General features: G+C 60.3%; 50 protein-coding genes, 1 tRNA gene and 1 pseudogene (1 of these 52 only partly in view). 29 read left to right on the top strand and 23 right to left on the bottom strand.

What is annotated here, in order from left to right:
* Positions 1–205, top strand: partial view of a winged helix-turn-helix transcriptional regulator gene (locus tag AC1DTN_RS21390; protein WP_310382941.1) — the 3' portion only. It extends 125 nt beyond the left edge of the window; only the last 205 of its 330 coding nucleotides appear in the window; its start codon lies beyond the left edge, outside the window; the stop codon is at positions 203–205.
* Between the two features lie 179 nt (positions 206–384).
* On the opposite strand, the gene AC1DTN_RS21395 is transcribed toward AC1DTN_RS21390, so the two are convergent.
* Together AC1DTN_RS21395 and AC1DTN_RS21400 are read right to left on the bottom strand one after the other, a co-directional pair.
* A complete protein-coding gene (locus AC1DTN_RS21395) occupies positions 385–1,668 on the bottom strand; it encodes an O-acetylhomoserine aminocarboxypropyltransferase (protein WP_439014659.1) in 1,284 nt (427 codons plus the stop codon).
* A 117-nt stretch (positions 1,669–1,785) separates the two neighbouring features.
* Positions 1,786–2,214, bottom strand: coding sequence for a CoA-binding protein (locus AC1DTN_RS21400; protein ID WP_477922501.1), 429 nt, complete (start codon positions 2,212–2,214; stop codon positions 1,786–1,788).
* 119 nt (positions 2,215–2,333) lie between these two features.
* On the opposite strand from AC1DTN_RS21400, the gene AC1DTN_RS21405 reads away from it, so the two are divergent.
* On the top strand, positions 2,334–2,657 hold the full coding sequence (locus AC1DTN_RS21405; protein WP_113324465.1) for a hypothetical protein: 324 nt from the start codon (positions 2,334–2,336) through the stop codon (positions 2,655–2,657).
* Positions 2,658–3,138: 481 nt separating this feature from the next.
* Positions 3,139–3,975 carry an EamA family transporter gene (locus tag AC1DTN_RS21410; protein ID WP_439014657.1) on the top strand — a complete coding sequence of 279 codons (837 nt, stop codon included), beginning with the start codon at positions 3,139–3,141 and terminating at the stop codon, positions 3,973–3,975.
* Here the strand turns inward: AC1DTN_RS21410 and AC1DTN_RS21415 are convergent, their stop codons facing one another.
* Positions 3,976–4,809 (bottom strand): enoyl-CoA hydratase, encoded by an 834-nt coding sequence (locus tag AC1DTN_RS21415; RefSeq protein ID WP_477922503.1) that lies wholly within the window; start codon positions 4,807–4,809, stop codon positions 3,976–3,978.
* Positions 4,810–5,158: 349 nt separating this feature from the next.
* On the opposite strand from AC1DTN_RS21415, the gene rplM reads away from it, so the two are divergent.
* A complete protein-coding gene (gene rplM / locus AC1DTN_RS21420) occupies positions 5,159–5,623 on the top strand; it encodes a 50S ribosomal protein L13 (protein WP_477922505.1) in 465 nt (154 codons plus the stop codon).
* A 2-nt stretch (positions 5,624–5,625) separates the two neighbouring features.
* A complete protein-coding gene (rpsI, locus tag AC1DTN_RS21425; RefSeq protein WP_007819867.1) occupies positions 5,626–6,099 on the top strand; it encodes a 30S ribosomal protein S9 in 474 nt (157 codons plus the stop codon).
* Positions 6,100–6,153: 54 nt separating this feature from the next.
* Here the strand turns inward: rpsI and AC1DTN_RS21430 are convergent, their stop codons facing one another.
* Positions 6,154–6,531, bottom strand: a complete 378-nt coding sequence (locus AC1DTN_RS21430) for a VOC family protein (protein WP_439014655.1) — start codon at positions 6,529–6,531, stop codon at positions 6,154–6,156.
* 280 nt (positions 6,532–6,811) lie between these two features.
* Here AC1DTN_RS21430 and cml point away from each other — a divergent pair, with 280 nt between their 5' ends.
* From cml to ubiA, 9 genes are all read left to right on the top strand, one after another.
* Entirely contained in the window at positions 6,812–7,999 is a 1,188-nt protein-coding gene (cml, locus tag AC1DTN_RS21435) for a CmlA/FloR family chloramphenicol efflux MFS transporter (RefSeq protein ID WP_439014654.1), read from the top strand.
* 91 nt (positions 8,000–8,090) lie between these two features.
* Positions 8,091–8,459: an antibiotic biosynthesis monooxygenase family protein gene (locus AC1DTN_RS21440; RefSeq protein ID WP_310382935.1), complete on the top strand. Its 369-nt coding sequence runs from the start codon at positions 8,091–8,093 to the stop codon at positions 8,457–8,459.
* A complete protein-coding gene (speB, locus tag AC1DTN_RS21445; RefSeq protein WP_037096181.1) occupies positions 8,449–9,402 on the top strand; it encodes an agmatinase in 954 nt (317 codons plus the stop codon). The genes AC1DTN_RS21440 and speB overlap by 11 nt, the downstream gene beginning before the upstream one ends.
* Before the next feature lie 80 nt (positions 9,403–9,482).
* Positions 9,483–10,406: an N-acetyl-gamma-glutamyl-phosphate reductase gene (argC, locus tag AC1DTN_RS21450; protein ID WP_310382933.1), complete on the top strand. Its 924-nt coding sequence runs from the start codon at positions 9,483–9,485 to the stop codon at positions 10,404–10,406.
* Between the two features lie 103 nt (positions 10,407–10,509).
* On the top strand, positions 10,510–11,283 hold the full coding sequence (locus AC1DTN_RS21455) for a sulfite exporter TauE/SafE family protein (RefSeq protein WP_439014653.1): 774 nt from the start codon (positions 10,510–10,512) through the stop codon (positions 11,281–11,283).
* A gap of 62 nt (positions 11,284–11,345) precedes the next feature.
* Positions 11,346–12,110 carry a bestrophin-like domain gene (locus AC1DTN_RS21460; protein WP_439014652.1) on the top strand — a complete coding sequence of 255 codons (765 nt, stop codon included), beginning with the start codon at positions 11,346–11,348 and terminating at the stop codon, positions 12,108–12,110.
* A 221-nt stretch (positions 12,111–12,331) separates the two neighbouring features.
* Entirely contained in the window at positions 12,332–14,152 is a 1,821-nt protein-coding gene (locus tag AC1DTN_RS21465; protein ID WP_439014651.1) for an ABC transporter ATP-binding protein, read from the top strand.
* 204 nt (positions 14,153–14,356) lie between these two features.
* Positions 14,357–14,710: a VOC family protein gene (locus AC1DTN_RS21470; protein ID WP_310382929.1), complete on the top strand. Its 354-nt coding sequence runs from the start codon at positions 14,357–14,359 to the stop codon at positions 14,708–14,710.
* Positions 14,711–14,834: 124 nt separating this feature from the next.
* Entirely contained in the window at positions 14,835–15,749 is a 915-nt protein-coding gene (ubiA, locus tag AC1DTN_RS21475; RefSeq protein ID WP_439014650.1) for a 4-hydroxybenzoate octaprenyltransferase, read from the top strand.
* A gap of 317 nt (positions 15,750–16,066) precedes the next feature.
* Here the strand turns inward: ubiA and AC1DTN_RS21480 are convergent, their stop codons facing one another.
* Complete coding sequence (locus tag AC1DTN_RS21480) at positions 16,067–17,170, bottom strand: COX15/CtaA family protein (RefSeq protein ID WP_477922507.1); 1,104 nt, start codon at positions 17,168–17,170, stop codon at positions 16,067–16,069.
* 115 nt (positions 17,171–17,285) lie between these two features.
* On the opposite strand from AC1DTN_RS21480, the gene AC1DTN_RS21485 reads away from it, so the two are divergent.
* Complete coding sequence (locus AC1DTN_RS21485) at positions 17,286–17,495, top strand: DUF2842 domain-containing protein (protein ID WP_037071678.1); 210 nt, start codon at positions 17,286–17,288, stop codon at positions 17,493–17,495.
* A gap of 125 nt (positions 17,496–17,620) precedes the next feature.
* Positions 17,621–18,856 carry a GNAT family N-acetyltransferase gene (locus AC1DTN_RS21490; RefSeq protein WP_439014648.1) on the top strand — a complete coding sequence of 412 codons (1,236 nt, stop codon included), beginning with the start codon at positions 17,621–17,623 and terminating at the stop codon, positions 18,854–18,856.
* Positions 18,857–18,921: 65 nt separating this feature from the next.
* Here the strand turns inward: AC1DTN_RS21490 and AC1DTN_RS21495 are convergent, their stop codons facing one another.
* Complete coding sequence (locus tag AC1DTN_RS21495; protein ID WP_477922508.1) at positions 18,922–21,072, bottom strand: GumC family protein; 2,151 nt, start codon at positions 21,070–21,072, stop codon at positions 18,922–18,924.
* A 187-nt stretch (positions 21,073–21,259) separates the two neighbouring features.
* Between AC1DTN_RS21495 and AC1DTN_RS21500 the strand changes: the two genes are divergently transcribed.
* From AC1DTN_RS21500 to AC1DTN_RS21525, 6 genes are all read left to right on the top strand, one after another.
* Positions 21,260–21,835, top strand: a complete 576-nt coding sequence (locus AC1DTN_RS21500; RefSeq protein WP_007819909.1) for a polysaccharide biosynthesis/export family protein — start codon at positions 21,260–21,262, stop codon at positions 21,833–21,835.
* A gap of 3 nt (positions 21,836–21,838) precedes the next feature.
* Positions 21,839–23,008 carry a glycosyltransferase family 4 protein gene (locus AC1DTN_RS21505; protein WP_007819912.1) on the top strand — a complete coding sequence of 390 codons (1,170 nt, stop codon included), beginning with the start codon at positions 21,839–21,841 and terminating at the stop codon, positions 23,006–23,008.
* Positions 23,009–23,063: 55 nt separating this feature from the next.
* Positions 23,064–24,626 (top strand): undecaprenyl-phosphate glucose phosphotransferase, encoded by a 1,563-nt coding sequence (locus tag AC1DTN_RS21510; protein WP_439014646.1) that lies wholly within the window; start codon positions 23,064–23,066, stop codon positions 24,624–24,626.
* A complete protein-coding gene (locus AC1DTN_RS21515) occupies positions 24,623–25,897 on the top strand; it encodes an O-antigen ligase family protein (RefSeq protein WP_439014645.1) in 1,275 nt (424 codons plus the stop codon). Before AC1DTN_RS21510 ends, AC1DTN_RS21515 begins: the two co-directional genes overlap by 4 nt.
* Positions 25,894–26,187, top strand: a complete 294-nt coding sequence (locus AC1DTN_RS21520) for a helix-turn-helix domain-containing protein (RefSeq protein WP_113325260.1) — start codon at positions 25,894–25,896, stop codon at positions 26,185–26,187. Before AC1DTN_RS21515 ends, AC1DTN_RS21520 begins: the two co-directional genes overlap by 4 nt.
* Before the next feature lie 62 nt (positions 26,188–26,249).
* The gene (locus tag AC1DTN_RS21525) at positions 26,250–26,399 is read left to right on the top strand and encodes a hypothetical protein (RefSeq protein WP_310382923.1); all 150 of its coding nucleotides are present in this window, start codon (positions 26,250–26,252) and stop codon (positions 26,397–26,399) included.
* A gap of 48 nt (positions 26,400–26,447) precedes the next feature.
* Here AC1DTN_RS21525 and AC1DTN_RS21530 read toward each other — a convergent pair whose 3' ends face one another.
* The gene (locus AC1DTN_RS21530) at positions 26,448–26,660 is read right to left on the bottom strand and encodes a hypothetical protein (RefSeq protein WP_037096147.1); all 213 of its coding nucleotides are present in this window, start codon (positions 26,658–26,660) and stop codon (positions 26,448–26,450) included.
* A 187-nt stretch (positions 26,661–26,847) separates the two neighbouring features.
* Between AC1DTN_RS21530 and AC1DTN_RS21535 the strand changes: the two genes are divergently transcribed.
* Positions 26,848–27,081 carry a DUF982 domain-containing protein gene (locus AC1DTN_RS21535; protein ID WP_439014644.1) on the top strand — a complete coding sequence of 78 codons (234 nt, stop codon included), beginning with the start codon at positions 26,848–26,850 and terminating at the stop codon, positions 27,079–27,081.
* A gap of 27 nt (positions 27,082–27,108) precedes the next feature.
* Here the strand turns inward: AC1DTN_RS21535 and AC1DTN_RS21540 are convergent, their stop codons facing one another.
* Positions 27,109–27,330: a hypothetical protein gene (locus tag AC1DTN_RS21540; protein ID WP_439014643.1), complete on the bottom strand. Its 222-nt coding sequence runs from the start codon at positions 27,328–27,330 to the stop codon at positions 27,109–27,111.
* A 524-nt stretch (positions 27,331–27,854) separates the two neighbouring features.
* Between AC1DTN_RS21540 and AC1DTN_RS21545 the strand changes: the two genes are divergently transcribed.
* A tRNA-Pro gene (locus tag AC1DTN_RS21545) sits at positions 27,855–27,931 on the top strand.
* Positions 27,932–27,993: 62 nt separating this feature from the next.
* Here the strand turns inward: AC1DTN_RS21545 and AC1DTN_RS21550 are convergent.
* Positions 27,994–28,236: a hypothetical protein gene (locus tag AC1DTN_RS21550; RefSeq protein WP_439014576.1), complete on the bottom strand. Its 243-nt coding sequence runs from the start codon at positions 28,234–28,236 to the stop codon at positions 27,994–27,996.
* A gap of 46 nt (positions 28,237–28,282) precedes the next feature.
* Between AC1DTN_RS21550 and AC1DTN_RS21555 the strand changes: the two genes are divergently transcribed.
* Positions 28,283–28,594, top strand: coding sequence for a hypothetical protein (locus AC1DTN_RS21555; RefSeq protein WP_439014575.1), 312 nt, complete (start codon positions 28,283–28,285; stop codon positions 28,592–28,594).
* Between the two features lie 206 nt (positions 28,595–28,800).
* Positions 28,801–29,433 (top strand): outer membrane protein, encoded by a 633-nt coding sequence (locus AC1DTN_RS21560; protein ID WP_439014574.1) that lies wholly within the window; start codon positions 28,801–28,803, stop codon positions 29,431–29,433.
* A 137-nt stretch (positions 29,434–29,570) separates the two neighbouring features.
* Here the strand turns inward: AC1DTN_RS21560 and AC1DTN_RS21565 are convergent, their stop codons facing one another.
* From AC1DTN_RS21565 to bcsN, 6 genes are all read right to left on the bottom strand, one after another.
* Positions 29,571–30,239 (bottom strand): HAD family hydrolase, encoded by a 669-nt coding sequence (locus AC1DTN_RS21565; RefSeq protein ID WP_405049716.1) that lies wholly within the window; start codon positions 30,237–30,239, stop codon positions 29,571–29,573.
* Between the two features lie 174 nt (positions 30,240–30,413).
* On the bottom strand, positions 30,414–32,849 hold the full coding sequence (locus AC1DTN_RS21570) for a cellulose synthase (RefSeq protein WP_439014573.1): 2,436 nt from the start codon (positions 32,847–32,849) through the stop codon (positions 30,414–30,416).
* Complete coding sequence (locus AC1DTN_RS21575) at positions 32,846–33,892, bottom strand: family 8 glycosyl hydrolase (RefSeq protein ID WP_439014572.1); 1,047 nt, start codon at positions 33,890–33,892, stop codon at positions 32,846–32,848. The genes AC1DTN_RS21570 and AC1DTN_RS21575 overlap by 4 nt, the downstream gene beginning before the upstream one ends.
* Entirely contained in the window at positions 33,889–36,402 is a 2,514-nt protein-coding gene (locus AC1DTN_RS21580) for a cellulose biosynthesis cyclic di-GMP-binding regulatory protein BcsB (protein ID WP_477922509.1), read from the bottom strand. The genes AC1DTN_RS21575 and AC1DTN_RS21580 overlap by 4 nt, the downstream gene beginning before the upstream one ends.
* Positions 36,399–38,597: a UDP-forming cellulose synthase catalytic subunit gene (gene bcsA, locus AC1DTN_RS21585; protein WP_439014570.1), complete on the bottom strand. Its 2,199-nt coding sequence runs from the start codon at positions 38,595–38,597 to the stop codon at positions 36,399–36,401. The genes AC1DTN_RS21580 and bcsA overlap by 4 nt, the downstream gene beginning before the upstream one ends.
* A 55-nt stretch (positions 38,598–38,652) precedes the next feature.
* Positions 38,653–39,636 carry a cellulose biosynthesis protein BcsN gene (bcsN, locus tag AC1DTN_RS21590; protein ID WP_439014569.1) on the bottom strand — a complete coding sequence of 328 codons (984 nt, stop codon included), beginning with the start codon at positions 39,634–39,636 and terminating at the stop codon, positions 38,653–38,655.
* Positions 39,637–39,971: 335 nt separating this feature from the next.
* On the opposite strand from bcsN, the gene AC1DTN_RS21595 reads away from it, so the two are divergent.
* Positions 39,972–40,292 carry a DUF1236 domain-containing protein gene (locus tag AC1DTN_RS21595; RefSeq protein WP_439014568.1) on the top strand — a complete coding sequence of 107 codons (321 nt, stop codon included), beginning with the start codon at positions 39,972–39,974 and terminating at the stop codon, positions 40,290–40,292.
* A gap of 34 nt (positions 40,293–40,326) precedes the next feature.
* Here AC1DTN_RS21595 and AC1DTN_RS21600 read toward each other — a convergent pair whose 3' ends face one another.
* The gene (locus AC1DTN_RS21600) at positions 40,327–41,964 is read right to left on the bottom strand and encodes a response regulator (protein ID WP_439014567.1); all 1,638 of its coding nucleotides are present in this window, start codon (positions 41,962–41,964) and stop codon (positions 40,327–40,329) included.
* A gap of 190 nt (positions 41,965–42,154) precedes the next feature.
* Here AC1DTN_RS21600 and AC1DTN_RS21605 point away from each other — a divergent pair, with 190 nt between their 5' ends.
* Positions 42,155–42,496: a response regulator gene (locus tag AC1DTN_RS21605; RefSeq protein WP_310382910.1), complete on the top strand. Its 342-nt coding sequence runs from the start codon at positions 42,155–42,157 to the stop codon at positions 42,494–42,496.
* A gap of 98 nt (positions 42,497–42,594) precedes the next feature.
* Here AC1DTN_RS21605 and AC1DTN_RS21610 read toward each other — a convergent pair whose 3' ends face one another.
* The 6 genes and pseudogenes from AC1DTN_RS21610 to AC1DTN_RS21635 form a co-directional block, all read right to left on the bottom strand.
* Positions 42,595–43,137, bottom strand: coding sequence for a MerR family transcriptional regulator (locus tag AC1DTN_RS21610; RefSeq protein ID WP_113324265.1), 543 nt, complete (start codon positions 43,135–43,137; stop codon positions 42,595–42,597).
* A 150-nt stretch (positions 43,138–43,287) separates the two neighbouring features.
* Positions 43,288–43,626, bottom strand: coding sequence for an integration host factor subunit alpha (locus tag AC1DTN_RS21615; protein ID WP_007819963.1), 339 nt, complete (start codon positions 43,624–43,626; stop codon positions 43,288–43,290).
* Between the two features lie 106 nt (positions 43,627–43,732).
* Entirely contained in the window at positions 43,733–44,704 is a 972-nt protein-coding gene (locus AC1DTN_RS21620; RefSeq protein WP_439014566.1) for a beta-ketoacyl-ACP synthase III, read from the bottom strand.
* A gap of 19 nt (positions 44,705–44,723) precedes the next feature.
* A complete protein-coding gene (gene plsX, locus AC1DTN_RS21625) occupies positions 44,724–45,770 on the bottom strand; it encodes a phosphate acyltransferase PlsX (protein WP_007819967.1) in 1,047 nt (348 codons plus the stop codon).
* Positions 45,771–45,871: 101 nt separating this feature from the next.
* The gene (locus tag AC1DTN_RS21630; protein WP_439014565.1) at positions 45,872–46,426 is read right to left on the bottom strand and encodes a YceD family protein; all 555 of its coding nucleotides are present in this window, start codon (positions 46,424–46,426) and stop codon (positions 45,872–45,874) included.
* Positions 46,427–46,437: 11 nt separating this feature from the next.
* Positions 46,438–47,029, bottom strand: a pseudogene (locus AC1DTN_RS21635) (ubiquinol-cytochrome C chaperone family protein).
* 188 nt (positions 47,030–47,217) lie between these two features.
* On the opposite strand from AC1DTN_RS21635, the gene AC1DTN_RS21640 reads away from it, so the two are divergent.
* Positions 47,218–47,751, top strand: a complete 534-nt coding sequence (locus tag AC1DTN_RS21640) for an outer membrane protein assembly factor BamE (protein WP_310382907.1) — start codon at positions 47,218–47,220, stop codon at positions 47,749–47,751.
* A 72-nt stretch (positions 47,752–47,823) separates the two neighbouring features.
* Here the strand turns inward: AC1DTN_RS21640 and AC1DTN_RS21645 are convergent.
* On the bottom strand, positions 47,824–48,920 hold a 1,097-nt coding region (locus AC1DTN_RS21645; protein WP_477922510.1), incomplete at its 5' end, for a sodium/proton-translocating pyrophosphatase.

Raw genomic sequence — 48,920 nt, forward strand, 5'->3', positions numbered from 1 at the left:
GGGAGACCCGAGCCAGCGTTCGCTCACGATGCAGCTGCGCGAACTCGAGGCCGACGGGATCGTCACCCGCAAGGTCTTCGCGGAGGTCCCTCCCCGTGTGGAATATTCCTTGACCGAGTTCGGGCAGACCCTCGCGCCCGTGCTGATGGCGATGCGGGATTGGGGCATGTCTTTCCGGGACCAGCGCCGTTCGACATCAAGGTGACCTACCCCGTCCGCGACTACAGCTGTGGCCTGCAATGATCTGTTTCGCCCGTCCTGTCTTCTTTCCATGTTGAAGTCTCTCATCTCTACGATACGCAAACCAATAGAGGCGATGTCGATGATGTTCGATGGAAGTCAGGCAATTGACTGGATGATGAGCGAATATGAAGCGATCCGCAGTCAGATCTTCGACAGCGACTGTTCGAGATCGGCGATGATATCCTTAACGTCTTCGATGCCGACGGAGAGGCGCACGACATCAGGCCCAGCGCCGGCCGCAATCCTCTGCTCATCCGTCAACTGCCGGTGCGTAGTGGACGCCGGGTGGATCACCAGGGAGCGCGTGTCGCCGATATTGGCAAGATGCGAGAAAAGCTCCAGCCCTTCGACCAGCGCCTTGCCGGCCTCGTAGCCGCCCCTGACGCCGAAGGTGAAGACCGAGCCTGCTCCCTTGGGCGAGTAGCGCTGCTGCAGGGCGTGGTTCGGGTCATCCTCCAAGCCGGCATAATTCACCCAGGCGATCTTGGAATGGGCCTTCAGCCATTTGGCCACATCAATCGCATTGTCGCTATGGCGCTGCATGCGCAGCGGCAGCGTCTCGATGCCGGTCAGGATCAGGAAGGCGTTGAAGGGCGAGAGGGCCGGGCCGAGGTCGCGCAGGCCGAGCACGCGGCAGGCGATCGCGAAAGCAAAATTGCCGAAGGTCTGGTGCAGGACAACGCCATTATATTCCGGCCGCGGGCTGGAGAGCATCGGATAGTTGCCGGTCTTCGACCAGTCGAAGGTGCCGCCATCGATGATGATGCCGCCCATGGAATTGCCATGACCGCCGAGGAACTTGGTCAGCGAATGCACGACGATATCGGCGCCATGTTCGATCGGCCGGATGAGATAGGGTGTCGCCATGGTGTTGTCGACGATCAGCGGCAGATCGTGGCGATGGGCGATTTCGGCGATCGCGGCGATATCGACGAAGGTGCCGCCGGGATTGGCAAGGCTCTCGATGAAGATCGCCCGCGTCTTGTCATCGATCTTGCTCTGGAAATCATCAGGGTCGTCGGAATCGGCCCAGCGCACCTGCCAGCCGAAATTCTCGAAGGCATGGCCGAACTGGTTGATCGAGCCGCCATAGAGGCGGCGGGCGGCGACAAAATTCTCGCCGGGACGCATCAGCGTGTGGAAGACGATCATCTGCGCGGCATGGCCTGAGGCGACGGCGAGCGCTGCCGTGCCGCCTTCAAGGGCCGCGACGCGTTCCTCCAGAACCGCCTGGGTGGGGTTCATGATGCGGCTATAGATATTGCCGAACTGCTGCAGGCCGAAAAGGGCTGCGGCATGGTCGGAATCGTTGAAGACGAAGGCCGTCGTCTGGTAGATCGGTGTAATCCGCGCGCCGGTCGCCGGATCGGGCTGCGCGCCCGCATGGATTGCCAGCGTGTTGAATCCCGGATCGTTTTTGGCCATGTCGTCCTCCCGTACAATTGTTGACGGGCGCGATCATAGCCGCTCGAATGTGAAAGTTAACCGCGATCTTTTTCAACCGCGGCGCGTTCCGAGGAAAATCCGTTCTGCCCGACCGCGTCAACCAAAAAGACGCGGATACTCGATCGCCGGGCAACGGTTCATGACGACCTTGATGCCGCCGGCTTCGGCCTTGGYGGCGGCCGCGTCGTCGCTTACGCCGAGCTGCGCCCACACAACCTGCGGGCGGGGCTCGAGTGCCAGCGCTTCGTCCACCACCCCATCAAGATATTCGGATGCGCGGAAGACATCGACCATGTCGACCGGTTCGGGAATGTCGGCGAGACGTGGGTAAACGGTCTGGCCCTGGATCTGCTTGCCCGCCTGCCCCGGATTGACGGGAATGACCTTGTATCCGCGCGACAGGAGATAGCCCATGACACCATTGCTCGGCCGGGCCGGATTGGGCGAAGCCCCCGTCAGCGCGATGGTTTTGACGGATTTCAGAATGCCGGAAAGATAGTCGTCGGCGTAGGCATCATGATCCATATCTGGTGTCTCCGGTCTGGTGCCGCAGGAGGCGGATTTGACAGTCGCGATTCATTGAAACCGGGCGGCTCGTTTCGACGTATATATAGGTGCCGGAAATATCAGGGAGAAATTATGCCATGAAAAAAATAATCCTTGCGCTCGCGCTCGTGCTAGCTGCCTCGCCGACGCTTGCGATCTCACGCTACAATCCGCTTGCCATGAGCTGCCAGAGCGTGCGGGCGGCGATCCACAACGAAGGCGCCGTCATCTTTCGCTATACCTCGCCGCGCGGCCTTCCTCTCTACGACCGCTATGTCCGCAACAGCTACTATTGCGACGCGACCGATTATGCGGAATGGACGAGCATTCCTTCCAAGGACAACCCCAAGTGCCGGGTGCTGAACTGCCAGAATATCGACAACCTGGACGGGATGCTGTTCATTCCACACTATAGTCTCTAACTCTGCATTTATTCGGAATTGTGAATATTATCGATCCTTTCGCACCTGCGAAAGGATCGGACGATCAATCTAGGGATACAAAATATCGGCGACACCTCTCCCGGTTGTTAATTTATAATCATTTCAAAGTTATAGAATAATGTCTATATTTCAGCATCATAGGATTGTCGACACTCTCTTTCTACAGATGAATTTCACCTTTCATACATAATTTGATCACGATATGTTCATGCGTCCATTAGCGACATCTCATAGTTGTGTGAGCTGAGCGTAATTGAACGTATTTCGAGCGCACGCAGAAATTGCTACAACGATGGGCAATTGTTCACCTGATCAATCCATGCTATTGAAAATTCGACCGTGCGGAGTACACCTTCCGGGGCAAATCACGCAAACCCAGGTTGTTATTTCAAGGCAGGTTCAAACGGGAAAGCTGTGATGTTTTCCCCAATTTTGTTGCACTGCTCCTGGACCATCCACCTTGCCCCTCGATGTTCTTCTTCTCGTCCTTTTCGGTGCTCTTCTGCATGCGACATGGAATGCCATCATCAAAGCCGGCAAGGACAAATCGCTTGATGCGGCGCTGATCTCTGCAGGCGGCGCTGTCGCCTCGCTACCTTTCCTACCGTTGCTCCCCCTGCCGCAGCCACAGGCCTGGCCCTTCATCGGCGCTTCCGCCATCCTGCAATTTGCCTATTTCCAGCTGGTCGCCGCCGCCTACAGGGCCGGCGATATCGGCCTGGTCTATCCGCTGATGCGTGGCGGCGCGCCCCTGCTCATCGTCGCCACCAGCGGCTTCATCCTGGGAGAGCATCTGACGGGTGGAGCGCTTGTCGGAACCATGACGATCTGCGTTGGCATCCTGACGCTCGCCTTCGAAGCCCGCCACGGCAGCCGTCACGCGATCATGCTGGCGCTCATCAACGCCTGCGTCATCGCCACCTATACCTATGTGGACGGCATCGGCGCACGGCTTTCGGGCAATGCGATTTCCTACACGCTGTGGATGTCGCTTCTGCCGCCGGTTCTGCTCTTTGCCTGGGCGCTTTCACAGCGCGGTCTGTTGACTGTCGCCACTCACGTCAGGCGCAACTGGTGGCGCGGGCTGATCGGCGGGGCGGGCTCGATTGCCTCCTACGGGTTGGCGCTCTGGGCGATGACGAAGGCTCCGGTTGCGACGGTGGCGGCGCTGCGGGAAACCGCCATCCTGTTTGCGCTTGTCATCTCGGTTCTGGTGCTGAAGGAAAAAGCCAGCATCTGGCGTTACCTCGCCGGCATCATCATCGCGCTCGGCGGGCTGATCCTGAAACTTGCCTGATCACTCGCCCTTCCATTCGGGCGTGCGCTTGCCAAGGAAGGCGCCGATGCCCTCTTGCGCATCATCGGTCAGCATGCTGTCGACCATCACGCTTGCGGCATAATCATAGGCTTCCGCGACGGGCATTTCGAGCTGCTTGTAAAAGGTTTCCTTGCCGATCCTCAGCGCCTGCGGCGACTTCGAGGCGATGACGGAAGCGTATTTGTTGACCACCTGCGTGAGGTACTGCTTCGGCACGATACGGTTGACCAGACCGAAATCCTTTGCAGTTGAGGCGTCGATCGTCTCGCCCGTCAGCAACATCTCCATCGCCTGCTTGCGGTGGGCGGCGCGCGAAACGGCGACAGCCGGCGTCGAGCAGAAAAGCCCGATATTAACGCCTGGCGTGCAGAAGGTGGACGTATCCGTGCAGATCGCGAGATCGCAGCTCGCGACGAGTTGGCAGCCCGCTGCGGTCGCGAGTCCGTCGATCTCGGCGATGACCGGCTTTGGCAAGCGATTGATCTCCAGCATCAGATCGGCGGCCAGCGCAAAGGCCTCTTCGAAGAAGGCGACACCTTCGTCCTCGTCGGCGCGATGAGCGGTCAGCTCCTTGAGGTCATGACCGGCGGAAAAGATATTGCCGGTCGAAGCGATGACGACGATGCGGACGTCCTCGTCCTCGGCTGCACCCTGCAGCTCGCCCATCAGCGTTTCCATTGTCGATATCGACAGAACATTGGCCGGCGGATTGTTGAGCGTCAGGCGCAATATGCCGCCGGAAAGCTGACGGAGCACGAGGGCGCCCTCGCCTGAATTGTTGTTGTCCTTGCGGAAGGATACGATCTCGGCCATTGCATGTTCCTGTGTGCTGTCTAAATCCCGCTTTTGTGCCACAAGGGTGGGGCGATTTCGAGCCGAATACCGCAATGCGACGGCCTTGAAGGGCGAAACTTCCTGTTTTCAGGCACCCTAAGATGGGGTATTCACATACCGCACTGTTAAGATATTGTTTTTATTTACTTATTTTTCCGATCGTCAAAATGGCTTGTATTGACCGGCTAATCGATTGTCGCTATAAGCCGCACCGGAAATGCAGCCTTTGCGGGCTGCTTTCTTTTTGGTCTGTCTTACGGCCGACCAACCAAGCAACAAGAAACGCCCCTCGCCTTCGGGCATGGGGATCCAAGAGAGAGTAACAATTATGGCAACCTTCTCCCAGAAGCCTGCAGAGGTGGAGAAGAAGTGGGTCGTCATCGACGCCGAAGGGCTCGTCGTTGGCCGTCTCGCTTCCGTTATCGCTATGCGTCTGCGCGGCAAGCACAAGGCAACTTTCACGCCTCACGTTGACGACGGCGACAACGTTATCGTCATCAACGCCGACAAGGTCGTTTTCACCGGCAAGAAGTATTCCGACAAGGTTTACTACTGGCACACCGGTTATGCCGGCAGTATCAAGGAGCGTACGGCTCGCCAGATCATCGAAGGCCGCTTCCCGGAGCGTGTCCTCGAGAAGGCTGTTGAGCGCATGGTTCCCCGCGGCCCGCTCGGCCGTCGCCAGATGAAGAACCTGCGCGTCTACTCCGGCCCGAACCATCCCCACGAAGCCCAGCAGCCGTCCGTCCTCGACGTCGCCTCGCTGAACAAGAAGAACGTAAGGAGCGCCTGATAGTGGCTGACCTCTCTTCCCTGAAGGATCTCGGCACGTCGTCTGAAGTAGCTGCTGCTGCTCCGGCTCACGTCCGCAAGGTCGACTCGCTTGGCCGCTCCTACGCGACCGGTAAGCGCAAGAATGCTGTTGCCCGCGTCTGGGTCAAGCCGGGCTCCGGCAAGATCATCGTCAACGGCAAGGAATTTGCGGAATACTTCGCTCGTCCGGTTCTGCAGATGATCCTGCGCCAGCCGATCGTTGCTGCTGCCCGCGACGGCCAGTTCGACATCGTAGCAACCGTTGCCGGCGGCGGTCTTTCCGGCCAGGCCGGTGCCGTTCGCCACGGTCTTTCGAAGGCCCTCACCTACTTCGAACCGGGCCTGCGCTCGGTGCTGAAGAAGGGTGGCTTCCTGACCCGCGACAGCCGCGTCGTCGAACGTAAGAAGTACGGTAAGGCCAAGGCCCGCCGTTCGTTCCAGTTCTCGAAGCGCTAATCGCTTTCGGACATGCTTTCATGGAAAGGCCGGGTTTTCGCCCGGCCTTTTCGTTTATTCGGGCTTGTTGAAGAAAGCCTCAAGCCGATATCCATCAGGATCGATGATAAAGGCGGCATAATAGAACTGGCTGTAGTCGGGACGGATGCCCGGCGCACCATTGTCCTCTCCGCCATTGGCAAGTGCTGCGGCATAAAAGGCATTGACGGCCTCCTCACTCGTGGCGACGAAGCAGAAATGCAGTCCAGAGCCGCGATCGGCCGGCACCGGGCGCTCTACTTCACTCACCCAGAAGGCAGGCCTCTCGGCGCCGTATCCCATCGTTCCGTCGAAATTCGACAGACGCTCATAGCCGAGCGGCGCAAGTACCGCATCGTAAAACTGGCGCGATCTATCGAGGCTTTTTACCCCGATTGAAATGTGGTCGAACATTGCCCGTGGCTCCTTCCTGGTTCCGTCGGCGCAGCTTCTTGGAAGCGGTTTGCGAAGTCAACGCGCCACACTCACCTATTGTCGCCGGTACTGCCGGCTGCTAAAGCCGCATCAGGTTTCAAATCGGACAAGACAGGACCTCACATGGGAGCCACCCCGTCCGCAGACAGATAGGCCGCAGCAACCTTTTGAAGTTGTTGCGGCATCTGTCCGATCAATCCAGACTGCGATGAGAAGGCAGATCGCCGACGGATGAACTCATTCGAGCGGATGAATACCTATGCCTTCCCAAAACAGGAACTGGACTTGCTCCCTGCCGGCAGCGCTGCTGCTTCTGGCGCCCTTCGATATCCTGGCCTCGCTTGCCATGGATATCTATCTCCCCGTCGTCCCGACGATGCCTGAAGCACTCGGCACATCGGCGACAGTCGTTCAACTGACGCTCAGCCTCTACATGCTGATCCTCGGCGCCGGACAGATGCTCTTCGGCCCTCTGTCTGACCGGATCGGCCGCCGCCCGGTGCTGCTTGGCGGCGCGCTGCTGTTTGCGGCCTCTTCGCTGCTGCTCGCAGCCACGTCGTCGGCCGCACTGTTCGTCGTGCTGCGTCTGCTGCAGGCGGCCGGCGCGTCGGCAGCACTTGTGGCGACCTTTGCAACGGTTCGCGATGTCTATGCCGTAAGGCCGGAAGGCGCCGTCATCTACAGCCTGCTTGGCGCGATCCTCTCCTTCGTGCCGGCGCTCGGACCGATCGCCGGTGCATTGATTGCCGATCATGCCGGGTGGCGTGCCATCTTCCTGCTGCTCGGCGGACTGATGCTTGCGGCAACCCTCAATGCATTTAGAGGCTGGCACGAAACGAGACCTGCGGCGGCGGCCAATGTCACGATCAGCATGCGCGCGATCCTGACGAATGCGCATTTCTGGACCTACACGATTGGCTTCAGCGCGGCGATGGGAGCCTTCTTCGTGTTCTTTTCCACTGCACCTCGTGTGCTGATCGATCATGCCGGCTTTTCCGGTCTCGCCTTCAGCCTTTCCTTCGCAACGGCCGCAGCGGTGATGATCATGTCCGCACGCTTCGCCGGCCGCTTCGTCGCGCGATGGGGAATGGCCGGCAGCCTTGCCCGCGGCATGGGCCTGCTTCTTGTGGGCGCATTGCTCCTCGGTCTCGGTGACGTGTTGCTTGCTCCCTCATTCGCCAGCTTCGTCCTGCCGATGTGGGTGATTGCCGTCGGCATCGTGCTGACGACCGCAGTCACAGCGAACGGTGCGCTGGCGGCCTTTGGCCAAACAGCCGGAACGGCGGTTGCGCTCTATTTCTGCATCGAAAGCCTGATCGTCGGCTGCGTCGGTACGCTCTTCGTGCTGCTATTGGATGGCAATACGGCATGGCCGCTCGCCGGCTATTGCGCGTTGATGGGTATCGTCACTCTACTTGCGTTGCGCCATATCCGCGCTCACTGCTGAGATCAAAGGGCGGCGGAGAAGATCCGCCGCCTTAGCTTGAAATCTGTCGGAAGCTCGCCTACCCCTTCCTATAGAGACAAGGAATCCGAGCATGTCCTCCACCCAGCCCTCGCCCTTCGCCACCACGCCCGAACCGCCCTATTACGTCGTGACCTTCTCCTCTGTTCGTACCGAGGGCGACAATGGTTACGGCGCGATGGCCGACCGGATGGCGGAACTGGCGCTGCAGCAGCCGGGCTGTCTCGGGGCCGAAAGCGCGCGGGATGCCGATGGCTTCGGCATCACCAATTCCTACTGGGCCGACGAGGAAAGCCTGAAGGCGTGGAAACAGGTGGCAAACCATCTTGCCGCCCAGCAGCTCGGCCGCAAGCGCTGGTACAAGCAATATAAGGTTCGCATTGCGCGGGTAGAACGCGCTTACGAATTTACCGCAGAGGAAGGAGCCTCCCATGGCGAATAAGACCATCGACCATGCCTTCACGGCACAGAGCCTGACATCGGCTGCCTCCGACCCGACCTTTGCCGGCGCGCTTTCCTTCATGCGCCGCCGCTTCACCAAGGATCTGACAGGAGCCGATGCCGTCGTATGGGGCATTCCTTTCGATGCCGCGACCTCCAACCGGCCGGGCACGCGTTTCGGGCCGCAGGCGATCCGCCGGGCTTCCGCAATCTTCGACAATGATCCGCAATATCCGTTCCAGCGCGATCTCTTCGCCGAGATGGCCGTCATCGACTACGGCGACTGCCTGCTCGACTACGGCAACCATCAGGACACGCCCGCAGCCATCGAGCGGCAGGCGAGCGCCATTCTCGACAGCGGCGCCTTCCTGCTGACCCTCGGCGGCGACCACTATGTCACCTGGCCGCTCTTGAAGGCGCATGTCGATCGCCACGGCCCGCTGGCGCTCGTGCAGTTCGACGCGCATCAGGACACCTGGCTGGACGACGAGCGCCGCATCGACCACGGCTCCTTCGTGGCCCGTGCGGTCCGCGCCGGTCTCATCGATCCTGACCGCTCGATCCAGATCGGCATCCGCACTCATGCGCCAGAGGATTTCGGTATCCATCTTCTCTACGGCCATCAGGTCGAGGAAATGAGTGCGACGGACATCGCATCGATGATCATCGCGCATACGAAGGGTTCGCCTGCCTACCTGACCTTCGATATCGACTGCCTGGACCCGGCCTTTGCGCCCGGCACCGGCACCCCGGTCGCCGGCGGTCCTTCCAGTGCGAAGATCCTCTCCGTGCTGCAGCGACTGAAGCAACTCGACATCCGCGGCGCCGACGTCGTCGAAGTCTCTCCGCCCTATGACCATGCCGACATCACCGCCATTGCGGGGGCGACGGTCGCAATGTATATGCTGGGCCTCCACGCCGAACGGCGCGCGACGGCAGGATGACTGCTGTTATCAAATTGATTCAACTTCATGGCAAACTGATTCCGGAAACAACCAGAACTCACTGAAAGTGCAGGATAATCATGGCAGCAAAGATCTTCATCGATGGCGAGGCTGGAACGACGGGTCTGCAGATCCGCGAGCGTCTGGCGGAGCGCCGCGATCTTGAGCTGCTGTCTATCCCGACCGAAAGCCGGAAGGACAAGGCGGTGCGTGCTGCACTGCTCAACGAGGCCGATATTGCCATACTCTGCCTGCCTGACGATGCGGCCAAGGAAAGCGTCAGCCTGATCGAGAACGACGGTACGAAGGTTATCGACGCTTCTACGGCGCATCGCGTCGCCGAAGGCTGGGCCTATGGCTTTCCGGAAATGAGCAAGGAGCAGGCCGGCGCCATCGCCTCGGCCAAGCGCGTCGCCAATCCCGGCTGCTGGCCGCAAGGCCCGATCGCCACGCTGCGCCCGCTGATCGAAGCCGGCCTCGTACCGGCCGATTTCCCGGTCACGGTCAACGGCATTTCCGGTTACACCGGCGGCGGCCGCACGATGATCGAGGATTATGTCGCCAAGGGCGAGGATGCGCCTGAATACATGCCCTATGGGCTGAGTTTCAAGCACAAGCACCTGCCAGAGCTGCAGCGCTACGCCAAGCTTGGACGCGTGCCCTTCTTCCAACCAGTCGTCGGCAATTTCGCGCAGGGCATGGTCGTGACCGTGCCGCTGCAGCTCTCGCATCTGCCCAAGGTGCCGAAGGGTGCTGACCTGCATGCCGCGATCGCCGACTATTATGCCGGCATCAAGGGTTTCGTCGAGGTCGCTCCCTTAGAGGTATCGGAGCGCACGCCGGAACTCAACCCGGAAATCTACAACAACACCAACCGCATGCGCCTGCACGTCTTTGCCAATGACGATATCGCGCAGGCGCTGCTCGTCGCCGTCTATGACAATCTCGGCAAGGGCGCTTCGGGCGCCGCCGTGCAGAACATGGACCTGATGCTTGGCGTATAACGCCCAGCAATTGCCTGTTATCAGGCGCCTGCGTTAAGACAGGGCCTTCCGCCCTGTCTCTTCCCGAGATACGGAGCCCCGATCGATGACGCTGTAAGCGCTGATGGCCGGCCTGCGCGCCTGGTTTGATGCCGCTCTCCCCGATCACGGCATCTCCTCGCTGATCATATTTGCTTTCGTCGCCGGGCTCGCTCGCGGCTTCTCCGGTTTCGGCGCAGCACTCATCTTCATTCCGCTTGCCGGCGCCGTCATCGGGCCGAAGCTCACCTCCCCTGTGCTGCTCGTCATCGACGGGCTTGCGACGCTCGGCATGATCCCCGCCGCATGGCGCGGGGCGGACAGGCGCGAGGTCTTCACGATGGCAGCAGGTGCCGCCCTCGGTGTTCCGGCCGGAACGGCGGTTTTGGCGCTTATGGACCCGCTTTTGTTGCGCTGGATCATCTCGGCGATCGCCATCTGCCTATTGGTGCTGCTTGTCTCCGGCTGGCGCTATCATGGCAAGCCGGTCGCTCCGCTCAGCGCGGCGATCGGCCTCATTGCCGGTCTCTTCAGCGGCGCGGCACAGCTCGGCGGGCCGCCTGTCGTCGCCTACTGGCTCGGTGGCAAGAGCAATTTCACGCGCGTGCGCTCGAACGTCATCCTCTACTTCTCGATCTCCACCGTCTTCAGCTTCGTGGGCTATTATTTCGGCGGGCTGTTCGTCTCCACGGTCTTCGCGCTCACCATCGTCACGCTGCCCGCCTATGCCGTCGGCCTCTGGGGCGGCTCAAAGCTCTTCGGCCTCGCCAAGGAGAGCACCTTCCGCATGACCTGCTACATCCTGATCGCGGCCTCGGCGATCGGTGGCATGCCTGTCTTCGACAGTCTGCTTCGTTAGTCCCCGACACGATTGCCCGCCTGCTATGAAAGCCTTACACTCCCCCATGTGAGGGGAGCTAAATGGCGTCGGTTCTGATCGGCATTGCCATCATTGGAGGCACGACCGCAACGGTGCTTGCGGCCTATTATTTCATGCATCTGCTCATGGGCGGTGACCCGGGCGGGCGCGACAGGGAGCTGGCAAGTTCAGTCATCACCCGCATCGCCAGCCTGCATGCCCTCATCCTCGCTCTCGTTTTTGCGCAGGAAATGATCGAATACCAGGCGCTGCGAACGGAAAGCGCGGTGGAAAGCAATGCGGTCGGCGATGTCTTCTATGATGCCGAGCGCTATGGCCCGGAGGCGCAGGCGCCAATCCAGAAAGCCCTGAAAGATTATGTGCGCATCGTCATCGAGCAGGAATGGAACGAACTCGGGCGAACCGGCGAACTCTCTTCGGCGGCCTGGGATCAATGGAACAACGCCTATCTGAAAATTCTCGAACTGGCTCCCGTCAGTGCCAAACAGCAGAGCCTGCGCGGCCACATGCTCGATGAAATCCATACGATCTCGGAATCCCGAGACCGGCGGGAAAACAGCGGTACCGATTCCATCAGCCTGATCTTCTGGTTTGCGGCGGTTTCGGGGGTGATCTTTACCGCCATCGGTTACTACCCTTATCCGCCTGATGGCCGCAACCTGCTGCTATTATCGATCTTCGGTGTTTTTACCGGCATCATCCTCTTCTTCATCTACGCCTTCTCCAATCCCTACAGTCCGCCCGCCACGCTATTTCCAACAGCTTTCGAGCGCTTGCAGGAGGAAATCAGCGGGCCGGATCCGTAAGTGGAAATGGCCCGAAGACCTCGCCCAAGCCTATTGCCGTCATGCGCCAAAGCAAAAGACTGTCGCTTTTCGCTGCGTTTTGCGGTAAAAGCGGCACGCTGTCAGCAAGGCCGTGCTGCTTGAACGGCGCGCAGCCCCTGTTTCACGCCGATGGGAGGCACTCATGAAAACGATCCTGAGCAACCAGAAGAACAAGATCAACACTCAGGATATCCGTCTTCATGTCCAGTTTGCTTTCACGCGCGAGGAAAAACCCGCCGCGTCTTAACCGCAGCTTCTCAACAGCATCGCAATCCCACGACAGGCGCCGGCTGCGCCTGCGCAAGTTCCTGTCCTACTTCCGGCCGCATCTTCCGCTGCTCATGGCCGATACTGCCTGTGCCGTCGTCGTTGCTGCTGCCGCAGTAGCGTTGCCGCTCTGCGCCAACATCGTCATGAGCCATCTCATCGGGCTCGCCGATTCGGCTTCGGCCTATTGGCAGATCCTCGGCATGGGCGGCGTCATGCTGGCCATCGTGGCAGCCGAGACAGGTGCGATCTTCTTCGTCGATTATCGCGGCCATATGATGGGTGCGCATATCGAGGCGCATATCCGGCAGGAACTGTTCGACCACTGCCAGAAACTCTCCTTCGGCTTCTACGACCGGCACCGCACCGGCCAATTGATGAGCCGCATCGTTGGCGATTCGTTCTGGCTGGGAGAACTTTTCCATCACGGGCCGGAAGACCTTCTGATCGCTATTCTCAAATATAGCGGGGCGATGGCAGTCCTGTTCTTCATCGACCCGCAACTGGCATTTCTGATCCTCCTGCTGACGCCTTTTGCCGTGGCTTATGCGCTGCACTTCAACAGGCGCATGAACCGTGCCCTCGAGGCGAGCAAGCAGGAAATCGCCGCCGTCAACGAAAGGGTCGAGGATGCGCTGGCCGGCATCCGCGTCGTCCAGTCCTTCGCCAACGAGGATCTGGAGCGGAAACGCTTTGCCGCCCTGAACAGGCGCTTCCTCGAAAGTCGCGCCGATGGCTACCGCAGCGAAGCCTGGTTTTCCGCTGGTGCCGAGACCTTCGCCCAGATCATTACGCTTCTGGTCGTCATCCTCGGCGGATTGCGCATCCTTGCGGCGGAACTCACCATTGCCGATCTCCTGACCTTCCTGCTCTGCGTCGGCGTCCTCGTCGATCCGGTCAAGCGGATGGCCAACCTCGCCCGGCTCTGGCAGGAGGGCTATACGGGCTTCGTGCGGGCCATGGAGATACTGGAGATCGACCCAGACGTCGTGGATCGACCTTCGGCTCATGCGTTGCATACCCCGAAGGGAGAGATCCGGCTCTCGAATGTCGATTTCAGCTATGAGGACGGAGCGGACGTGCTCAGCAACCTGTCGCTGACCATCCGCCCCGGCGAATTCGTGGCACTCGTCGGCCCCTCCGGCGTGGGGAAAAGCACGCTCTGCGCGCTGCTGCCCCGCTTCTATGATGTCACCGGCGGCTCGATCGAAGTCGATGGCACCGATATCCGTGATGTGACGCTCGCCTCGCTGCGCCGGCACCTCGGCGTGGTGCAGCAGGATGTCTATCTCTTCGCCGGAACTGTGGCGGAAAACCTGCGTTACGGCCGACCGGATGCGACAGACGAAGAGGTGGAGGCCGCAGCCCGTGCTGCCCATGCGCATGAGTTCATCATGGCGTTGCCGCAGGGCTATCAGACCGATATCGGCCAGCGCGGCGTGAAGCTGTCTGGCGGGCAGCGCCAGCGGCTGACAATCGCTCGCGCCTTCCTCAAGAACCCTGCCATCCTCATTTTCGATGAGGCGACGAGCGCGCTCGACAATGAAAGCGAGCGGGCCGTGCAGAAGGCCTTCCTGACGCTCGCCAAGGGACGCACGACGTTGGTGATCGCCCATCGCCTTTCGACGATCCGCCACGCCGACCGCATTCTGGTGCTCACCGGCGACGGTATCGTCGAAGAAGGCAATCATGACAGGCTGATGGAGAGCGGCGGCATTTATGCCAATCTCTATGGGCTGCAGGCGAGCATCTGAGGTCCTGGGATTATGAGATGCGGAACAGTTCGGCAGACAGGGCCTGAACTGTTCCGCAGATCGACCAAGTGCTATTTCTCTTCACGCCTACAGCATCGGCCCGAAAATCGGAACGATTTTCGGAAAGCCTGATGCGTAGATTCCAAGAGTTAGAGCGTCCTTAGTGCGTCCGAATGGACGCACGGCGCTCTAGGGAGGAACACCATGACAGTGCTGCGCATCGTTCCGAATATCGCCGCCGCTTCCATCGAAGACGTGCGCAATTTCTATTCCGGGCTGTTCGATCTCGACATCGTCATGGATCATGGCTGGATCGTCACCCTTGCATCCGACAGGCGCGCAATCACCCAGATCGGTATTGCAACGGAGGGTGGATCGGGAACCGCAGTGCCCGACATTTCGATCGAGGTCGATGATGTGGACGAGGTCCATCAGCGCGCTGTGACGGGTGGGCATCGGATCGTCTACGGGCCAGCCGACGAGCCCTGGGGCGTACGGCGTTTCTATATTCGCGACCCCACCGGCAAGCTGCTGAATATCCTCTCTCACGCAGGCTAAATGGGTTTGCCTGAGACGGGACGATCATTGCAATGCCACCGAAAGCCTCTATTCTGCGACAGCCAATCCAAGGCACGAAATAACTGCTTTCATTGAGAATTTTCGAAAATATCCGGATCACGCCATGAACACATTAAACCGCCCGGACTTGAGCGATATTCATCAGGGTGACTGGGTGGACCGGCTGTTGCCGGGCGCATGGCGACCTTACACAAGGCTCGCGCGGCTCGATCGTCCAGTCGGAATATGGCTGACGCTGTTTCCATGCTGGGCGGCGCTGTTTCAGGCCGCCCATGGCCTGCCCGATATCCGGCAGCTAGCCGTCTTCACGCTTGGCGCCCTGCTGATGCGAAGCGCCGGCTCCACGATCAACGATATCGCGGACCGGAAATTTGACGGCCATGTCGAGCGAACCCGTTTTCGGCCTCTGGCGAGCGGGCAGATCGGCGTCAGTCAGGCGTTGACCTTTCTGGCCGTCGAGCTCGCCTTGGCGGCGTCTCTCCTGTTGTTTCTGACACCCTATACGCGGCTGGTCGCCCTCTGCGTTCTGCCGCTTGTGTTCGTCTATCCGCTCTGCAAACGCTTCACCCATTGGCCGCAGGCAGTGCTGGGCGCAGCGTTCAACTGGGGCATGCTCATGGCCTGGGCCGAAATTGCCGGCCATATTCCGGCCGGAGCCGTGCTTATGTGGGCTGGAGCCATCGCGTGGCAGATTGGCTACGATACCGTCTATGCCTATGTCGACGTGAAGGACGACAGAAGCCTCGGCCTGAAATCTACTGCGATCCTGTTCGGTCGGCATGGCAAGCTCATGATTGACCTGTTCTACGCTTTGACGATCGCCGCATGGTCGCTCGGCGGCTGGCTGTCGGGCATGTCCTTGCCTTATGCGTTCGGAATGCTCGTGATTGCCGCACACCTTGCCTCGCAGACCTGGCGCATCGATCTCGCCCGTCCTGAGGTGAACTACCGCCTGTTCCTGGCAAACATTCTGACCGGGCTATTACTGGCGGCCTCTGCGCTCACCGGAACTTGGTGAGCCCTATTGGCTCAATAAGAGCAGGGCCGATTATCGCTGGGACGGAAACCGCCGGCGCAGGCCGGATTCAGGGACGTATCCTCGCCATAATCATATCTCCCCGTCGATGTACAGCCCGAGGCGATTGCGGAAAGCGTGATCAGAGCGCCGGCCATTACGAATGTACGAAATCTGTTCATGTGAACATCCCCCTTCATAGGATCGCCCATGCGCCAAGCCGACAATCTAGCATGTCACGGCAAATCCATGCGAGGAGCATCGCATTGATCCCATTCACTCTTCCGCGAGCCAGGGGATAAGGACGTCTCTATTCCTGCTCAGTCGCGCTCGGCGATAACAGTTGCGCGGGGATATTCGCCGTAATAGCCGCGCCAGTTGGCGACCGCAAAACCGAATACCACCAACGCACCTGCCTGATGCAACAGGCCCCAATGCAACGGCACCTCGAGCAGCAGCGTGGTGATGCCGATTGCCGCCTGGATCGTGACGAGCACGAAGAGCACCACGGCGCGGCGTGCATGGGTGGTCGAGGCAGCCGCGCGCAGCGTGATCACCATGTTGATGAGGGCCAGGGCGAACAGCGTGTAGGCGCCGAAGCGGTGGATGAACTGCACCGTCTTCGGGTTCTCGAAGAGGTTGATCCAGAAGGGCTGCTGGATGAAGAGATCGCCGGGCACGACGGCGCCGTCCATCAGCGGCCAGGTATTGTAGGCAAAGCCGGCATCGAGGCCGGCGACCAGTGCGCCGAGATAGATCTGGAAGAGGGAGAAGATGGCGATCGCTGCCGCCCAGCGGTGGGAATTCTTCGTCGGGGCAGCATCATCGGAATGCGGCGAAAGCCCGCGCATGATCCACATGCAGGAGGCAAATATCAGGCAGGCCATGACGAGATGGGTGGCAAGCCGGTACTGGCTGACATCCGTGCGCACAGACAGGCCGGAGGAGACCATCCACCAGCCGATGAAGCCCTGCAGGGCCCCCAGAGCCAGGATGCCGGCAAGCGGCCAGCGCAGGCGCTTCTCGATCCTGCCCGTCACCCAGAAAAAGACCAGCGGCAGCGCGAAGATCACGCCGATGCCGCGCGCAATCAGCCGGTGCGCCCATTCCCACCAGAAGATGCTCTTGAACTGATCGACCGTCATGTCGCTGTTCAGCTGCTGGAACTCGGGAATGCGCTGGTAGAGCTTGAATTCCTCTTCCCATTCGGCGGCATTCAGCGGCGGGATGACGCCGTGGATCGGCTTCCATTCGGTGATGGAAAGGCCGGAATTGGTGAGCCGCGTGGCACCCCCCACAAGCACGAGACAGAAGAGCGCCAAAAGCACGAAACCCAGCCAGATGCGCACGGCGCGGCGATTGTTATCCTGCCTGCGCACTTCAGTGCGGATCGCCTGCTCCGGGCTCAAGTTCGCGACGGCCATGATGTCTCCTTTTATCCGGCAGTTGATTTGCCCCAGCGGCTGATGCAAAACAAGCCCCGAACCTTTGCGGCATGCCGTCGCGCCGGCTCAGTCCCATCCGTTCGAAAGTTATACGATGCCCGTCCGCCTTCGCAAATTCATCGGCACGATCCTGATCATCATCCTCGTGCTTTTCTATGCGATCGTGGCGAATACGATCGCGGTCGCGACGCTCGGCAATGCGCCCTGGTGGGGGCATCTCCTTTACTTCGCGCTCACCGGCCTGCTCTGGGTGCTGCCGGCGATGGTCATCATCAAGTGGATGGCCGGTCCGAGACAGCGGTAGGGGCCGATTAACGACGGAATAACCCTGATTTGTGGAAATCCTCACTGAGGGGCGGCGGTTAAACCAAATATACGTCTGGCCGCCTTACCTTCCTCTGCAGCAATCTCTCGATCGGAGAAAGATACGTGCAGACGCAGAGGCTCGATGCTCCTGAACAAAAGTTCGACGCTGTGGCGCAAGCTGAAGCCGGCATTTCCCGGCTGCGGCAACTCAGCGTGAAACTTGCCATGGCCGAACTCGATATCCAGCTTTTCGACAGGATGGAGCCCCTGGAAGAGGAATGGCGCGCGCTGGAGCGTGACAACCTTTCCTCGCTGCACCAGAGCTATGATTGGTGTGCCGCCTGGGTGGCGGCTTTCCGCCGTCCGCTCGCCATCCTGCGTGGCAGCAGCGGCAACCGCACCGCCTTCATCCTGCCGGTGGAAATTGTCGCTTCACGCGGCATGCGGATCGCCAAATTCATCGGCGCCGACCACAGCAACATCAATACCGGCCTGTTCTCACAGGACTTTGCCGCAGACAGCGATACGGTAGACAGCCATCATCTTGCTGCCCGCCTTCGTGCAGCACTCGCCGGCAAGGCCGATCTGCTTCTTCTGCAAAATATTCCACTGGAATGGCGCAGCCGTCGCAACATGCTCTCGGGCCTGCCCATGGTGCAGAACCAGAACCACGCCTATCAGCTTCCGCTCTTCGATACGTTCGAGAAGACGCTGCAGCAGTTGAACGCCAAGAGCAGGCGCAAGAAATTCCGCGCGCAGAGCCGGCGGCTGGAGGCGGTTGGCGGCTTCGACTATATCGCGCCTGAAGCATCCTCGGAGCAACACGAACTGCTCGACATGTTCTTCCGTCTGAAAAGCGCCCGCTTCGCCTCGCTCGGCCTGCCCGATGTCTTTGCGGATGCGGAAACCAAGGCCTTCCTGCACGGCCTGATCGACAAGCGGAATGGCGACAATTTCGGCCTGCAGATGCGCGTCCTGCGCCTGAAGGGCGACTATGAGGGACGCATCGCCGCGCTGTCGGGGATTTCCCGCAAGGGCGACCACGTCATCTGCCAGTTCGGCGCGATCGACGAGGATCTGGTTGCGGATGCAAGCCCCGGCGAATTCCTCTTCTGGCAGATGATATCAGGTCTGCACGGCCAGGGAGTTGCGCTCTTCGATTTCGGTCTCGGCGACCAGACCTACAAGCGCTCCTGGGCGCCAGTCGAAACTGACCATTACGATGTGGTCCTGCCAATCTCCGGCATCGGCATCGCAGCCGGCACGGCGCACCGGGCAATCACTCGTGGCAAGGCCTTCATCAAGGCCCGCCCTGGCCTTTATAAATTCGCCCAAAATATCCGTGCCAAGGTCGGGTAAGCATGTCGCGCAAAAGTGTGCAGCGGTTTTGCGACAATGACATGCGTAAAACAAAGATTTAAAGATCAGGCGGCGTGACGCGCGGGGCTGCGCATGGCAGCCTCTTCGCCACCCGACATCAGGACGACGCGCTCGTAGCCGGCGCTCTGGAAATCCTGCATCATGCCGACGAAAGTAGCCTCGTCGATCTCGGGCAGCGACAGGATGATCTCGATTTCCTTGCTGCGCGTCAGCCGCGAAACACCGGCGACATCGGCCGCGCCACATTCGACAATGACGATATCATAGGCCGAAGTCAGAGCATCGAGCAGTAGCGAAAGCCTGTCGACGCCCCGCATGGCGTGGCGCACATCGCTCACACCCTGCGGGATCAGATGTGCATCGGACATACGGTCGCCATGGATCGTCTCGCCGAAGGCGGCCTCACCGCAGAGAAGATCGGTGACGCCCAGTGCCTCTTGGTTCTCGGCCATCAGTTCGCTTGGATAGCCGGAGCCGGTCATGTCGATCACGATTACGCGGCGTCCGGTATCGGCGAGCACGCGCGCCAGGGCAACGGTCGCGGCCGAACCATTGTCACCATTCGGAGATATGGATACGGCAAGCGGAGCGCGGCAGTCGGTGAGATAACGCGCGACTGACGAAACGGAGAATTCGTTGTCGTCGGCAGGCGCTTCCCCTACCAGCTCGGCTTCCGGCTCCTCATCCTCATCAATGGCAGCCGTCAGCATGCTCGGTTTGGCGACCTTCAAGGCGGGAACGGGTGCTGCGTCGCCCTGCCCTTCTTCCTCGACCCTGTCCTCGACATCGGGGGCTTCCACCGGGCGCAGCGCACGGCCGCTGAAGAGTTCGGAGAGCATGATGACAATCGCGCTCATGATGAGTGTTGCGACTGCGGCAACGACGACGATCGGCACGACCTTCGGGAAATAGGGATCGACCTGCTCGATCGCCTTCGAAACAATGCGGGCGTCCGCAGGACTGGAATTCCGGTCGGCGCGGGAAGCGGCCTCGCGGTAGCGGACGAGGTAGGTTTCGAGAAGCTGGCGCTGGGCATTCGCCTCCCGCTCCAGTGCGTTGAGACCCACTCCGTCCTCACCTGCTCTGGCGCTGTTGGCCTGCAGCGTATCGGACTGCTGTTCCAATTCCTGTTCGCGCAGATCGGCAACCTTCGTCTCGTTCTCGATGCTGGCAAGGATCTTCTGCGTTTCCTGGCGGATTTGCACGCGGATATCGGCAAGCTGAGCGCGCAGGCTCTTCAGCCGCGGGTGGTTGTTCAGCAGGCTCGTCTGCAGGTCGGAGATCTGCGATTGGAGGCCGGATTCCGTCGCCTTCAGCCGCTGGATCGCCTGCGACGACATAATATCACTTAGCGTGTCTGAGGCTTCGCCCGAAGAGAGCGCGTTGCGCACGGCCTGCGCCCTCGCCTCGGCATTCGCCTTGTCGGTGCGCACGCGGGTCAGCTCGACGGAGATGTCGTTGAGCTGCTGCGCGGTAAACGTCGTGGTGCCGTTGGTCTGCAGCAGGCCATGGGTGGTGCGGTAATCGGCGACCTTCTTCTCGGCCTCGCTCACCTTCTGGCGCATGCTGTCGATCTCCGGCTCGAGCCAGCGCGTGGCTTCGGTGTTGGAGTCGAGCTTGGCGCCACTCTGGATAGCCAGGTAGACCTGCGCCATGGCATTCGGAATGCTGGCGGCGAGTTTTGGATCCTTGGAGGTGAAGGTGATGCCGATGACGCGCGAGCCCGGCACCTGATAGACTTGCAGGCGCTGAGTGAAGGCGTCGATAACGCGCTCTTCCGGCGGATTTTCCAGCGGGTTTTTCTTCAGGTGCAGCGCCACGAGGATATCGGTGAGCGCAGAGCCGTTCGCAGCCGCATCGAATTCCGGCAGATTATAGAGCTTCAGATTGTTGATGACCTGCTTGATAAGGTCCGCCGACTGCAGGATCTGCACCTGGCTCGCGATATTCAACTCGTCGAGCAGTGGCCCGGCACTGGCGTCGTTTGTCTGGGTATTGGCGAATGCGGGAGCGCGCGGCTCGATAAGGAGACGCGTCTCGCTGCGATATTGCGGTGAAACTATCTTGGCGCCGGCAAAAGCGACAGCCGCACCCAATGCGGTGATCGTCAATATTCTCAGACGACGGGCCCAGACCGCGCGCACAAGCTGGCCGAGGTCGATGTCCACATCCTGATCACTCGCTACGCGGGACATACTCATTACTCCAATACGAACTGCCCCAAGCGTAAACGACCATGGTAACTCAACGGTTAATGGCAATTCCCTCGCAAACAAGACGCTCCTGATAAAGGAATTGCGGAAATCGGCGGATTTTTTACCGGGCATTAACCCTAATAGATCGATAACGGCTCGACCGATTTATCTTCCTGTGAGCAAGCGGATGCCCTTCGTCCAGCCCAAGACCTTGATGGCTATGAGCCTTGTCGCCATGATGGCTGCACTGGCGGGCTGCACGACCTATCGGCCGGCGCCGAAGGCCTTCAACCAGGCGACGATCCAGCCCTATTCGCTCGATAGCGGCGACCGCCTGCGCATCACCGTCTTCGATCAGGCAACGCTGACCAATACCTATACGGTGGATCAGGCCGGTTACATCGCGTTCCCCCTTATCGGCCAGGTCCCTGCCCGCGGCCGCACCCTGCAGCAGCTTTCCGGCCAGATCGCGCAGAAGCTGCAGCAGGGATATCTTCGCGATCCTGATGTCACGATCGATGTCGACCGCTATCGCTCCGTCTACATCATGGGCGAAGTCGGCCAGCCCGGCCAATATGCCTATGTTCCCGGCATGACCGTGCAGAACGCCATCGCAGTTGCCGGCGGCTTCACCAGCCGCGCCAACCAGAGCATGGTCGACGTCACGCGCAAGATCAACGGACAGGTGCTGACGGGCCGCGTCAATATTTCCGGCCCGATCATCGCCGGTGACACGATCTATGTTCGTGAACGGCTCTTCTAGCTTATGGAAGAACAAAGGCCCCTCCGCATTCTTCACTGCTTCCGGTCGCCGGTCGGCGGAATTTTCCGCCATGTCCGCGACCTGGTGGAGGAACACAGCCGGGCGGGCCACGAAATCGGCATCATCTGCGACAGCTCGACCGGCGGCGAATATGAAGACCGTCTCTTCGACGATATCCGTCCTTATCTTTCGCTCGGCCTGACGCGTATTCCGATACGGCGCTCCATCAGCCCGGCTGATGCCATGGTACTCTGGAACACATTCAAGGAAATCAGGAGTTTGCGGCCGGATGTGCTGCACGGACACGGCGCCAAGGGCGGTGTGCTTGCGCGACTTGCCGGCTCAGCCTTGCGGGTCAATAGGTATCGCGTAGCCCGCCTCTATACCGCGCATGGCGGAAGCCTGCATTATTCCCGCGCCTCCATGCTCGGCCAGTTCGTGCTGCGCATGGAGCGGCTGCAGGAATATTTTACCGATGCGCTCGTCTTCATCTGCGAATATGAACGCCAGACCTATGCGACCAAGGTGGGGCGGCCGCGGGTCACCAACCGTCTGATCTATAACGGCATCGGCGCGCGGGACTTTTCAGACATCCCGACCCGCTCCGATGCCGTGCACTTCATTTATGTCGGCATGCTGCGCGACCTCAAAGGCCCGGATCTCTTCATCGATGCCTTCGCCAAGACCGAGCGCCTGCTCGGCCGACCGCTTTCGGCGCTGATGATCGGCGACGGGCCGGAACGCGACCGTTATCGCGAGATGATGGTGGAGCGCGGCCTCGGCAAGCGCATCGGCATGCTGCCGGCCATGCGCGTGAAGGATGCCTTCTCCATGGCGCAGAACCTCGTCGTTCCCTCCCGCGCCGAAGCCATGCCCTATATCGTTCTGGAGGGCCTCGGCGCCGGCAAGACCGTCATCGCGTCGCGCGTCGGCGGTATTCCCGAGGTGCTCGGTGCCGATAGTCCCGCACTGGTGGCACCGGGAGATTCCGACGATCTGGCGCGGGTGATGGCGGAAGCACTGACGGTACCCGGCTGGCACGACAAGGTCATGCCCTCTCCCGACACGGTCAAATCGGTCTTTTCCGCGTCGGTCATGGCGCGCGAAGTGCTGAAACTCTACGGCGAACTCGTCAATCCCGCTGCGGCACAGGCGATCCCGGCCGCCTCGTAAATGTTTCTTAGGGGCTTTCTGTTATCCCGCTCACATCAACGAGCGATGAAGCCCCATGAACAAGCTGGAAAAGAGCGGACAGTTCGACGTCGAAGCCCTGCGCAAGCAGGTCTCCGATACGGAGACGCGCAACGACGCCTCCAGGCATGCTGCCGGCGAGACGCCTGGTATCAATCCCTATGCACGTCAGATCGCCGAACAGTTCCGAGACGGAACCTATTCGCCGACGATCATCATCGGCCAGTTGCGGCTGCTGGAATTCCTGACACAGTTCGTCATCGGCCTTGCCGCCTTCTATTTCGCGCCTGGCGACGGCAGCGACAGCATACTGATGCGGGCCGTCATGGCGGCAATCGTTTCGGCGTTGACCGTCGTAGCGCTTCAGCTTGCCGATACCTATTCCATTCCGGCTCTCAGAGCTCGCGTCCGGTATCTGCCGCGTGCCTTCGCAGCATTCGCCATCATCTTCGTGCTGACAACAGGCGCTTTCTCGCTTCTGCGCGGTCTCAGCGCTGCAACCGCGGAATCCTACGGCATCTGGTTTATTGCAGGAGCGCTCTTTCTGGTTATCGAGCGTTTCCTCGTGGCACAGGGCATGCGCAACTGGGCGCGCAACGGTATCATGGAGCGCCGCGCCGTCATCGTCGGCGGCGGCGAGCCGGCCAAGGAACTGATCCGTATGCTGGAGCAGCAGGCGGATAACGACATCCGTGTCTGCGGCATCTTCGACGACCGTGGTGAGAAGCGCTCTCCGATCATGGTCGCCGGCTATCCGAAGCTCGGCACGGTGAGCGAACTCGTCGAATTCGTGCGGATGACGCGCATCGATATGCTGATCATCGCACTGCCGCTTTCTGCCGAAGCGCGCATCTTCGAACTTTTGAAAAAGCTCTGGGTGCTGCCAGTCGACATCCGCCTTGCCGCACATGCCAATCGCCTGCGTTTCCGCCCGCGTGCCTATTCGCATGTCGGCGCGGTGCCGATGCTCGACATCTTCAAGAAGCCGATCCGCGACTGGGATTCCGTTGCCAAACGCGCTTTCGACATCTTCTTCACCATCATCGCACTCTGCCTGCTCTGGCCCGTCATGGTCGCGACGGCGATTGCCGTGAAGGCGACGTCGGAAGGACCTGTTTTCTTCAAGCAGAAGCGCCATGGCTTCAACAATGAAGTCATCAATGTTTTCAAATTCCGCTCCATGTACACCAACATGAGCGATCCGACGGCGAAGGCCGCCGTCACCAAGGGCGATCCGCGCGTCACCCGTGTCGGCCGCTTCATCCGCAAGACCTCGATCGACGAGCTACCACAGCTCTTCAACGTGCTGAAAGGCGAGCTTTCGCTGGTAGGCCCGCGTCCGCACGCCGTGCTCGCCCAGGCGCACGACCGCGCTTTCGCCGATATCGTCGACGGCTATTTTGCCCGCCACCGCGTCAAGCCCGGCGTTACCGGCTGGGCGCAGATCAATGGTTGGCGCGGCGAAGTCGACAATGACGAGAAGATCAAGTTCCGCACGGCTTACGACCTTTACTACATCGAGAACTGGTCGCTCTGGTTCGACCTCAAGATCCTGTTCCTGACGCCGATCCGGCTGCTCAACACGGAAAACGCCTATTGAGCGCGATCGACGCCTCCCCTGCGCGCGTGGCCCAGCCGCAACGGCTGACGCTCCGCCTCATCGGTTCGGCGGCGGTCGCTTTCGGGGTTTTTCTTTCCGGCTTCGTCATCGACGAGCCCGCGCCTTATGAATTGTGGATGGCAGGGCTGATCGGCCTGTGGTTCATACTCGGCCTAAAGATATCCCGCACCACCGCGCCGTTGCTGACGCTGCTGCTGACCTTCAACATTGGCGGCATGCTGTCGCTCACCCAGATGCGGGATCTGGCGACCGGCCCGATGTATATCGCCGTCTCGACGTTCCTGGCGCTGACCTCCATCTTCTATGCCGCGATCATCGAGGACAGCCACAAGCGGCTGCCGCTGATCTTCAATGCCTGGAGCTTTGCGGCTGTTATCACCTCCCTGCTCGGTATCCTTGGCTATTTCCACGCCTTTCCCGGCTCGGAAGTCTTCACGCTTTACGACCGCGCCAAGGGCGCCTTCCAGGATCCGAACGTTTTCGGCCCCTTCCTCGTGCCGCCGGCGCTTTACCTCGTGCACGGCATTCTCGCCGGAAATCTCAAGACGTCACCGATCAAGGCGGGAGCACTGCTCATCCTGGCGCTAGGCATCTTCCTCTCTTTCTCACGCGCCGCCTGGGGTCTCTTCGCCTTTGCCGTGGTGGTGCTGATCTTCATCATGCTCTTGAAGGAGCGCAGCGGCGCCTTCCGGCTCAGGGTGCTGATCCTGTCGCTAGGCGCGATCATCCTGATGGTGGCCTCGCTGCTGGTCGCGCTGCAGGTTCCCAAGGTCAGCGAGCTCTTCTCCGCCCGCGCCCAGCTCGTGCAGCAATATGACGGTGAGCATCTCGGCCGCTTCGACCGCCATCGCATCGGCTTCCAGATGATGATGGAACGGCCGCTCGGCATCGGGCCGCTGGTCTTCGGCACCATGTTTCCAGAAGACGAGCACAATATCTGGCTGAAGTCGCTGACCACCTACGGCTGGCTGGGTTTCATCAGCTATGTCGGCATGCTGTGCTGGACGCTCTATCTCGGCTTCCGCAACATGCTGCTCGACCGGCCATGGCAGCCTTTCCTTATGGTCGCGTGGATCTCCGTTCTCGGCCATGCGGCGATCGGCAACGTCATCGATATCGACCACTGGCGCCACGTTTACTTGCTGTTCGGCATCGTGTGGGGCTGCGCGGCGCTGGAAGTTCGCCACAAGCGCTCGACCCGCTCACAAACACTTGAGAAGTTCCGCAAAGGCGCTAGATTTCAGGCATGATTACAGGGACACAGATACGCGGCGCACGCGCCATGATCGGCATGAGCATCGAGGAACTCGCAGCTCATGCCGGACTTTCCGTCGAAACAGTCCAGGCGCTGGAAAATGGCGAATGGGCCGGCGAGACGCGCGCCACGATCGACGTGCGCAACACGCTGGAAGCCCACGGTATCATCTTCATCGCCAGCGGCAATCAGGATGAGGGCGGCCCCGGCATACGCATGCGCGCCCGCAGCTCCAACGATGACGGCATCCGGCCGGAAAATCTCAACGCTGCGAACGACGATTGACGGAACCAAGCGCCATCTCAGGCGTTTGGCCTGTCCTGTCAATGTGTTGGGGGTAGCCTATCTTGAATCGCAATAGCGGTCTTTATCTTGTCATCGGCGCGCTCGTCGTCGTGGTCGTCGGCCTCGGCGCCTACATCTTCCATGAGGAGAGCAAGCCTGAGGGCATCGAGATGAGCATCGGAAAGAACGGTGTCTCGATCGAGCAGAACTGAGCTTAGAGCCCTTTCTGCTCAGCGCAAAGCACTCTGGATCGGGGAGCTTTAGAGATAGGTCTTGGCGAGAATGGTCAGCTTGCCGCTGTCCTTCACGCCTTGCTTGTAAAGCTGAATGATGGCTGCGCCGATCCTGTCGGCCTCCGGCGTGCGGGGGGCGATGCCGCTGTCATCGCAAATCTGGCTCAGAACCTGCGACAGCAGGTCGATATCTTCCGAAAAGAGCGGTAGATCCTGGGGATGAACTGACGATTTCAACATCGCGCCGCATTTCCCTCAGAGGGCAATAACGCATCGTTCTGCGCAGCCGACGCCCTCCCTGCCAGCCATGTTCTTATTATGCGCGTGGCCCAAAACTTTAGCAACTGCGCAAATCAAAATCGTCGGGAACAATCTCTTGTCTCGCGCGTTACAGGGCCGTTTGGAATTCATATGGAATGAGAGAGCCGTGAGCGAAAAACGCTTCCCCTCGCCCGTGAGGGTCAAATCTCCAAGCAGCAGCTTCATCGTTTCAACTGCCTGGGAAGCTGTCGAATATCTCAAGCGCTGGCCGGCCAAGCGCGGCCGCGAATATCGCATAGCACTCCAGCACTGCCTCGACGCAACGGACGGGCTGAGAAGCCCGCGCGCGGCACAGGTGTCTTTCGCGATGGCTGCCAGGACAGCTGGGCTGCTGCTATGAGGATTGATAGGCCGGTCAGAATTCAGCTCAGAATTTCAGCCGGCCGCTCGCCTGATGAAACTGATACTGACTGAAGCCTTCGACAATCACCTTGGCGCCAACCTCGGCGACATGCTCTTCGGCAAGCTCCGCGAGCGCAAGGGCAACATCCCCTTCCGGCCAGCCGGCTTTCACGGCTTCGTCAGCGAGAGCCTTGAATGCAGCGGTAAGGCTCTGCCGGCAATCCTGTGTCTTATTGTCGATCGTCATAAGCCCGAAACTACACTTTTCTACGATTTCTCTTCACTACACCCTCAGCAACAAAATTGCGAATAAATTTCAATTTTCAGATAATCCAAAATTGGGACGATCGCGTAGATCAACTTCAATCATAGGTAGATTTCGTCCCGATATGAAATAAATCCCCCGCTCCACGCGGGGATATTTGACAGAAATATTAAAGAAATAGTTTACCGAAAATTTAGTATATCAAAAATTACAACCTAAACCTCATATTATTCCGGCAAAGGTCGACGCAGCTTGTCGTCGCGTTGCTTATGGGCGGGAGGATTTCCATGCTGCTCCGTCGTATGCAAGGATTTTTGCCGCTTTGCGCGGACTTTTTTCAACAGTCAGCGGCGAGTTGTGTGGCCTCTGGACGGCTCCAGCGAGGCAGGACACAAGCTCCTCAGAAAACATTCCCCAGGACAAGTTCCGTTTTATGATCACGGCGGCATTTTTCCCTTGCGTCCAAAAACCGAAAAGTCTAACAGAAGCAAGCCGTTTCGGCAGGTCGGGGCGTAGCGCAGCCCGGTAGCGCACTTGACTGGGGGTCAAGGGGTCGCTGGTTCGAGTCCAGTCGCCCCGACCATTTAATCCCTTGAAATCTCAGTCTTTCCGCATCTCGCAAGAGTGAGGGCGCGCGGCGCGGCCTCAGCGCGATTCATCCGTCCATATGCGGCGCTCGCCGCGGTAGATGTACCGGCCCGAGCCCTGGCGGGTGTTGTCGCGGTAATAATCGCGACGATTGCGGTTGCGGTCGTCACCGGCGCAACGCTCGGGAAAGCGGCGGCAATCCTGGTAGGTTTGCCGGTCGACACGCGGATTTCTCGGATCGACAGCCATTGCATTACCGGCAACCACTGCTAAAGCTAAGGCAAGAACGATCCTGATCATTTCACTCTCTTCAATTTCCCGCAGACCATTGCCTGGAGTTTACCACATGCTGCCAAGCCGCTCACTTCTCATCGGCATGATCGTGACGCTGGCCTCCTCGCATATCGCATTGGCAGAAAACGTCCGGTTCCGGAACGCCAAGGAAAACGAAATCCGTCAGATGCTGAAAGGCGCCAGCGACTTGCGGAAGGCCTCGAACGGCTATGAATACCGTCCAGGCAATAAGAACGGCTATAAAATTTCAGACGGTCAGATCTGCGTTCTTTTCCCCAACAAGCAGACTGACTGCATTTCAATCAAGACGGACGGCAACGTACTGCAGATGCTCGACAACAAGGGCAATCGCATCAAGCTCTAAGCCTTGCCGGCTTCTGCTCTGCCGATTGACCATCCAGTCGGGCCGTAACCCCCTCCCGGAACCTTTACCCAAAAACCGCGTTGGAAACCATGATTTTGCGGGTCGCTTGCCCGTAGCCGCGATGTGCCATGCGTCGATGCGGTTTCTGTCCGAGGCAGTCGGATCTCAACGAGTTTTCGGCCGGCTCTTGCCGGCAGGGGGAAATCATGAAACGTCATCTCGTATCGGCCGCAGTCGCCAGCTTCCTCGTCACCGGCCTCGTTGCCGGCTCGGCCATGGCGGCTGATGCCATCGAAGAGGTGCCGGCCGCACCGGCAGCCGAGATCGCGCCAGTCTTCACATGGACGGGCTTCTACGTCGGTGTCGGTGGCGGGCCAACCTGGGCCAATGGCGATTTCGACGTCTTTTCCGAAGACATGAATGGTGGCCTGATCACTGGCTTCGTCGGCTATAACTGGCAGCTCGACAACAATTTTGTCTTCGGTATCGAAGGTGACGTTTCCTATAACTGGGACAAGGCCGATGTCGGCCCGTTTGAAGTCGGCCTCGAAACTGCCGGCTCCGTCCGAGCCCGGCTCGGCTATGCGATCGATCGCGCTCTGATCTATGGCGCGGCAGGCTGGACGGGTGCGCAGGCCCATATCGACGGCCCCGCCGGCAACGACAGGGATACGCTATCAGGCTGGACGATCGGCGCGGGCGTCGACTACGCCTTCACCAATAACGTCTTCGGCCGGCTGGAATATCGCTACAATGATTACGGCAGCGCCGATCTTCTCGGGCTCGACGGCGACATCGACCAGCATGTCGTGATGATCGGCGTGGGCTATAAATTCTGAAGCCCTCTGCCTTCAAGACTATTCAGGCTGCCAGACTAAAGCACGTCGCGATCTTTCAGATTCGCTTGTCGCGCTTTAGGTTCTTGTTTTCGCATGTCGCTATCGCAAAACCGCTGCACACTTTTGCGCGACACGCTTTAAGCGGCTGAGAGCGCGAGCTTACCATCCGCCGCCACATGCGGTTGCCATGCGGCATAGTTGGCGATGGTGAAATGCGGTGTCTCGAAGGGCGTCGCATGGGTTTCGGTGATGACAGTGACATCGGCTCCGGCACCCTCGCCGGCGAGAATGCCTGCAACCGCATCCTCGAATACCAGGCAGCGGGTGGGATCGACGCCAAGGCGGCTCGCGCCGAGCAGATAGCATTCCGGGCTCGGCTTGCCTGACGAGACTTCCTCGCCGCTGACGATCATTTTCGGCATGGGAATGCCTGCCGCCGCCATGCGGCGGACGGCGAGTTCGATCGGCGCCGAAGTGACGATCCCCCAGCGATCCGCGGGCAGTGCATTCAGGAAGCGGATGGAGCCCGGAATCTCGACGATGCCCTCGAAATCCTCCATCTCCTCTTTCAGAAGCAACTTTGCCTCAGCAATCGGATCGACACCGGGAAGGCCGAGTTGGCGAATGGAGTCAGATGCACGAACACCATGGATGGTCTTCAGAAGAACCTCAGGCTCGAAACCATGGCGGAGCCCCCACTCGCTCCAGACGCGCTCGACGACGGCGATGGAGTTCAGCACGGTGCCGTCCATATCGAACAGGAAGGCATCGTAGGTCTTGTCGAGAACGCGATGGGAAGTGGACAAAGGAGGGTTCCTTGCGAAGCGGAAAGCCGTCAGGCCTTCCGCGACTAGCCGAGCACAGGAGCGGCGTCAACCTAAAGCATCTCGCGCAAAAGTGTGCAGCGGTTTTACGATAACGACATGCGTCAAACAAAGACCTAAAGCGTGGCGCGCGAATCTGAAAGATCGCGACGCGCTTTAGTCGTTGACCTCCGGATGGGTGATGCTCCTCACATCCGCAAGGCCGCGTGTGGCATCGCGATTGCCAGTGGCAGCCGCAGCCTCGAAAACGCGCGTGGCGTCACCATACATCTTCAGATTCATGTAGCTGTAGCCACGCAGTACCATGAGATCGACGCGCTCCTGCTGCAACTGGGCGCGCTGGTCGAGAAAAATGAGCGCTTCGCGATAGCGTCCGCCTTCGAAGGCGGCAAGCGCGCGATCGGCAAGGATCGCCACCTGCAGTTCGGAGGCGCGGTCGCGGTTCTGCGGCGCCTTGGTGGCCGCGACTGCGGCACTGTTGGAAAGGCCGGCGCGCAGATAGGCAAGGCTCTGGCCGTAGGCGGCATCCTCACGCTCCTTGCGCACAGGACTTGCAAGCGCCGCCTCGAAAGCCTTCACCGCCTCCATAGGCCTGTTGATGTCCATCAGGCACCAGCCGCGTGTCAGCGCATCGCCGGGATTGAGGCGGGTGGGATCGATGGTTGTGGAGCATCCGCGAAGCTGGCGCGGACCACGTTCGACCGCAACCGTCTGCATGACCCTGGCGGGCCTTGCCGGCGCAACGGGCTGGGCCTGCACTTGGGACTGCTGGGATTGGAATTGCGCGGGGGGCCGAGGCTCTGGCTGGAAGGCTGCACTGCGTTCGGTCGGCGCAGACTGGACTTGCGGTGCTGTGGGCTGAATTGGAGGCTGCGGCTCTATCGCAGAACCGGGGGCCGGCAATGGAGCGTTGGCTCGCGAGCCGGCAGACGTATCGTTCAACGTGGCAATGCGGGGCGAACGACCGGCCCAGAGACGCTGGATCTCGGCAACTCCGGCACGATCGTTCAACTGCTGCCGGGTAACGGCAAGGCCATAGGCTGAGGGTTCGTCATCCGGCTTCCAGCGCAGTCCCGTCTCGAACCAGCGAGCGGCCGTCTGGAACTGGTTCAACGAACGGGCATACCAGCCGAACTGTTGAGCCGTCGGCACGTATTTCTGCTCGATGATCGTGGCGGCGATGCGACCGAGCACGTCCTCGCTCAGATCGGCCGGCGGCTGCAGGGCCATCAGATTGGCGGTCGCGGCAAGATAGGTGGCGGTCGCATCCTTGGAATCGTCACGCCATTTATACATGACGTCCTCCGCTTCCTGCGGCGACTTGCGGGCAATCAGCGCCAACGCCAGGCCCTGCGAGGCAACAGCGGAATCCTGCTTCTCATGGGCGATGCGGAACCATTTTTCGGCATCCGCCTCGTTGTTGCGGCGAAGCTGATACCAGCCAAGCAGCAACGCGTCCGAGGGTAGCCCCTGCTCTTTGGCAAGCCTCTCGACGCGAGAGATATAATCGGGAGCGACTTCGAGCTTTGCATCGTCGTTGCCATCGGCAACAAAGCGGCGGGCAAGATCATCGCGCAGGCTATCAAATTCTCTGACACCATTGGCATCTGCAGGTTTTTCGAGAGAAAGCAGCGCCTGCATCGAACCATATGGCAGAAGAGCGGCAGCCTTCTGGATCGTCGCCACGCGTTCGGCCGGCTCGGTGCAATTCTTCAGGATGTAGGTGTAGGCATCCTGCCCGCGCTGCTGCCTGTTCGTCTCAACGAATGCTTCGGCGACGCGCCAGAGCACATCGATCTCAGCACAGGTCAGCAGGCTCGGCGTTTCGGCCGCGATATCGATGACCGTCGCATATTGCTTGAGATCGGAGGCATTGATGAGCCGGGTTCGGGATTCGGCGACATCGAGACGGTCGAGCAGGTCGGCCGGCGGCTGCCAGCTTTCGGCGGCCTGGCGATCGGCGATCGCCTTGCGCAGCTCGGCATAACGACCCTCGGAATAAAGCCGCCACATGTTTTCGAGTTGCCGGTCGCCGTTCTGTGGAATGGCGAGCGGATCGGCGGGCGGCACCCAATTCGGATAGAGCGCCTGAAGGCGGGAAATTTCCGCCTGAAGGCGAAGCTTGTCGCCGCGGCTGGCGAAATAACGAAGGGCACTTACGTCAACGACCGGCTGCTGGCCTGCTGCCGTGCCTGCTGGCGGCGGATTGGCCGGCGTGGTGGCGGCACCGGCGGGAGTCGCTGATGGTGTGGTCTGCGGGACGACCGGAACCGGAGCCGGCTGCTGGGGCTGATTTGTCTGCGCCTGATTTGTCTGGGCTTGGCTTGTCTGGATCAGATCCGTCTGCGCCGGGCTCTGGGGCTGATCGCCGGAATTATCCTGTGTCGCGGCCTGGATTCGTTCCGCCACGGTCTGCACGTCGATCGGCTGATTGGAAGGAGTATCCGGCCCCTTTATGCGCCCCATCATCATGAGTTCGGGGGTCCTGCCACCAAAGCCGAAACGTTCCTGCAATGCTTCACGGTCCTTCAGCCCGGCGATGAGAGTCGCCACCAGGACTGCTGCCGTTATCGCCACAACAGAAGATTTCACAGACACTCTGGATGCTTCTCCCCGACATAGGCCAGCCCCAGAAGCTGAAGCGTTGATGGATAATAATAGGCGGGCGCAAATTGCAGCGCTTCGGCAGGTAGTTTGGTTCCGTCTAATACACAGGCCACAACGTGGTTAACAATTTCATAACCAGGGTCGGAAAGCTCGGTCTTCGGCTGCCCGGTAGTAAGATCGATGGTGGCGGGCACACCGTTTGCGGTCATGCCTTCTTTGAGACGCGTCAGCAACGCCCTGTCGGTCACGCCGCCTCGCGCCAGATAGAGCGGGATACGGATCGCATTGTAGCCGAATTCAATGTCAAAACCTTCTGCCGGCTGCGGCTGGCGCTTCAGGCTCACCCATTCGGCGGGCAGCTTGCGCGGACCGAACTGCATGGCCTTGAGCAGTGAGAGACCATCATCCGCGAGTTTCTGCCACTGATTGGACGGTGCAAGTGCTGCCATGACGGGAAGCGCTTCATAGACCCAGTAGGATGGGTTGATGACGGGGCCATCGTCGCGATCCGCGCCGGAGAAGCCTTCCGCACCGGGCATCAGCAGGGTGCGGCCGGCAAAATCGGCTACGGTTTCCGACAGCGTCGACTGCGCTATGCGGGTGGCCGCGGTGATATAGTCGGCTCGGTTCCAGGCGGAGCCCGCCAGCGCAAGGGCATAGGCGATCAATATGTCGCCGTCGGAAGCATTGTTGGTGTCGGTCACATGCGGCGTGGCTGACGGATCCCATTTCCAGACGGCAAGGCCGTCATTGCGCAGCAGCAGTTCGGTGCGGGTGAAATACCAGATCTGCTCGAAATCGGCCGGGCTTGCGGCGAGATAAGCGAGCAGCAGGCCATAGCCCTGCCCTTCGCTATGGCTGATATTGCCGTTGCCGTTATCGACGATGCGGCCGCTCGGATCGAGGAACTTCGCCTTATAGGCAGCCCATGCCTCGCTGCTGATCCGCGGCTGCTGGGCAGAGGCCGGCTCACCGGCGAGCGCCAGCATCATCGTGCCTGCGAGCAATGTGGCGATCCAGGTCTTCATTTCGACCTGCCGAGCCTTGAGAGCATTCTGGAAGTGGCCAGACCGATCAGCAGCGACAACACGACCAAAAGGAAAGAATAGGAGAGAATATTCGTCGACAGCCAGTTGGCGGCGATCAGGCGATAGTTGGCGATCGACAAGCCGTCAGTGGGCACGAAATCGAAGCGCGTGACCGGAATGCTCTCGATCTTGCCAGTGCGGCTGGAATAAGTGGTGATATGGCCTGCGATTTGCGGCCAGTTCATCTGGGTAGTGAGCGCATTCAGCCCCTCGCGCAGGTCTTTGGCCGAGGGCGACGTCACGACGGTCCAGGCACCGCCGCCATCCGGGCTCTTGCCTTGCGCGATCATCAAGGTCGCAGCATTCGACGGCGTGAATACCTGTTCGGCATTTGGGACGAACTGCAGCGAGCTGGCAGTGATGTCGAAGTTGCGGCGCAGCCATTCGCGGAACGCCTCTATGCGGCCCTGTAGTGCGCCGCCGGTGATGCGCGAGCGCCATTGCTCCAGCGCCTCGCGATTATCGATTTCCGTCGGCTGTGAATCCGTCACCGGCCGCCAGGAAGCCTGGCTGGCGGTTGCGACATTGACCTGGGCGAGCGCTGTTGCCGGCATCTGCGAAATCGAGCCGATGAAAATGGCGTTGCGGTCACCGACCACGCCCGGAGAGGCGACGGGTTCGATTGCGATCGGGTGACCGGCCATGATGGCGAGCTGACCAAGCAGGGTCGCCGCGGCCGATAGCGTGTCGGCATCGGTACGGTCGATGAACAGCGGCGTCGGATCGGGATTGCGCCCATAAGGGTAGGATGTGCCGGCCATGGCCGCGAGGTTCGGACGCTGCCCGACGCGGGCGAAATCCGGCATATGAAATTCGGACGTGTCAAACAGTGCAAAGCGCGGCGCCTGCGAGGCCGTCGCACCGGGGACGCAGGCCGCATCGTCCTCAGTCATCAGAACTGCCTCGATGGCGATCGAATTCAGGCCAGGCTTGAAGTGCCGCATGGTCACGCGGATCGGAAGCTGGCGGAAAATACCGCCGTTGGTCGTGGCGATCGGCACGGTGGAGGCGATGTTGCCGTTTACATAGACGTCGATATGGCTGCCGGGGAGCACTTTGCTGGAATAGGCGGCATCGAGCAGGATTTTCGCCTCGCCATAGGCATTGGCATAGAAATCGGCCGGCACGGCGACATTGAAGCCGGTGCGGAAGCGGCGGCCGGAGAAGTCGACGGTGCGTATGCCGAGCTGCGAAAGCGGGATGCGCGTATCGGCAAAGAGAAGCGGCGCGTCGGGCGCCGTCCAGCGCTGCGTGGTCAGCACGTCGCGGCGTATTTCGGGGGCCCGGTCGGTCGGAGACACGATGGTATCGATCGCTGTCGAAACCGCCTGCCAGGATGGACCGCTGATCAGCAGGATGGGCGAACCACTGCGCGGATCAGTGACAAAGGCGGCAAGTGGGGCGCTTTCAGCGCCCTGGGGAAGGCTGGGGAAGATCGGCCGCAGCTCGGCCGTGGTACCAACGAGCACGCCCATCTTGCCGGGACCAGCTGCAGGAAGCGTGCCGGTACTGAAGGCAAAGACCTGGTTCGGCATGCCGCTCAGGAGCGACAGGCCCTGCGCCAGACGCAGGAGCGGCTTGGTGGTACCGGGCTGTTCCATTGCCGGAACGACCAGATCGAATTGCGTCTTGCCGGTGCCATCGACGCCGATAGCGCGGATTGCATCCGTGCCGGAAAGCTGGCCGGCATCGCTGCCGGCAAAGCTCAGATAGGTGCCGGCCGGATCAATGTTCGACCAGAGTTCATAGGTGGAGTCGATGCTGCAATCCGTGCGGTGACGCTGATTGGCTTCGAAGGTGATGAGGTTGGCGCCGGGTTGCAGCAGGCCCTGAGGAACCTCGAAGCTGACCGCCGATGGGCTGTCGGGTGAACCGACCTGCTGCTGGCCGATGGCACGATTGTTGATGAACACGGTCAGCTGCGACACTTCGGGAGCGACGACGATGGCGTTCTGATAGGTGAACGTGAACCGCGCTTTCGCCGCCGCCTGCTCCGTTGTCAGATAGATCGACCATGACCTGCGGTCGTATTCACCACTGAGGGCGAGTTCGGAGAAGGGCACGATATAGCGCCTGAAATCACCGGATTGCGGAGCAGACGCGACAGCACGGACGGCAGGCGGCGTGGCCGGCTGCGGCTGGGCCTGCGCCGGGGCGGAAGGCGTTGCCGACGCCGGTGCGGGTGCCGCGGGGATGGCGCTGATCGGCGGCGCGGCCGGCGCGGGCGCCTGCGTCTGCGCCGGTGCGGGAGGCGGCACCGGCTGCGGGGCAACCGTCTGCGGCACGACGGGAACAGGAGCCGGCGCGGGCTGGGTGGGCAGTCTCAGGCGCGGAGCGACTGGCGGCGCACCTGCCGGACGCTCGCCAGACATGTCGAAAGGGCTGATCTGCGCATAAGCGAGAACCGACGTGCCGACCAGAAAAAGGGAAGCGGCGAAGAGCTTTCTCATCCGGCGTTCACCTTTGCCGCCTGCTGCTGTCGATGCGCTTCGCGCTCCGGCCGCATGCTGCGGAAGAAATACACCAGGCCACGGCTCGTCTGGTAGAGCGAGAGGCCGAGGAACCAGACGGTGCCCCTGATGAGGCCGGGATTACGGCGGCGAGAAGCCTGGAACTGCGTCCACTGATCGGAATTGGCGAAGATCAGGTCGGCGATCAGGCGGTGATCCAGCGCGCTCTTCGGCTGATACTGGCAGCCGACATTGGTGATATCGCCCGAGGGTTCGATGTTGCGGACGATGAGCGGCAAGGTTTCGAGATCGGCGCCGCTATAGGGACGGAAGCGGATTTCGCCGAGGGCGCCGACCTGCACTGCATCGAAATGCTTGCTGAAGATGTGCAGGCGCGCGCCGTGGACGGAGACATCCTCGATGGAGGCCGTGTACCACTGGTCGCCGACGCCGAATTCGCAGCGCCGGTTGACGCGCACGCGACGGGAGGACGCCCTCTCCCCGCGCTCGGAGACGACGCCGAGCGCGCAGCCGGCAAGGATGAGGTTGATGATGTTCCAGCCGCCAACGACGAGGGTGACATCCGCCTTATAGGGTTCGGCGTAGATCTTGTAGATGGTGATCGCCACAGCGATGATCTGCACCGCGAAGATGACGAAGAAGGGCCTGCTGATTTCCGACAGGCGGCTGACGGCAATGGATTCGTCCTTCGCTGTGACCTTGAAGGTCGGCTTGCGCGGATTGAGCATGACCGAGACGACAGCCGGCAACAGGTGCACCGTCTGCACATATTCATAGAGTTCGGAAATCCATGGCCAGCGGAACGATCCGTAGAGATAGTTCTGCATCATCAGGTTCACGATCATGTAGGCGAGCGTATAGGCTAGGAACTCGCCGCCGGAAGCCGTGAAGATTTCCAGATCGAAGAAGAGATAGAAGAGCGGCGCGAAGAGGAAGATCGTGCGCGGGAACGGGAACAGCCAGAACAGCGACGAGGACATATAGCAGAAGCGCTGCGGCAGGGTGAGGCCGCGCTTGAGCAGCGGAAAGCGAAAGCGCAGGATCTGCATCATGCCCTGCGCCCAGCGGCTGCGCTGGCCGATGAAGCTTGCGAAGGTGGCCGGCTGCAGCCCGGCGATCAGCGGCTTGTCGAGATAGATGCTGTTCCAGCCCGCACCGTGAAGGGCAAGCGCGGTCTCGCAATCCTCGGTGATGCTGACACCGCTGAAACCGTTGGTGGATTGCAGCGCGCGGCGGCTCAGCACCGCTGCCGAACCGCAGAAGAAGGCGGCGTTCCACTTGTCGAGGCCGCGCTGGATGATGCCGTAGAACATTTCGTTCTCGCTCGGCATCTTTTCGAAGGTGCGCAGGTTGCGCTCCAGCGGGTCAGGATTGATGAAGAAGTGCGGCGTCTGGACGAGGAAGAGCTTCGGGTCATCGTCGAAATAACCGACGGTCTCCAGAAGGAAATCGCGCGCCGGCGCATGGTCGGCGTCGAAAACGGCAATCAGCTCGCCGCTCGAATGCTGCATGCCGTTATTGAGGTTGCCGGCCTTGGCGTGCTCGTTGCGGTCGCGCGTCAGGTAATTGACATCGAGATCGATGCAGAGCTGCTTGAGCTCGGCGTGGCGGGCTGCGGCGGCCTGCGCTTCGATCAGCTTGCCGGAATTGCGCTTCTGCAACGTGCCGCCATCGTCCAGCAGCCACACATGCAGCTTGTCGGCCGGATAATCCATCGCCTTGGCGGCGGCGAGCGTATTGGCAAGCAGGCCGGCATCTTCGTTGTAGGACGGCACGAAGACATCGACATGGGGAAAGCGCTCGAGCTTGCCGGCGCGCGAGGGGCGCGGCGGCAGCGGGGTCGCGACAATGAAGAGCGACAGCGCCAGCATCATCACGCTATACATTTCAGCAAGATAGAGCAGCAGCCCGGGAATGAAGTTTGCGAGCTGGTTGACCGGCGGCAGCGTATTGGTCGTGCGCCAATAGACATAGCGCAGGACGATGGCCGTACCGAAGGCGAGCGCCACGAGACGCCATGTGCCCTCACCCTTCAGCACCTTGATGAGCGCCATGACCGTGACGACGGTGATGCTGGCGATGAGTTGGGTCTGCAGATTGACGGGCAGCGTGATCAGGGCGATCACACAAAGCGACACCAAGGCCCATATGACAACACTGCCAGCTTTACGCATGAACGTTCCTTCGAAATGGCTCAACCGCTGCGCGTCGGCGCATTGGGCATATTTGCTATTTCCGGCAGGCGGCTGTCATGGCCGCATCGCCTATGCAATCAGGCGAAGGCACGGTCACACCGATCGGCCTTGCCGTTTGTTGGATCGGCGCCGGCGCCTCTACCGGCGGCTCTATCGCATTCGTCTGCGTGTCGTCATTCGGCAACGGCACGCGAGGGCCGACAGGCGGCTGCAGGACCGGCGCGACGGGTGTCGGCTGCACCTGCACGCGGCGTACGGATACGGTCCGCGACTGGCGGACCGCGGCCGGAGCGGGCTCGTAACCGATCGGCATCGTGGTCGGACGATAGCCGCCTTCATCGGGATAGATTGGCGCGCCGGTCTGGCCGAGCGCCGGATTGGCCGGTGGCGGAGCGCCATAGGGATTCCAGATATCGCCGTCGAAAGTGCCGGTGACGGTGTAGCCGTAGACTATACCGAGAAGCTGGCGCTCGGTAGCGCGGGCATCGCAAAGGCGCAGGCGGATCTGGATCATGCCGAAGTTGCGCGCCTGCGTGTGCGCGGACCGGCTGGAGCGGATCTGCTGCCAGGCATAAATGCAGGTATCGCCAGCGCGGCTGCTGCCCGAGGCATAACCGAAGGGACCGTAGCTGTTCTGCAGGAAGGTCGCTGATGTCGCCATTGGAACGCCGGGAACCGAGCGCGCCAGCTCGCGGGCGATATCCCCTTCCCGGATCATCCTGTAGGAGGCGCTGCCGGCCCCGGAATTGGTGCCTGACCCGCCAAGGAATTGAGCTTTCAGGAAATTCTGGCCCTGAACAGATGAGGACGTGAAGAGCGATATCGTCTGCTCCACACCGTTTCCGCGCTTTTGTTCTACGACGCTGACGATCGACGGACCACCGGGGGGCGGCAGCACAAGCGCCTTTTCCGGCTCTACTGTCTCAGGCCCGGCAGGCTGACGCACTCCACCCGTCGACGTGCAGCCGGCTATCATGGCAGCAACGGCCACCACCGATATCGTCTTAGGAAAATGCATGTCCTGGCCGTTGCTATCGTATTTTTAATCTCTGTCTGAAGGGACAAAGCGCGACGAATTTCCGAATCAACAACCCCTATGTCGTTCATTAGGAATAAACGATGCTTATGGTTAACAAATGGTCAACATCTCGACCACAGTTGTACCGGGTAAAGTTGGCAGACGCTCCACCTTTGCGGGCACAGCCACACGAGAGGAAATGAACGCCGTCTGGCAAAGGATGGTCCGGAGGCTCTCAACCTTGCCGGGTTCTGCACTTCTCGCTGCTTCGCCGGCGGAACCATGAAACATGGCTGGCGTTTTCCCAATGGCTGGGTACGAAAAGGAGAATATCCATGCGCAAGACCATGCTGGCCGCGGCCGCCCTCATGCTGACCGTAAGCTCCACCGCCTTCGCGCAGAGCAGCGTCATCATAACCGATCCGGCGCCCACCGGTTCGACCGTCGTGCTCCCGGGGGAAGTACGCACCTATGTGATGGAACAGAGCGTCCCCTCCGTCGTCTATGACGGCGACATCGCCGTCGGCACGACGCTTCCCAACACAGTGGAAATCCATACCGTTCCCAACGTGGACGGCTATGGTTATACCGTCATCAACGAGCGCCGCGTGATCGTCGAGCCGCAGACACACCGCGTCATTCAGGTTCTGGAATAGGCTTGCGGCACGGCAATGAGGCTCTTCCCGGGCCTCACGCCTGTTCCGCAGGAGGCTTGCTGTTCAGCACTTCGCGGACCTTGTGGGCGAGCTGTTCCAGGCTGAAGGGCTTGGCAAGCAGTGAGACGCCGTGGTCCAGCACACCATTGTGAACAATGGCATTGCGGGTGTAGCCGGTCGTGTAGAGTATCCGGATTTCCGGCCACTTCTCCATGACGGCATCGGCAAGCTGGCGGCCGTTCATCTGCGGCATGACGATATCGGTGAAGATGAGATCAACGCGTTCGTTCTGCAGAACGTCCAGCGCCTCGGGACCGCCTGCGGCTTGCAGCACGCTATAGCCGAGTTCCCGCAGGCTTTCGGCTGTCATTTCCCGCACACTCTCGTCATCCTCCACCACGAGAATGGTATCCTCGATGCTCCCCTGCGGGATCGGTGTCATCGACGGCACCGAAAAACGTACGTCGCCCGAACCGACATGGCGCGGGAGATAGATCTTTACCGTCGTGCCACGATCGATCTCGGAATAGATCTTGATGTGTCCCCTGCTCTGCTTGACGTAGCCATAGACCTGGCTGAGGCCGAGGCCCGTGCCCTTGCCGGGACCTTTCGTGGTATAGAAAGGATCGAAGGCGCGTTCCAGAACCTCGGGCGACATGCCGATGCCGGTATCGGTGATACTGATCATCACGTATTGGCCGGCCTCCACCTCCTGGTGCATGCGCGCATAACGGTCGTCCAGTTCCGTATTGGCCGTCTCGATGGTCAGATGCCCGCCATCGGGCATGGCATCGCGCGCATTGACCGAGAGGTTGAGGATGGCATTTTCAAGCTGGCTCAAATCGGCGAAGGTCGGCCAGAGGCCACCGGCCAGAACAGCTTCGATCCTGATCTGCTCACCCAGCATCCGGCGCAGCAGGTCCGACATGCCGCCGACCAGCTTGTTTGCATCTATGATTTCCGGCGCCAGCGGCTGCTGACGTGAAAAGGCGAGCAGGCGCGCGGTCAGCACCGCCGCGCGCTGCGCCCCGTCCCTTGCACTCTGGATCGAGTTCAGGAGGCGTGGATCCTCCTTACCGTTCAGCCGCCTCTGGGCAAGATCGAGGCTACCGACGATGATCGCCAGCATGTTGTTGAAGTCGTGAGCGACGCCGCCGGTCAGCTGGCCGATGGTTTCCATCTTCTGCAACTGGCGTACCTGCGCCTGGGCGGCGGCATGTTCCGCCATCTCTCGTTTCAGTTCGCCGGTGCGTTGCGCAACCGTCTCTTCCAGTTTCCTGTTAAAATCGTTGAGTTCTCTACGCAGGCGCGCCTGCCGGCCGTGCGAGACGACGATCGCCTGCATCAGTCCGACGATGATGAATGCATTGACGACGAAGGTCGACAGGCCGATCCACTGGCCGAAGGTAACGGGCCAAAAGATATCGTGCGGCTCGACGAAGAACTGCTGGACGACGAAACCTGACAGAATGGCGGCGACCGCCCCTGGCCCGGCACCGCCGATGAAGCTTGCGATCAAGACGGCGGGCAAGAAGCTCAGAAAGGGAAAGCCGGAGAGATAATCGCCGGCAGCAACGCGCAGCAGGAAGGTGAATGCAACGGCGGCGACAGCGAGCGGATAGGTCAAACCCGGCCTATGACGCAGCCAGTCCGTGGCGCTCAACAAATCCATTTCCCAGCCTCATCCCTTCCGTTGCGAAAACGGCTCTCCAGCTTTTGCATATCGAATCCGGCCGGGCAATATGTCGTTTCTCGCACTACGGCGATCCAGCCTTGACGAGCAGCCGGCTCGGGACAGATAAGCCCTGATACCCAGCAAAGGGCCTGGCATGGTCTACGCAAGGGTAGAGGGTGAAAAAACCATGAAAGACATATTCATCGTCGAAGACGATGCGCTGATCGCCATGCTCCTTGAGGAGATGCTCGAGGATCTCGGCTACCGCGTCAGTGCGAACGTTCCGGATCTGGAGCAGGCGCTCGATGCAGCCCAGAACAAGGAATTCGACGCGGCTATCCTCGATGTATCATTGGCCGGAAAGAGTTCGCTGCCGGTCGCAAAGCTGCTCGAGGCGCTCGGCAAGCCCTATGTCTTTGCAACGGGATATGGCAGCGCGCCCGAAGGCAGCAATTCAAGCCAGCCTATCCTGCGAAAACCGTTCCAGCTCGCCGATCTCGAAAAAGCGCTCAAGGGCATGCAGGCCTAAAGCGAATCGCGATCTTTCAGGTTCGCTGCCGCGCTTTAGGTTCTTGTCTCACACAAATCGCTATCGCAAAATCGCCGCGCACTTTTGCGCGATGTGTTTTAGCGCACCTGATCGAGCAAGCGCTTGCATTCCAGGAGATCGTAAAGCGCTTCCTGGAGAAGCGCACGATCCTCCTTGCCGACACTCGACTTGCCGACCGAAATTTCCGGCTGATCATCCTCGCCGCTGACGAAATTGAAGAAGCGGCGCGTGATCGGCGGCTTGGCGCGGCCGACGATCTGGTCCTCTTCCGCCATGGCGACGCGCGGTTCGCCTGCGACGGTATCGTTCAAGTTGCCCGAGAGCGCTTCGACGCTTGCAAGATCGCCGTGACCGACCGCGACGACAAACTTGTTGCCGTTGGTCTTCAGGAGCTTCTGCACGCCCTTGATCGTATAACCGTGATCATAGAGCAGATGGCGGATGCCTTTCAAAAGATCGACATCCTCCGGCCGGTAATAACGCCGGCCACCGCCACGCTTCATCGGCTTTATCTGCGGAAAGCGGGTTTCCCAAAAGCGCAGCACATGCTGCGGCAGGTCGAGATCATCAGCAACTTCGCTGATGGTGCGAAAGGCATCCGGGCTCTTGTCCAACGTCATACTGCTACGCGACCTCGCGGATCGATCCAAACGGCGACTCATCATATTTCAACGGTTTGGAGCCGCGAATTCAAGTCACGTCTTCGCGTTGCGCACAGCCAGAGGAGCTACGCGGCAAAAAACTTTTCCGTTCAGCGGAGAAAAAGATGATCAGGCAGCCGGATTTTGCGGCTTGGTTTTGCCCTTGCGGGCAACATGGGATTTGAGAATGCGCGTCTTGAGCACATTCGAGGCCTTGAAGGTCATGACGCGGCGGGGAGAAATCGGAACTTCCTCGCCGGTCTTCGGGTTGCGGCCGATACGCTCGTTCTTGTCGCGCACCTGGAAGGTTGCAAAGGAGGAAAGTTTGACGGTTTCGCCGCGCACGATGGCGTTGCAGATTTCGTCGATCACCGTTTCAACCAGCTCAGCAGATTCCGTCCGGGAGAGACCGACCTTCCGAAAAACGGATTCCGCCAGGTCTGCTCGCGTCACTGTCTTTCCGGTCATGGTTTCCCCGCCCAATAGAAAATATTTTGTGAAAGTGGACGAAGATTATTTGTCTTGTGCCTCACGGTCAAGCTCTTGTTCGCCGCCAGTTTTTTAGGATTTGCGCCTACCAGCGCAGCAAAACCGCACCCCAGGTGAAGCCGCCGCCCATGGCTTCCAGCATCACGAGGTCGCCCTTCTTGATGCGTCCGTCGCCGGCAGCCGTCGCAAGTGCCAGCGGAATGGAGGCAGCAGACGTATTACCGTGCAGATCGACGGTAATGACAACCTTTTCCGGGGCAATGTTCAGCTTCTTGGCCGAACCGTCGATGATGCGGCGATTGGCCTGGTGGGGGACCAGCCAGTCGAGATCATCTGAAGTCGTTCCGGTCGAATCGAAAGCGGCCTGGATGACGTCGGTAATCATGCCCACGGCATATTTGAAGACCTCGCGGCCTTCCATGCGCAGCTTGCCGACCGTACCCGTCGAGGACGGACCGCCGTCGACATAGAGTTTTTCTTTGTGCGAGCCGTCGGAGCGCAGATGTGCGGTCAGCACGCCGCGGTCTGCCGTCGTCCCCTCGCCTTCGGCTGCTTCCAGCACGATCGCGCCGGCGCCGTCGCCGAAAAGCACGCAAGTGGTGCGGTCATTCCAGTCGAGGATGCGGGAGAAGGTCTCAGCGCCGATGACGAGCACGCGCTTGGCAAGACCGCCACGGATATAGGAGTCAGCCGTCGTTACCGCATAGACGAAACCCGTGCAGACGGCCTGAACGTCGAAGGCGAAGCCATGCGCCATACCAAGACGATTCTGGATGTTGACAGATGTCGCCGGGAAGGTGTTGTCGGGCGTCGAGGTGGCACAGATGATCATATCGATATCATCAGGCGTCAGCCCGCCATTTGCGAGCGCGGCACGCGCTGCAGCCTCGCCGAGCGACGCCGTCGTTTCGTCATCGCCGGCAATGTAACGCTGCCGGATGCCGGTACGCTGGACGATCCATTCGTCCGACGTATCGACGACACCTTCCATTTCGCGGTTGGTCATCACGCGTTTCGGAAGTGCAGCTCCGAAGCCACGAACCACTGATCGGATCATATTGCTTGAACCCCGTCGCTCACGCGGCTTCCGGCCCCATCGGGGGCAGCCGCTTGGCATGATATTTTTTGAGATCGTTTTCTATTTTCTGGGTCAGGCCATTCTTGGCCATGTCATAACCGACTTCGATGGCCGCGGCTATGCCTTCGGCATTCGCTCCACCATGGCTCTTGATGACGATGCCGTTCAAGCCAAGAAACACGCCGCCGTTGACCTTGCTCGGATCAAGCTTCTCACGCAGCATGTCGAAGGCGCTCTTGGCAAAGAGATAGCCGATGCGGGCAAGCAGCGTGCGCGACATGGCGGCGCGCAGATAGGCGCCGATCTGCCGGGCCGTGCCTTCGGCCGCCTTCAGCGCGATATTGCCGGAAAAGCCTTCCACCACCACGACGTCGACCGTACCCTTGCCGAGATCGTCGCCCTCGACGAAGCCGGAATATTCGAGCGAATCAAGATTGGCCTCGCGCAGCAGGCGCCCGGCTTCCTTGACCTCTTCCTGGCCCTTGATTTCCTCGACGCCGACATTCAGCAGGCCAACGGTCGGACGCTCCACCTCGAACAGGGCTCGCGCCATGGCGCCACCCATGAGAGCGAAATCCATGAGCTGCTGCGAATCGGCGCCGATCGTGGCGCCGACATCGAGCACGATGCTTTCGCCCTTCATCGTCGGCCAGATGGCGGCGATCGCCGGGCGTTCGATATTGGCCATCGTGCGCAGACAAAACTTGGCCATCGCCATGAGCGCGCCGGTGTTGCCGGCGGAAACGGCGACATCGGCCTCGCCCGACTTCACCGCTTCGATCGTGCGCCACATGGTGGAGACATAGCGGCCGCGGCGCAGCGCCTGGCTCGGCTTCTCTTCCATGCTGACGGCAAGTTCGCAATCATGAAAGGTCGACTTTTCCCTGAGCTTGGGAAACTTCGCCAGAACCGGGTCGCACTGTTCCTTGATGCCGTAAAAGACGAAGGAAATATCCGGGTGCCTGTCCAGCGCCTTGGCAGCACCGGGGATGACAACCTGGGGACCAAAGTCGCCACCCATGAGGTCGAGAGATATTCTGATCACGCGTCCCTGATCCTTCTCTTTCGCCTCAAGGACGAAATTTCGGCCAAAATACCGGTTTTGGCGTCGCTTACAACTGAATTGTGGCAAATGCCGGAGATGCTTCAGTCCTTTTTCCAGTCCTTGAGCGCGGCGAATGCAGAGGGCTTCCGGTCATTTTCCCCCGTATCCTCGATATGGGCCGCGAACTCCACGCCTTCCTTGCGCGGATAAGGATCGATGGCAAGTGCTGCGAATTCTGCGACGACCTCACCGGCATCGATCGTATCGCCGGTAAAGATTTCCGGCAGGTCCGGGCCATCGGGATCCAGCACCATTTCACCGGTATCATTAGCCGGATGGCGGGCGAGCTTGGAATTTTCAGGCACGAAGATCTGCTCGAAGGTCTCGTCGATCTCGGATTCGACGGGCTCGAGGGTGACGATACAGGATTGGACGATCTTCGCCTGCACGCGTCCCTTGACGCGGATACCGTCGCGCTTCCATCTGTTGATCTGCAGTTCGGCACGGAGATTGTCCACCGACACGACGTTCCAGCTTTCGGCCAGCGCCTTCAGCTCATCCTTGTCGGCGCTCACGCGGACCTCGACCGGATTGGCGGAGATGTGTCCGACCTTGACCGGATAGGAAAAGGAAATCTCGCTCGGATCTTTCTTCATGATTCTACTCCTCAGGCGACCTCGGGAATCGTCGCCGAACCGGTGGCGATCGCCTCTTCGGGAATGGCCGACAAGTGGGCTTCCGCCGCCATCATCCATTGCGCGAGGCCGCTCATGTCGGCGGCCCCGGCGGTTTCGGGATAAATATTGCGCTGAAGCGCTGCGGAAAGAGCGGCGGCATCACCGGCATCCATAGCCTTCGAATAGGCTTCCAGCCGGCCATAGAACATGCCCGCGAGCTTCTTCATGCGCTTCGGCACGCTGTTGTCGCCGATGCCGAGTTCGCGAATCGAATAGTCGATATCCTGAAAGAAGGCATCGACGATTTCCTGGGCGATCTCCTGGCCGCTCGTCCCGGAGGTGCGGGTGCGGCGGAAAAACAGGATCATGGCGATCGACAGCATCTCGAAGCGGCCCATGACGGTATCGGGCACGTCAAGGCGCTCATAGAGCTCCGGCATGCGGGCAGCGGCCGTAAGAGCCGCATATTGCCGCTCGACGATGGTCTGGTTGCTGTTTCTCTTACCGAAGAGCCCGAAGATCATTTGTTTTTTCCGGAAATGCCGCATTCTTGGCGCCGAGCGGCACCGGGCCTTGTTGCATGATTTCGAAAGCTGGTTTACCGAAGCAGGCGCGAATTGCAATGCTGTTCGTGGCCGGTTTCGGGACAGGTGCGCTCCGGTGCACAACGAGGCGGATCGGGAGAGTTCGACCCCGGAATGGCCACAATGGTTTTGCAGGAGGAAGCACGCAGTATTTGGAATGGCTGCTATCGATACTCAAGGGAGTAGATGTCGTTGAAGAAACGGTATTTCAAGTCAGACATGAAATTCTTCAGCAATGCGGCCATAGCCATCATAATCGCCTCCACCACCGCCCTTTCAGGCTGCCAGACGAGCACCGTGCTGAACGGCGGCTATATCGTCGACCAGCAGTCGCTGGCGCTGGTGCCTGAGGGTTCCAGCCGCGAGCAGGTGCTGCTGTCGCTCGGTACACCGTCCACGACAGCAACCTTCGACGGCGAAGTCTTCTATTACATCTCGCAGCGCCGCCAACGCTCGATGGCCTACCAGAAGCTGCGCGTCACCGAGCAGAGCATTCTCGCCATCTATTTCGACAAGGACGGCGTCGTGACCCGCCGCGCCAACTACACCCTGCAGGACGGCAAGGTATTCGACACGATTGCCCGCGTTACGCCGACGGGCGGGCGCGAACTCACCTTCCTGCAGCAGATGCTGTCCGGCGGCAGCGCGGCCAATGCAGCCAAGAGCCTCTTCGGTGGCGGTGCCGGCGGCACACCGCAGAACCCGTCCAGCCTGCGCTAAAGCAAGCTGTTTCCCATACAGAAAACCCGCCGGAACGATCCGGCGGGTTTTTGTTCTGTTGGCTAGCGCGTCTTAATGCGCAAGAATCGCCAGCAGCAGCAACGCCACGATGTTGGTGATCTTGATCGCCGGGTTGACGGCGGGACCGGCCGTATCCTTGTAGGGATCGCCGACGGTATCACCCGTCACCGATGCCTTGTGAGCCTCCGAGCCCTTCATATGGCGCACGCCGTCCTTGTCGACGAAGCCGTCTTCGAAGCTCTTCTTGGCATTGTCCCATGCGCCGCCACCCGAGGTCATCGAGATCGCGACGAAGAGACCGTTGATGATGACGCCGAGCAGCGATGCGCCAAGTGCTGCAAAGGCCGACGCCTTGGAGCCGGAGATGATGAGCACGCCGAAATAGACGACGATAGGTGCCAGCACCGGCAGCAGCGACGGGATAATCATTTCTCGGATCGCGGCCTTGGTCAGAAGATCGACGGCCTTGCCGTAATCCGGCTTTTCCGTACCCTGCATGATGCCGGGCTTTTCCTTGAACTGCCGTCGCACTTCTTCGACGATCGCACCAGCCGCACGGCCGACGGCAGTCATTGCGATCCCGCCGAAGAGGTAGGGAATGAGACCTCCGAAGATCAATCCCGCCACCACATAGGGGTTGGAAAGATCGAAGGAAATTTCGCCGATGCCGGCAAAATAAGGAAACTTGTCGCCATTCGCCGCAAAATATTTGAGGTCATAGGAATAGGCCGCGAAGAGAACCAACGCACCGAGACCAGCAGAACCGATGGCGTAGCCCTTCGTAACAGCCTTTGTCGTATTGCCGACAGCATCAAGCGCATCAGTGGACTTGCGTACCTCTGGTGGTAGATGGGCCATTTCGGCGATGCCGCCGGCATTGTCCGTTACCGGTCCGAAAGCGTCGAGTGCTACGATCATGCCGGCGATACCAAGCATGGCTGTGACCGCAATACCGGTACCGAACAAACCGCCGAGCTGATAGGTGGCAAGAATGCCGCCGACGATGACGATTGCCGGAAGTGCCGTCGATTCCAAGGATACCGCAAGGCCCTGGATGACGTTGGTGCCGTGGCCGGTGACCGATGCCTGGGCGATCGAAACGACCGGGCGCTTGCCGGTGCCGGTATAATATTCGGTGATGACGACGA

The sequence above is a fragment of the Rhizobium sp. 01T444 genome (assembly GCF_056398305.1).

Coding starts and splice junctions, on each gene's coding strand:
- AC1DTN_RS21395 (WP_439014659.1), bottom strand. CDS start 1,668: ATGGCCAAAAACGATCCGGGATTCAACACGCTGGCAATCCATGCGGGC.
- AC1DTN_RS21405 (WP_113324465.1), top strand. CDS start 2,334: ATGAAAAAAATAATCCTTGCGCTCGCGCTCGTGCTAGCTGCCTCGCCG.
- AC1DTN_RS21415 (WP_477922503.1), bottom strand. CDS start 4,809: ATGGCCGAGATCGTATCCTTCCGCAAGGACAACAACAATTCAGGCGAG.
- rplM (WP_477922505.1), top strand. CDS start 5,159: ATGGCAACCTTCTCCCAGAAGCCTGCAGAGGTGGAGAAGAAGTGGGTC.
- AC1DTN_RS21430 (WP_439014655.1), bottom strand. CDS start 6,531: ATGTTCGACCACATTTCAATCGGGGTAAAAAGCCTCGATAGATCGCGC.
- cml (WP_439014654.1), top strand. CDS start 6,812: ATGCCTTCCCAAAACAGGAACTGGACTTGCTCCCTGCCGGCAGCGCTG.
- AC1DTN_RS21440 (WP_310382935.1), top strand. CDS start 8,091: ATGTCCTCCACCCAGCCCTCGCCCTTCGCCACCACGCCCGAACCGCCC.
- speB (WP_037096181.1), top strand. CDS start 8,449: ATGGCGAATAAGACCATCGACCATGCCTTCACGGCACAGAGCCTGACA.
- argC (WP_310382933.1), top strand. CDS start 9,483: ATGGCAGCAAAGATCTTCATCGATGGCGAGGCTGGAACGACGGGTCTG.
- AC1DTN_RS21455 (WP_439014653.1), top strand. CDS start 10,510: ATGGCCGGCCTGCGCGCCTGGTTTGATGCCGCTCTCCCCGATCACGGC.
- AC1DTN_RS21460 (WP_439014652.1), top strand. CDS start 11,346: ATGGCGTCGGTTCTGATCGGCATTGCCATCATTGGAGGCACGACCGCA.
- AC1DTN_RS21465 (WP_439014651.1), top strand. CDS start 12,332: ATGTCCAGTTTGCTTTCACGCGCGAGGAAAAACCCGCCGCGTCTTAAC.
- AC1DTN_RS21470 (WP_310382929.1), top strand. CDS start 14,357: ATGACAGTGCTGCGCATCGTTCCGAATATCGCCGCCGCTTCCATCGAA.
- ubiA (WP_439014650.1), top strand. CDS start 14,835: ATGAACACATTAAACCGCCCGGACTTGAGCGATATTCATCAGGGTGAC.
- AC1DTN_RS21480 (WP_477922507.1), bottom strand. CDS start 17,170: ATGGCCGTCGCGAACTTGAGCCCGGAGCAGGCGATCCGCACTGAAGTG.
- AC1DTN_RS21485 (WP_037071678.1), top strand. CDS start 17,286: ATGCCCGTCCGCCTTCGCAAATTCATCGGCACGATCCTGATCATCATC.
- AC1DTN_RS21495 (WP_477922508.1), bottom strand. CDS start 21,072: ATGTCCCGCGTAGCGAGTGATCAGGATGTGGACATCGACCTCGGCCAG.
- AC1DTN_RS21500 (WP_007819909.1), top strand. CDS start 21,260: ATGCCCTTCGTCCAGCCCAAGACCTTGATGGCTATGAGCCTTGTCGCC.
- AC1DTN_RS21505 (WP_007819912.1), top strand. CDS start 21,839: ATGGAAGAACAAAGGCCCCTCCGCATTCTTCACTGCTTCCGGTCGCCG.
- AC1DTN_RS21510 (WP_439014646.1), top strand. CDS start 23,064: ATGAACAAGCTGGAAAAGAGCGGACAGTTCGACGTCGAAGCCCTGCGC.
- AC1DTN_RS21520 (WP_113325260.1), top strand. CDS start 25,894: ATGATTACAGGGACACAGATACGCGGCGCACGCGCCATGATCGGCATG.
- AC1DTN_RS21530 (WP_037096147.1), bottom strand. CDS start 26,660: ATGTTGAAATCGTCAGTTCATCCCCAGGATCTACCGCTCTTTTCGGAA.
- AC1DTN_RS21540 (WP_439014643.1), bottom strand. CDS start 27,330: ATGACGATCGACAATAAGACACAGGATTGCCGGCAGAGCCTTACCGCT.
- AC1DTN_RS21550 (WP_439014576.1), bottom strand. CDS start 28,236: ATGATCAGGATCGTTCTTGCCTTAGCTTTAGCAGTGGTTGCCGGTAAT.
- AC1DTN_RS21555 (WP_439014575.1), top strand. CDS start 28,283: ATGCTGCCAAGCCGCTCACTTCTCATCGGCATGATCGTGACGCTGGCC.
- AC1DTN_RS21560 (WP_439014574.1), top strand. CDS start 28,801: ATGAAACGTCATCTCGTATCGGCCGCAGTCGCCAGCTTCCTCGTCACC.
- AC1DTN_RS21575 (WP_439014572.1), bottom strand. CDS start 33,892: ATGAAGACCTGGATCGCCACATTGCTCGCAGGCACGATGATGCTGGCG.
- AC1DTN_RS21580 (WP_477922509.1), bottom strand. CDS start 36,402: ATGAGAAAGCTCTTCGCCGCTTCCCTTTTTCTGGTCGGCACGTCGGTT.
- bcsA (WP_439014570.1), bottom strand. CDS start 38,597: ATGCGTAAAGCTGGCAGTGTTGTCATATGGGCCTTGGTGTCGCTTTGT.
- bcsN (WP_439014569.1), bottom strand. CDS start 39,636: ATGCATTTTCCTAAGACGATATCGGTGGTGGCCGTTGCTGCCATGATA.
- AC1DTN_RS21595 (WP_439014568.1), top strand. CDS start 39,972: ATGCGCAAGACCATGCTGGCCGCGGCCGCCCTCATGCTGACCGTAAGC.
- AC1DTN_RS21600 (WP_439014567.1), bottom strand. CDS start 41,964: ATGGATTTGTTGAGCGCCACGGACTGGCTGCGTCATAGGCCGGGTTTG.
- AC1DTN_RS21605 (WP_310382910.1), top strand. CDS start 42,155: ATGAAAGACATATTCATCGTCGAAGACGATGCGCTGATCGCCATGCTC.
- AC1DTN_RS21610 (WP_113324265.1), bottom strand. CDS start 43,137: ATGACGTTGGACAAGAGCCCGGATGCCTTTCGCACCATCAGCGAAGTT.
- AC1DTN_RS21615 (WP_007819963.1), bottom strand. CDS start 43,626: ATGACCGGAAAGACAGTGACGCGAGCAGACCTGGCGGAATCCGTTTTT.
- AC1DTN_RS21620 (WP_439014566.1), bottom strand. CDS start 44,704: ATGATCCGATCAGTGGTTCGTGGCTTCGGAGCTGCACTTCCGAAACGC.
- AC1DTN_RS21630 (WP_439014565.1), bottom strand. CDS start 46,426: ATGAAGAAAGATCCGAGCGAGATTTCCTTTTCCTATCCGGTCAAGGTC.
- AC1DTN_RS21640 (WP_310382907.1), top strand. CDS start 47,218: ATGTCGTTGAAGAAACGGTATTTCAAGTCAGACATGAAATTCTTCAGC.